This window comes from Paraburkholderia sp. BCC1884 (assembly GCF_900996225.1).
GTDB lineage: Bacteria > Pseudomonadota > Gammaproteobacteria > Burkholderiales > Burkholderiaceae > Paraburkholderia.
Genome location: NZ_CAAJGL010000145.1, coordinates 1 through 57,213, shown reverse-complemented (window position 1 = coordinate 57,213; position 57,213 = coordinate 1). Strand labels below are relative to the sequence as shown.

52 protein-coding genes (1 of these 52 only partly in view) are annotated in these 57,213 nt (G+C 63.1%); 16 read left to right on the top strand and 36 right to left on the bottom strand.

Annotated elements, in window-relative coordinates; genetic code table 11:
* The 6 genes in view from wecC to FQ705_RS31215 are tightly spaced (at most 45 nt apart) and all read right to left on the bottom strand, a layout consistent with a single transcriptional unit that may run on beyond the window.
* Window positions 1-871, bottom strand: partial view of a UDP-N-acetyl-D-mannosamine dehydrogenase gene (wecC, locus tag FQ705_RS31240; protein ID WP_144148430.1) — the 5' portion only. 374 nt of this gene lie to the left of the window's left edge; 871 of the gene's 1,245 nt are visible here — the first part of the coding sequence; it begins with the start codon at window positions 869-871; the stop codon falls past the left edge of the window.
* Window positions 872-900: 29 nt separating this feature from the next.
* Entirely contained in the window at window positions 901-2,043 is a 1,143-nt protein-coding gene (gene wecB, locus FQ705_RS31235; protein WP_144148428.1) for a non-hydrolyzing UDP-N-acetylglucosamine 2-epimerase, read from the bottom strand.
* A gap of 27 nt (window positions 2,044-2,070) precedes the next feature.
* On the bottom strand, window positions 2,071-4,290 hold the full coding sequence (locus FQ705_RS31230) for a polysaccharide biosynthesis tyrosine autokinase (RefSeq protein WP_144148426.1): 2,220 nt from the start codon (window positions 4,288-4,290) through the stop codon (window positions 2,071-2,073).
* A 9-nt stretch (window positions 4,291-4,299) separates the two neighbouring features.
* Window positions 4,300-4,737 carry a low molecular weight phosphotyrosine protein phosphatase gene (locus tag FQ705_RS31225; protein WP_144148424.1) on the bottom strand — a complete coding sequence of 146 codons (438 nt, stop codon included), beginning with the start codon at window positions 4,735-4,737 and terminating at the stop codon, window positions 4,300-4,302.
* Window positions 4,734-5,936, bottom strand: a complete 1,203-nt coding sequence (locus FQ705_RS31220; protein ID WP_260854690.1) for a polysaccharide biosynthesis/export family protein — start codon at window positions 5,934-5,936, stop codon at window positions 4,734-4,736. The genes FQ705_RS31225 and FQ705_RS31220 overlap by 4 nt, the downstream gene beginning before the upstream one ends.
* 45 nt (window positions 5,937-5,981) lie before the next feature.
* Complete coding sequence (locus FQ705_RS31215; RefSeq protein WP_144148911.1) at window positions 5,982-7,406, bottom strand: undecaprenyl-phosphate glucose phosphotransferase; 1,425 nt, start codon at window positions 7,404-7,406, stop codon at window positions 5,982-5,984.
* A gap of 342 nt (window positions 7,407-7,748) precedes the next feature.
* Between FQ705_RS31215 and FQ705_RS31210 the strand changes: the two genes are divergently transcribed.
* The gene (locus FQ705_RS31210) at window positions 7,749-8,726 is read left to right on the top strand and encodes a 2-dehydropantoate 2-reductase (RefSeq protein ID WP_144148422.1); all 978 of its coding nucleotides are present in this window, start codon (window positions 7,749-7,751) and stop codon (window positions 8,724-8,726) included.
* Window positions 8,727-8,788: 62 nt separating this feature from the next.
* Here the strand turns inward: FQ705_RS31210 and FQ705_RS31205 are convergent, their stop codons facing one another.
* From FQ705_RS31205 to oxlT, 3 genes are read right to left on the bottom strand one after another with little or no spacing between them, the layout of a single operon-like run.
* Window positions 8,789-10,240 (bottom strand): aldehyde dehydrogenase family protein, encoded by a 1,452-nt coding sequence (locus FQ705_RS31205; protein ID WP_144148420.1) that lies wholly within the window; start codon window positions 10,238-10,240, stop codon window positions 8,789-8,791.
* Between the two features lie 52 nt (window positions 10,241-10,292).
* Window positions 10,293-11,276, bottom strand: coding sequence for a LysR family transcriptional regulator (locus FQ705_RS31200; protein WP_144148418.1), 984 nt, complete (start codon window positions 11,274-11,276; stop codon window positions 10,293-10,295).
* Window positions 11,277-11,327: 51 nt separating this feature from the next.
* The gene (oxlT, locus tag FQ705_RS31195; protein WP_144148416.1) at window positions 11,328-12,671 is read right to left on the bottom strand and encodes an oxalate/formate MFS antiporter; all 1,344 of its coding nucleotides are present in this window, start codon (window positions 12,669-12,671) and stop codon (window positions 11,328-11,330) included.
* A gap of 417 nt (window positions 12,672-13,088) precedes the next feature.
* Here oxlT and FQ705_RS31190 point away from each other — a divergent pair, with 417 nt between their 5' ends.
* Together FQ705_RS31190 and FQ705_RS31185 are read left to right on the top strand one after the other, a co-directional pair.
* Window positions 13,089-14,036 carry a LysR family transcriptional regulator gene (locus FQ705_RS31190; RefSeq protein WP_144148414.1) on the top strand — a complete coding sequence of 316 codons (948 nt, stop codon included), beginning with the start codon at window positions 13,089-13,091 and terminating at the stop codon, window positions 14,034-14,036.
* Between the two features lie 96 nt (window positions 14,037-14,132).
* Window positions 14,133-14,441: a hypothetical protein gene (locus tag FQ705_RS31185; RefSeq protein ID WP_144148412.1), complete on the top strand. Its 309-nt coding sequence runs from the start codon at window positions 14,133-14,135 to the stop codon at window positions 14,439-14,441.
* Window positions 14,442-14,539: 98 nt separating this feature from the next.
* Here the strand turns inward: FQ705_RS31185 and FQ705_RS31180 are convergent, their stop codons facing one another.
* From FQ705_RS31180 to FQ705_RS34865, 5 genes are all read right to left on the bottom strand, one after another.
* A complete protein-coding gene (locus FQ705_RS31180) occupies window positions 14,540-15,424 on the bottom strand; it encodes an NAD(P)(+) transhydrogenase (Re/Si-specific) subunit beta (protein ID WP_144148409.1) in 885 nt (294 codons plus the stop codon).
* A gap of 63 nt (window positions 15,425-15,487) precedes the next feature.
* On the bottom strand, window positions 15,488-16,309 hold the full coding sequence (locus FQ705_RS31175; protein WP_144148408.1) for a fumarylacetoacetate hydrolase family protein: 822 nt from the start codon (window positions 16,307-16,309) through the stop codon (window positions 15,488-15,490).
* A 29-nt stretch (window positions 16,310-16,338) separates the two neighbouring features.
* Complete coding sequence (gene frc, locus FQ705_RS31170) at window positions 16,339-17,586, bottom strand: formyl-CoA transferase (protein WP_144148406.1); 1,248 nt, start codon at window positions 17,584-17,586, stop codon at window positions 16,339-16,341.
* Between the two features lie 235 nt (window positions 17,587-17,821).
* Window positions 17,822-18,541 carry a GntR family transcriptional regulator gene (locus tag FQ705_RS31165; RefSeq protein ID WP_144148404.1) on the bottom strand — a complete coding sequence of 240 codons (720 nt, stop codon included), beginning with the start codon at window positions 18,539-18,541 and terminating at the stop codon, window positions 17,822-17,824.
* Entirely contained in the window at window positions 18,519-18,734 is a 216-nt protein-coding gene (locus FQ705_RS34865) for a hypothetical protein (protein WP_144148402.1), read from the bottom strand. Before FQ705_RS34865 ends, FQ705_RS31165 begins: the two co-directional genes overlap by 23 nt.
* Window positions 18,735-19,100: 366 nt before the next feature.
* Here FQ705_RS34865 and shiA point away from each other — a divergent pair, with 366 nt between their 5' ends.
* The 3 genes from shiA to FQ705_RS31145 all read left to right on the top strand — a co-directional run bounded on the left by shiA (window position 19,101) and on the right by FQ705_RS31145 (window position 22,332).
* Entirely contained in the window at window positions 19,101-20,420 is a 1,320-nt protein-coding gene (shiA, locus tag FQ705_RS31155) for a shikimate transporter (protein WP_144148400.1), read from the top strand.
* Between the two features lie 369 nt (window positions 20,421-20,789).
* On the top strand, window positions 20,790-22,193 hold the full coding sequence (locus FQ705_RS31150) for an OFA family MFS transporter (protein ID WP_144148398.1): 1,404 nt from the start codon (window positions 20,790-20,792) through the stop codon (window positions 22,191-22,193).
* Between the two features lie 10 nt (window positions 22,194-22,203).
* The gene (locus FQ705_RS31145; protein WP_144148396.1) at window positions 22,204-22,332 is read left to right on the top strand and encodes an oxalate:formate antiporter; all 129 of its coding nucleotides are present in this window, start codon (window positions 22,204-22,206) and stop codon (window positions 22,330-22,332) included.
* Window positions 22,333-22,449: 117 nt separating this feature from the next.
* Here FQ705_RS31145 and FQ705_RS31140 read toward each other — a convergent pair whose 3' ends face one another.
* The 4 genes from FQ705_RS31140 to FQ705_RS31125 form a co-directional block, all read right to left on the bottom strand.
* Entirely contained in the window at window positions 22,450-25,275 is a 2,826-nt protein-coding gene (locus FQ705_RS31140) for a YadA family autotransporter adhesin (protein ID WP_313955691.1), read from the bottom strand.
* Between the two features lie 375 nt (window positions 25,276-25,650).
* Window positions 25,651-26,874 carry a sensor histidine kinase gene (locus FQ705_RS31135; RefSeq protein ID WP_144148394.1) on the bottom strand — a complete coding sequence of 408 codons (1,224 nt, stop codon included), beginning with the start codon at window positions 26,872-26,874 and terminating at the stop codon, window positions 25,651-25,653.
* 214 nt (window positions 26,875-27,088) lie between these two features.
* Window positions 27,089-27,514 carry a DUF3830 family protein gene (locus FQ705_RS31130; RefSeq protein ID WP_144148392.1) on the bottom strand — a complete coding sequence of 142 codons (426 nt, stop codon included), beginning with the start codon at window positions 27,512-27,514 and terminating at the stop codon, window positions 27,089-27,091.
* Between the two features lie 380 nt (window positions 27,515-27,894).
* Window positions 27,895-28,806 (bottom strand): helix-turn-helix domain-containing protein, encoded by a 912-nt coding sequence (locus tag FQ705_RS31125; RefSeq protein ID WP_144148390.1) that lies wholly within the window; start codon window positions 28,804-28,806, stop codon window positions 27,895-27,897.
* Between the two features lie 185 nt (window positions 28,807-28,991).
* Between FQ705_RS31125 and FQ705_RS31120 the strand changes: the two genes are divergently transcribed.
* The gene (locus FQ705_RS31120) at window positions 28,992-29,993 is read left to right on the top strand and encodes a helix-turn-helix transcriptional regulator (RefSeq protein WP_144148388.1); all 1,002 of its coding nucleotides are present in this window, start codon (window positions 28,992-28,994) and stop codon (window positions 29,991-29,993) included.
* Window positions 29,994-30,083: 90 nt separating this feature from the next.
* On the opposite strand, the gene FQ705_RS31115 is transcribed toward FQ705_RS31120, so the two are convergent.
* The 3 genes from FQ705_RS31115 to FQ705_RS31105 form a co-directional block, all read right to left on the bottom strand.
* On the bottom strand, window positions 30,084-31,499 hold the full coding sequence (locus FQ705_RS31115) for an amidase (protein ID WP_144148386.1): 1,416 nt from the start codon (window positions 31,497-31,499) through the stop codon (window positions 30,084-30,086).
* Window positions 31,500-31,565: 66 nt separating this feature from the next.
* Window positions 31,566-32,327, bottom strand: coding sequence for an ABC transporter permease (locus FQ705_RS31110; protein ID WP_144148385.1), 762 nt, complete (start codon window positions 32,325-32,327; stop codon window positions 31,566-31,568).
* Window positions 32,324-33,250 carry an ABC transporter ATP-binding protein gene (locus FQ705_RS31105; protein ID WP_144148907.1) on the bottom strand — a complete coding sequence of 309 codons (927 nt, stop codon included), beginning with the start codon at window positions 33,248-33,250 and terminating at the stop codon, window positions 32,324-32,326. The genes FQ705_RS31110 and FQ705_RS31105 overlap by 4 nt, the downstream gene beginning before the upstream one ends.
* A gap of 322 nt (window positions 33,251-33,572) precedes the next feature.
* Here FQ705_RS31105 and FQ705_RS34260 point away from each other — a divergent pair, with 322 nt between their 5' ends.
* Window positions 33,573-33,989, top strand: a complete 417-nt coding sequence (locus tag FQ705_RS34260; protein ID WP_186308088.1) for a hypothetical protein — start codon at window positions 33,573-33,575, stop codon at window positions 33,987-33,989.
* 117 nt (window positions 33,990-34,106) lie between these two features.
* Here FQ705_RS34260 and FQ705_RS31095 read toward each other — a convergent pair whose 3' ends face one another.
* The 3 genes from FQ705_RS31095 to FQ705_RS31085 form a co-directional block, all read right to left on the bottom strand.
* Window positions 34,107-35,777 carry a tannase/feruloyl esterase family alpha/beta hydrolase gene (locus FQ705_RS31095; protein WP_144148381.1) on the bottom strand — a complete coding sequence of 557 codons (1,671 nt, stop codon included), beginning with the start codon at window positions 35,775-35,777 and terminating at the stop codon, window positions 34,107-34,109.
* The gene (locus tag FQ705_RS31090; protein WP_144148379.1) at window positions 35,774-36,883 is read right to left on the bottom strand and encodes an OpgC domain-containing protein; all 1,110 of its coding nucleotides are present in this window, start codon (window positions 36,881-36,883) and stop codon (window positions 35,774-35,776) included. The genes FQ705_RS31095 and FQ705_RS31090 overlap by 4 nt, the downstream gene beginning before the upstream one ends.
* 80 nt (window positions 36,884-36,963) lie before the next feature.
* Window positions 36,964-37,209: a hypothetical protein gene (locus tag FQ705_RS31085; RefSeq protein ID WP_144148377.1), complete on the bottom strand. Its 246-nt coding sequence runs from the start codon at window positions 37,207-37,209 to the stop codon at window positions 36,964-36,966.
* A 14-nt stretch (window positions 37,210-37,223) separates the two neighbouring features.
* Between FQ705_RS31085 and FQ705_RS31080 the strand changes: the two genes are divergently transcribed.
* The 3 genes from FQ705_RS31080 to FQ705_RS31070 all read left to right on the top strand — a co-directional run bounded on the left by FQ705_RS31080 (window position 37,224) and on the right by FQ705_RS31070 (window position 39,778).
* Window positions 37,224-38,444, top strand: coding sequence for an acyltransferase family protein (locus tag FQ705_RS31080; protein WP_144148375.1), 1,221 nt, complete (start codon window positions 37,224-37,226; stop codon window positions 38,442-38,444).
* A 200-nt stretch (window positions 38,445-38,644) separates the two neighbouring features.
* Entirely contained in the window at window positions 38,645-39,439 is a 795-nt protein-coding gene (locus tag FQ705_RS31075; protein WP_144148373.1) for a sulfite exporter TauE/SafE family protein, read from the top strand.
* Window positions 39,440-39,511: 72 nt separating this feature from the next.
* Window positions 39,512-39,778, top strand: coding sequence for a hypothetical protein (locus FQ705_RS31070; protein ID WP_409934753.1), 267 nt, complete (start codon window positions 39,512-39,514; stop codon window positions 39,776-39,778).
* A 13-nt stretch (window positions 39,779-39,791) separates the two neighbouring features.
* On the opposite strand, the gene FQ705_RS31065 is transcribed toward FQ705_RS31070, so the two are convergent.
* Together FQ705_RS31065 and FQ705_RS31060 are read right to left on the bottom strand one after the other, a co-directional pair.
* A complete protein-coding gene (locus FQ705_RS31065) occupies window positions 39,792-41,699 on the bottom strand; it encodes an AAA family ATPase (protein WP_144148371.1) in 1,908 nt (635 codons plus the stop codon).
* Between the two features lie 691 nt (window positions 41,700-42,390).
* Window positions 42,391-42,675 carry a hypothetical protein gene (locus FQ705_RS31060; RefSeq protein ID WP_144148903.1) on the bottom strand — a complete coding sequence of 95 codons (285 nt, stop codon included), beginning with the start codon at window positions 42,673-42,675 and terminating at the stop codon, window positions 42,391-42,393.
* A gap of 286 nt (window positions 42,676-42,961) precedes the next feature.
* On the opposite strand from FQ705_RS31060, the gene FQ705_RS31055 reads away from it, so the two are divergent.
* Both FQ705_RS31055 and FQ705_RS31050 read left to right on the top strand, forming a co-directional pair.
* A complete protein-coding gene (locus FQ705_RS31055; protein ID WP_144148369.1) occupies window positions 42,962-43,999 on the top strand; it encodes an AraC family transcriptional regulator in 1,038 nt (345 codons plus the stop codon).
* Between the two features lie 10 nt (window positions 44,000-44,009).
* Entirely contained in the window at window positions 44,010-44,633 is a 624-nt protein-coding gene (locus tag FQ705_RS31050; RefSeq protein WP_144148367.1) for an ATP-binding cassette domain-containing protein, read from the top strand.
* 25 nt (window positions 44,634-44,658) lie between these two features.
* Here the strand turns inward: FQ705_RS31050 and FQ705_RS31045 are convergent, their stop codons facing one another.
* Both FQ705_RS31045 and FQ705_RS31035 read right to left on the bottom strand, forming a co-directional pair.
* Window positions 44,659-45,666 (bottom strand): zinc-dependent alcohol dehydrogenase family protein, encoded by a 1,008-nt coding sequence (locus tag FQ705_RS31045; protein ID WP_144148365.1) that lies wholly within the window; start codon window positions 45,664-45,666, stop codon window positions 44,659-44,661.
* A gap of 486 nt (window positions 45,667-46,152) precedes the next feature.
* Window positions 46,153-47,112: a hypothetical protein gene (locus FQ705_RS31035; protein WP_144148361.1), complete on the bottom strand. Its 960-nt coding sequence runs from the start codon at window positions 47,110-47,112 to the stop codon at window positions 46,153-46,155.
* 296 nt (window positions 47,113-47,408) lie between these two features.
* Here FQ705_RS31035 and FQ705_RS31030 point away from each other — a divergent pair, with 296 nt between their 5' ends.
* From FQ705_RS31030 to FQ705_RS34255, 3 genes are all read left to right on the top strand, one after another.
* Window positions 47,409-47,606: a heavy-metal-associated domain-containing protein gene (locus tag FQ705_RS31030; protein WP_144148359.1), complete on the top strand. Its 198-nt coding sequence runs from the start codon at window positions 47,409-47,411 to the stop codon at window positions 47,604-47,606.
* Between the two features lie 96 nt (window positions 47,607-47,702).
* Window positions 47,703-48,101 carry a DUF305 domain-containing protein gene (locus tag FQ705_RS31025; protein ID WP_144148357.1) on the top strand — a complete coding sequence of 133 codons (399 nt, stop codon included), beginning with the start codon at window positions 47,703-47,705 and terminating at the stop codon, window positions 48,099-48,101.
* Window positions 48,098-48,250, top strand: coding sequence for a hypothetical protein (locus FQ705_RS34255; RefSeq protein ID WP_186308086.1), 153 nt, complete (start codon window positions 48,098-48,100; stop codon window positions 48,248-48,250). The genes FQ705_RS31025 and FQ705_RS34255 overlap by 4 nt, the downstream gene beginning before the upstream one ends.
* 11 nt (window positions 48,251-48,261) lie before the next feature.
* Here the strand turns inward: FQ705_RS34255 and FQ705_RS31020 are convergent, their stop codons facing one another.
* The 8 genes from FQ705_RS31020 to FQ705_RS30985 form a co-directional block, all read right to left on the bottom strand.
* A complete protein-coding gene (locus FQ705_RS31020; protein WP_144148355.1) occupies window positions 48,262-48,774 on the bottom strand; it encodes a DUF1697 domain-containing protein in 513 nt (170 codons plus the stop codon).
* Window positions 48,775-48,883: 109 nt separating this feature from the next.
* Window positions 48,884-49,225: a cupin domain-containing protein gene (locus tag FQ705_RS31015; RefSeq protein ID WP_144148353.1), complete on the bottom strand. Its 342-nt coding sequence runs from the start codon at window positions 49,223-49,225 to the stop codon at window positions 48,884-48,886.
* 122 nt (window positions 49,226-49,347) lie between these two features.
* Window positions 49,348-50,544, bottom strand: coding sequence for an aminotransferase class V-fold PLP-dependent enzyme (locus tag FQ705_RS31010; protein WP_144148351.1), 1,197 nt, complete (start codon window positions 50,542-50,544; stop codon window positions 49,348-49,350).
* Window positions 50,545-50,615: 71 nt separating this feature from the next.
* Window positions 50,616-51,149 carry a DUF3455 domain-containing protein gene (locus FQ705_RS31005; protein WP_260854674.1) on the bottom strand — a complete coding sequence of 178 codons (534 nt, stop codon included), beginning with the start codon at window positions 51,147-51,149 and terminating at the stop codon, window positions 50,616-50,618.
* 133 nt (window positions 51,150-51,282) lie between these two features.
* The gene (locus tag FQ705_RS31000) at window positions 51,283-52,455 is read right to left on the bottom strand and encodes a glycosyltransferase family 9 protein (RefSeq protein ID WP_144148349.1); all 1,173 of its coding nucleotides are present in this window, start codon (window positions 52,453-52,455) and stop codon (window positions 51,283-51,285) included.
* Window positions 52,456-52,664: 209 nt separating this feature from the next.
* Entirely contained in the window at window positions 52,665-53,852 is a 1,188-nt protein-coding gene (gene prpF, locus FQ705_RS30995) for a 2-methylaconitate cis-trans isomerase PrpF (protein ID WP_144148347.1), read from the bottom strand.
* Between the two features lie 65 nt (window positions 53,853-53,917).
* On the bottom strand, window positions 53,918-56,515 hold the full coding sequence (acnD, locus tag FQ705_RS30990) for a Fe/S-dependent 2-methylisocitrate dehydratase AcnD (RefSeq protein ID WP_144148345.1): 2,598 nt from the start codon (window positions 56,513-56,515) through the stop codon (window positions 53,918-53,920).
* Window positions 56,516-56,784: 269 nt separating this feature from the next.
* Window positions 56,785-57,213: citrate/2-methylcitrate synthase (locus FQ705_RS30985; protein ID WP_313955690.1), on the bottom strand; the 429-nt coding region annotated here is incomplete at its 5' end.

The window sequence follows — 57,213 nt, the reverse complement described above, 5'->3', positions numbered from 1 at the left end:
CGTTGCGCGCCGTGCGGATAAGACGCGCCTGCTCCGGCGCCGAGTCGACGATGAACCACGGGTCCACCGCAATGCAGTGGCCGCCCACACCCGGCCCCGGCTGAAGAATGCTCACACGCGGATGACGATTGGCCAGCCGGATCAGCTCCCACACGTTGATATCGAGCGTGTCGCAAATGACCGACATTTCGTTGGCGAACGCAATGTTCACGTCGCGAAACGAGTTCTCGGTGAGCTTGCACATTTCAGCCGTGCGGGCGTCGGTCAGAATGCATTCGCCGCGCACGAAGGTCTGATAGAGCTCACGCGCAAGCTCGCTGCATGCCGGTGTCATGCCGCCGATTACCCGGTCGTTCTCGACCAGTTCGCGAAGCACATGGCCCGGCAACACGCGCTCGGGACAATGCGCGATACGGATATCCGAGTTCTCACCCGCCTGCTGCGGGAAGCTCAGGTCGGGACGCAGCGCCGCCATCCACGCCGCCATCTGCCCGGTTGCGCCGACCGGCGAAGTCGACTCCAGCACGACCAGGTTGCCCTTTCTCAGCACCGGCGCAATCGCGCGGCTCGCCGCTTCGATGTAGCTCAGGTCCGGCTTGTAGCCGTCCATGAACGGCGTCGGCACCGCGACGAGGAACGCATCTGCGGGCTCCGGCGTCGTGGTCGCGCGCAAATAGCCTTGTGTGACCGCCGCATGGACCAACATGTCCAACTCGGGTTCGACGATGTGAATCTCACCGCGATTGATCGTATCGACCGCCCGCTGATTCACGTCGACACCGATCACTTTTTTTCGCCGCGCCGCAAAGGCCGCTGCCGTCGGCAAGCCGATATAGCCCAGGCCGATTACCGATATCACTTCGAATTCCATTTCTTTTCCCTTCTACCGCTTTGCCCGCGTCAACCTGCGACGGCGTCGTTCCAGAAGGCGCCGAGCGCGTCGAGAATGCGCTCGCTAGCCTGTCCATTTCCATAAGGGTTGCCACCGCGCGTCATCGCGCGATAGCTTCCAGCGTCGTTCAATAAATGCGTCACACCCGAAGCGATGCGCTGCGCGCTCGTGCCCACCAGTTGCACGACACCGGCGTCGACCGCCTCCTGGCGTTCGGTCGTCTCGCGCATCACGAGAACCGGTTTGCCGAGCGACGGCGCCTCTTCCTGCACGCCGCCCGAGTCGGTCAGAATCAGATGCGCCCGGTCCATCAGGCGCACGAATGGCAGGTAGTCGAGCGGCTCGAGCAGGTGAATGTTCGCGACACCGGTCAGCAGACGGTTTACCGGTTCGCGCACAGCCGGGTTCAGATGCACGGGATACACGATGTCGACATCGGGATGCGCGCGCGCAATCTGCAGCAGCGCCGCACAAATCTGCTCGAAGCCCGCGCCGAAGCTTTCGCGCCGATGCCCCGTCACCAGGATCACACGCCGGTCGGGCGAAAACCGAGGCAATGCACGTGCGGCGGTCTCGCATAGCGTGGCGTCCGCAGCAAGCCTGCTGCGTACCTGCAGCAGCGCGTCGATCACCGTATTGCCGGTCACGACGATGCGCTGCGCGGGCACGCCTTCCGCCAACAGGTTGTCGCGTGCCCGTTCAGTCGGCGCGAAATGCAGCGCAGCCAGCACGCCGGTCAACTTGCGGTTCGCTTCTTCCGGCCACGGCGACAACAAATTGCCGGTCCGCAATCCCGCTTCCACATGTCCGACCGGAATGCGCTGGTAGAACGCGGCGAGGCTCGCGGCCATCGTCGTCGTGGTGTCGCCGTGCACCAGCACCATATCGGGCCGGCAAGCACTCAACACGTCGCGCATGCCGAGCGTAATCGACGACGTCACGTCGTACAGATCCTGTCCGCGTTTCATTACGTTGAGGTCGAAGTCCGGGCGAATCTCGAACAGTTCGAGCACCTGATCGAGCATCTCGCGATGCTGGCCGGTCACGCACACACGGCAGTCGATCCCGGCGGCTCGTTGAAGACGCTTGACGAGCGGCGCCATCTTGATCGCTTCAGGCCGGGTGCCGAAGGTCAGCAGAATTGTTTTCATACATGAATCTCCATGGCGACACGGGTATCAGCCCCTCGTCTCCGGCATGCTGTGGTAAGCGGAATGAGCGTATTCGGACGCACGCTGCGGCACGTCGCACAGCAGAATCCCATTGACCGACACGCCGGCGGCGCCCAGTAACCGGGTGGTCTCACGTAACTCGGCAGCGGAATGGCGCGCGTGACGCATCACCAGCAAGGTCGTACCGGCACACTTGCCGATCAATGCCGAATCGGTCACGGCGAGTACCGGCGGCGTGTCGAGAATCACGATGTCGTAGGCTTTGGCGAGCTGATCGACGAGCGCGGCGAGGCGTTCGCCGAACAGCATCTCGGACGGCATCGGCGAACCCGCGCCACGCGTCAGCACGTCGAGATTCGGCAGCACCTCTCGACGCACCACGCTATCGAGGCTGGCGCCGCCGATCGCGTCCGGCAAACCGCGCTCACGTTGCAAGCCGAAGTGCTGATGCAGCTTGCCGCGCCGCATATCTCCGTCGACGATCAGGACGCGCTTGCCCACCGACGCCAGCACCACGGCGAGATTCACGGAAAGAAACGACTTACCCACGTCGGGCCGCGGCCCCGTGATCATCACGACGTTATTCGGGGCTTCGGCAAGACGGAATTGCAGCGCCGTGCGCAGGCTGCGCACGCCTTCGACAGCGATGTCGTCGGGCGCGGCAACCGCCAGAATGTGTGCGCCACTTACGCCGCATCCGTCACCGCGATTCGCCGCGCGTTGCAAACGCTGCTGCTGCTCGCTGTGCGAGATGACGCCATACACCGGCGCATTGGCAATCTGCTCGATCTCGAGCGGACTTTCCAGCCCGCTGTGCAACGCGCGACGCGCGAAGGCCGCCGCCGTACCCAGCATCAGGCCCAATGCGGCTGCGGCAGCCATGACGAGGGCCTTCTTCGGCTTCACCGGCTCTTCGGCCGTCACCGCATAGTCGACCACGCGCACGTTGCCCAACTGCCCCGCCCTCAGTACGCCGAGTTGCTGCGCGTTCTCCATCAGATTGGTGTAAAGGCCCGAGTTGATGTCCACGTCGCGCATCAAACGCACGGCGGATTGCTGCGTGTTCGGCAAGGTCGCGACGCGCGCATTCAAATCGGCTTGCTGACGCCGCAATTCGGCGAGTTGCGCGTCGATTGCAGTCACCGACGGATGCGTCGGCGTGAATCGCTGCAGCAACTCCGCGCGCTGCTGTTGCAACGCAGTCGCCTGCGTCCTGCTGTCGGCAATCCCCTGCAGTACCAGGCGACTCTCCGCTTCGAGATCGACCGTGCCGTTCTGATTGCGGAAGCTGTTATAGCGCTGCTCGGACTTCTCCAGATCGCTCTTCAACTGCGGCAACTGATTGCCGAGAAAGCCCAACATTTTCTGCGCCTGAGCGGATTTCCAGCCGACATTGCGCTGCACGTAGCCACGCAGGATTGCGTTGACGGTCGCGGCAGTACGCTCGCTGTCGTCACCGTCGAGCCGGATTCCGACAATGCCGGATTGCTTGGTTTTTTCCGCGACGTCCAGGCTCTTTTGCAACTGGATCGTAGTAAGTTGCGTCGACGCGCGACTCAGCCTGAACTCCGTACCGGCACGCGCCACCGCGCTATCGACGCGTAAGCGAATCGGCCCCTCAGGTGTCGTGCCGGTCACGACTTCGCCCACTCGTCCAGTGAGCAGCGGCTCGCCGTCGGGGTCCCTGAGCTGGAACTGCTGACCGCTATCGGCCACCAAGGTAAATTTCTTGTCGTAAAGTGCCGGCGGCACATCGAATTGCGACACGCGCAAGACCTCACCGCCCCATGCGAAGCGTCCCAGGCCCCAAACAGGATCGGCCAGCGCGCCGCCAGCCGAAGCCCGCGCCAGCCGTTGGCCGATCAGCGGAAAATAGCGTGGTTGCGCATCGATATCCAGATGCAGTTGCCGCACGGCATCGTCCACGACGCCACGCGAGCGGATCAGTTCGATCTCGGCATCGGCGCTGGACTTGCCGCTGAACATCTGCGCGAGATCGCCCAGCTTGTCATTGAGCGCGCCCGTGTCGTCGCCGACCTGAACGGTGGCGTCCGCCCGATAAACCGGCGTACCGAGAAACGCATAGCCGGCGCCGAGCGTGAGTGCCGCCGCGGTAATCGTCGCAATCAGCAAGCGATTCTCGACGATCACGGACGCGACTTCGGACAGGTTGATTTCGTCGTCGTGTTGCGCGACGAGCAGGTTGGGATTGCTGTGATTACTCATGGTTCAGCGCTATAGCTTTAGTCCGGCAATCGCACCCAGCCAGCGCTGCACGCCCTGCTCGATTTGTGCCGCCGCAATTTCAAAAGTAAATCGACCGCGGCGATACGGGTCGACTATGTCGATTTGTTGGTGTTCACCGAGTCGATACACGCGGCCTCGGGCGAACGGGAAAGCACTTTCGATCGATCTGCATTGCGCCCGCGTCATCGCCAGAATCAGCTGGGCGGCGCGCACCTGTGTCGACGTCAATGCTGTCGACCGATGCCCTCGCAGATCGATGCCGCGCCCGTCCATCAAGCTCACGGCCAGGGGCGCCGCGCCATGCCCGGCGAGCGCACGCGTGCCCGCCGACTGGGCGGCGATCTGCGGCAAGGCCTGAGCCAGCATCGCTGCCGCCATCGGGCTACGACACACGTTGCCTTCGCAAACCATCAGAACGCCGCTCATTTCGCGATCACTCCCGCCGTGAGGCCCGTGCTGATCAATGGCATCAGCAGATTCAACACGCGATTGAAGCGAACCAGGCCGCTGCCGTCGACATACACGATGTCCTTGGCCTGCAGTTCGAAATCTTTGGCGAGCAACATCGCGACTGGCGAATGTCCGTCGAGGCGATACACCTGCGGTGCGCCGGTGACCGAGCCACGGATCACGAACATCTGCGCGGCGTCGGCCGTGGCAGCGTTGACGCTGCCGGCCTGCGACAGCGCGTCCGCCAGCGTGATGCGCCCCGTTCGACGCGCAATCGCCGAGATCGGTTTGTTGACTTCACCCATCACGTACACATCGTTTTCGTCGCGCGACGTCACGCGCAGCCAGTCCCCGGTTTTCAGATACAGCCGCGATGGACTCACGCCTTGCGCCAGCATCTGCGTCAGATTCACGCGATGCGACTGTCCATCGCGCACGAGCACGAGATCGCTCTGGTCCGCGGTGTCGCTGAAGCCGCCGGCACGGCTCACTGCTTCATAAAGCGTCATGGGGACATCGTTGAGCGCGAGCGCACCGGGGCTATGCACTTCGCCGTCGACGTACACCTGATGCGCGCGATACGACGCGATCCGCACGGTGACTTGCGGCTTCACGAAGTACTTCGCGAGCGCACCGCTCAGGCGCTGCTGAATTTCATCGGTGCGCAGCCGGGCCACTTGCAACGTACCGGCATAAGGAAACGTCAGGTTGCCGTTCTGATCGACCACAAACCCGGCAAGCGGATCGGCGGCCCGTGTGGAAGACGGGGTCTGCGCAGCGCCCAATGCAGCCGCGAACTCCGGATGGTCCCAGACGACGATCTGCAGCACATCCCCCGCGCCGACCCCGTATGCCTGCGGTGTCACCGCCAGCACTTGCGACAGTTCGAGTTGCTGCTGCTTGCGACTCTGCGCTAGACGCGAGATCAATGCGGCGTCGACTTCGGTTATCGCAATCTCCGGCGTGCCACGCGTTGCGTCCGCCTTCTCGCCTGGCGCGCTCGCGCCAGCCTCATCAGCCGGGCCCAACGCATTGGAGGCGCGAGGCGCATCCTGCACCGGAGAGGTTTGCATCTGCATGCCCGGCGCCACGGCGCACGCACTCGTCAGCACCGCCACTGCCGCCATCAAGGTTCCGAGCCGCCAAACCGGCCTGGTTAAAGTCACCGCTAACATCGTGTTCAACCTGTTCTTCAAACGAGCGCAGCGGACAGCCGCGCCTCAATACGCATTCCGGTGCCGAAAGCCCTTCATCACCGTAGAAAAAACAATCCGCATGTCCAGTCCGAACGACCAGTTACGCAGGTAGTACAGATCGTGCTCGACACGTCCCTGCATCTTTTCGATGCGGTCGGTCTCGCCGCGAAAGCCGTTGATTTGCGCCCAACCGGTAATACCCGGCTTGACCCTGTAACGATGGATATAGCCGTCGACAATCGTGCGGTACTGATCGTCGTGTTCGATCGCGTGAGGCCGTGGCCCGACCACCGACATCTCCCCCCGCAGCACGTTCAGGAACTGCGGCAATTCGTCGAGACTCGTGCGCCGTAGAAATGCGCCGAGCCGCGTCACGCGAGGGTCCCCGTGCGTGGCTTGACGCAGCGTGCCGGGTCGCTCGGCGTGCAGACGCATCGAGCGAAATTTATAGATGCGGAAGACCCGCCCATCCGCACCCTTGCGCCGCTGCGTGAACAACGCCGGTCCCTTCGAGGACAGCTTCACGGCCGCCGCGATCGACAACATCACGGGCGACAAGGCGAGCAGCGCCACAGCGGCGAACAGCCGGTCGAAGATCGCCTTTTGCAGCAACGCGTGCTGCGACATCGGCGAGGCCATCAGATTGATCGCGGGTGCGCCGATCAGATCGACGACATGCCGGTCGAACATGGCAAGGCCGCGCACGTCCGGAATGAAACGCACATTGACGAGGTCGCCGCTGAATGCTTCGAGCAGGCTCAGCGCGGTGTCTTCGTCGGACATTGGCAGCGCCAGCCAGACTTCTTCGATCTGTTCGCGCCGGACCCAGCCGGCGAACTCGCTCAGACGCACAAACGAACGCAAGCCCGGAAAATCCGGCTGCGTGCCGTGCCGCGTGTTCAAGGTGGCGACCGCCCGGAAACCCGCCTCGGGCGACGCGGCGAGATTGGCAATCACGCTGTCGCGATGCGCCCCCGCACCCACCACGGCGACCCGGCGCAGGTTCCTTCCCGCGCGTCGTAACCGCCCGAGCACCGCGTGCACCAGCAGCCTCGACGCGACGAGCAAGGCGGCCGTGATCGCGGTCCAGCTCACGCACCAGAGCCGTGACACCGACGCGGTGCTGTGCAGCAGGAACATCATCGCGAGCCCGCACGCCTGCACCACGATCCAGCCGACTACGAGCCTGGCGCTCAAGCGCCATTTCGAGCGGCCGCGCCACGAGTCGTAGACGCCGAACCACGGCAACACCAGCACGGCGAAAGTCAGGTCGAAAGCCACGTACGCTGCGACCGTACCGTCGACAATCCGTTGGCCGCCATCGAGGCGGACAACCCACAAGGCGAGGGTCGCGCTCAACGCGATCAACATGATGTCGAGCAGGCGCGCCAACGCGCTTTCCAGATCGGTGAAACCGTGACTGGTGGATTGACGGATTGCCGAATGCATCGACTTCATGGCATTACTCTCAACAGGTCACGTAATGCCGCTCAACCGCATCACTCTCAAGGGAACCGGATTTTGCTCTCGGAGTGGGCGCTGTGGCCTGAGAAGTTTCCCAATGCAGTGCAGCATTCGTCGGTCTGTTCGAGCGCTTGCCGATGGGTTCTGAGTTCGCACCGATCTCGTCAGGGACGCGCGCCGTCCATAACCGATCCCTAATGGGACAAGCGAGAAACTTTAACTATCGTGATTCGTGGCTCGCCCGTATGCTCGATTAGTGACCCGCCGCCGGGCACGGCAGGCGGCGGCATCGGGCCAGCGACTTCTCATAGTCACAGGAGCGGCATCATGAAGATCTGTATCTTCGGGGCGGGGGCGATTGGTGGGATGATGGGCGTGCAACTGGCACGCGCCGGCGCGGACGTGAGTTTCGTCGCGCGCGGCGCGCATCTCGCGGCGATGCGCGAACACGGCGCGCGGCTGATCATGGACGGCGAGACCTACAGCGCGCCGGTACGCTGCACTTCCGACCCGAGCGAGCTCGGCGTGCAGGACGTCGTGATCATCACGCTGAAGGCGCACTCGCTTCCCGGTGTGGTCGATGCGATGCAGCCGCTGCTCGGCAAGCACACAGCGATCGTCACGGGCGTCAATGGCATTCCCTATTGGTACTTTTACCAGCACGGCGGCCGCTTCGCCGGCACGCGTCTGGCGAGCGTCGATCCGGACGGCGCGCAATGGACCAGGCTCGGCCCCGAGCGGGCCATCGGCTGCGTGCTGTATCCGGCGGCGGAGATCGTCGAGCCGGGTGTCATCAAGCACGTGTACGGCAAGAAATTCCCGATTGGCGAGCCGAGCGGCGAACGCACGCCACGCATTCAGCAGTTGCACGAGATCATGCAGGCGGCCGGCTTCGAGGCGCCGATTCGCGACAATATCCGCGATGAAATCTGGCTGAAGTTGTGGGGCAATCTATGCTTCAACCCGATCAGCGCGTTGACGCATGCCACGCTCGACGTGCTCACGAGCGACCCCGGCACGCGCGCCGTCTCACGCACGATGATGCTGGAAGCCAAGCGCATCGCGGAACAGTTCGGTGTGCATTTTCGCGTCGACGTTGAAAAGCGGATCGACGGTGCGGGCGCGGTCGGCGCGCACAAAACCTCCACGCTGGTCGACCTGGAAAACCGTCGGCCAATGGAGATCGATCCGCTGCTGACGGTGGTGCAGGAAATGGGGCATCTGGTTGCCGAGCCCACCCCGACTATCGACGTCGTGCTGGCGCTCATCAAGTTGCGTGAGCGGATGGCATTGCAGGGCGGCTGAGCGGTTCGGTGAAGTCAAAGAAGGGGCAGGCGCGTGACGCTTGCCCCTTTTTTAATGCGTCGTTACTGATCGATCGCCAGCCACACCGCCTTCGGCTCGGTGAAGTTTTCGATCGCCACATCGCCGTGCTCACGGCCGAAGCCCGAATCGCCGGAGCCGCCCCAAGGCAAACGCACGTCCGTGTAGCCGTAGGTATTGATCCACACGGTGCCCGCTTTCAGATCTCGCGCCACGCGATGCACTCGTCCAATGTCGGCACTCCACACGCCGGCCGCAAGACTGTAGAGCGTGCCGTTGGCGATGCGGATCGCGTCCGCCTCGTCGTTGAAACGGATTACGCTCGCCACCGGGCCAAAGATCTCCTCCTGCGAAATACGCATTTCATGCTCGACGTTGGCGAACACCGTCGGCTCGACGAAGAAGCCGCGCTCGCCCACCCGCGCGCCGCCCGTCACGAGCGAAGCGCCTTCGGCGCGCCCGGTCTCGACATAGCCCAGCACGGTCTTCATCTGCGCGGCGGAAATGAGCGGTCCCATGGACGTTTCACGCGTCAACGGATCGCCGACCTTGATGGTTTTTGCCCGCGCGGCAAGTCGCTCGACGACTTCGTCGTACACATCGCGATGCGCGAGAATGCGCGAACCCGCCGAACACACCTGGCCGGTGTTGAAGAAAATCCCTGCGGCGGCAGCGCGCACTGCGTTGTCGAGATTGGCATCGGGAAAGATCAGGTTGGCCGACTTGCCACCCAGCTCCAGCGTGACGCGTTTGAAATTGCCCGCCGCGCCTTGCAGGATGCCTCGTCCAACCGAAGGCGAACCGGTGAAGGTCACCTTGTCGACGCCCGGATGCGCGACCAAAGCGTCGCCGACCACCCGTCCCTTGCCGGTGACGATATTCAGCACACCGGGCGGCACGCCCGCTTCGAGCGCGAGTTCGCCGATGCGCAAGGCGGTCAGCGGCGTGATCTCCGCAGGCTTGACGATCAGCGTGCACCCGCAGGCGAGCGCCGGCGCGATCTTCCACATGCCGATCATGAGGGGGAAATTCCACGGCACGATCGCGGCCACTACGCCGACCGGCTCGCGCAAGGTGTACGTCAATGCGTCGGGACGCACCGGCACCACCTGACCGTTGATCTTGTCGCACCAGCCTGCGTAGTATTCGAGCGTATCGATCGCGGCCGGAATGTCCTGGCGCATCACGGCGGAAATCGGTTTGCCCGCGTCGAGACTTTCGAGCGAGGCGAGTTCGTCGAAGTTTTCCCGCATCAGTGCGGCGAGGCGCATCAGGATGCGGCCACGTTCGGCCGCCCGGATCGCATTCCATACTTTCAACGCCGCACGCGCGGCCAGCACCGCGGTGTCGACGTCGGCGGCGCTGCCTTGCGCAACCAGCGCAATCGGCTCTTCGGTGGCCGGGTTGATGTCGACGGAGTATTCGCCCGTGCCGGGCGGCAAGCGTTTGCCGTTGATCAGCAGGTCATGGCGTCTGAGGTCGGTGTCAGCTTCCATCGTAAAGCTCCTTGCATGGTATGAGGCATGGGCGTCGGGGCATTCGGCGAAGCTAGGGCTGATGCAGCACAGCGCCGCCACGGGCGGCTGCCGTCCGGGGAACCTCGTGGGAAGCGGATCGCGGCGCGCCGGCCTCGTCCGATAGTGCTTCAGCAGATGCCGCGAACTTGGCCCACGCCGCCGAGGCGTTCGGCCGAAGCGAACGGTGACGGCGATGCACGAGCAGCGTCGTCAAATGAATCGCCGGCGTGAGCGGCCGGCTCACCAGCGAATCGCCAGGCGCGGGCCAATGCGCGCCGACCGGCAATACGCCGACGCCGAGGTCCAGTTCGACCATGCGCAATACCGCCGCGACGTGGCCGAGTTCCTGCACGGGCCGCCGCTTGAGTCCGTTGGCGTTGAAGGCGAGGTCGAGCGCCGCCCGCACACCCGCGTCGGCGTTTAGCGTGACGAGCGCCCACTCCTGCAAGGCACTCCACGCGATACTCGCGTGCCGGGCCAGCGGATGACTGGGCGGCATCACCGCATGCAGCGGCGTGGTGAAAACTGCTTGCGCGTGCAACAGATCGCCGGCGAGCGGTTCGGCCAGCGAAACCACGCCGAAATCCACTTCGCCTTGCTCGACGCTCGCGAGCACGCTGCATTGCGGCTGGTCCTTGACGGACACGACCAGCTTCGGGAAGTCCGCCGCGCAGCGCGCGAGTCCCTGCGCCACCCAGCTCGACGACAACACCGGATTGCTCGCCAGCACGACGACACCCGTGTGACCGTCGTAAGCGGCGCGTTCTTCGCGCAGGGTGAGATCGATTTCATCCAGCAGGCGGCCGATCCGGCGCTCCAGACTCGCGCCCGCATGCGTGAGTTCGACCTGGCGCGTGGTGCGGTCGAACAGTTTCAGCTCCACCGCCTCTTCGAGTTCGCGCACGCACCGGCTCACTGCCGACTGCGTCAGATCGAACTCGCGCGCCGCGCGCGTAAAACTGCGTTCACGCGCGACGGCGACAAACACCTTGAGTTGCTGCAACGACACGTTCATGACATCACGACCTGATGCAAACGCGCGACTCCCGAGTGCGAACACGCCACCCTACTCTCCCGTCTGCTCGGGCCAATGACTCAGCCGCGACGCTTTGCCTGCAGCGGCCACCGCGAGCACGCCTTGCGGCTCGTTGTGCGCGTCGATCCAGCGCGAGCGCATTGGTGCCAGCAGGAATTTTGCCGCTACGCCCGCGGCGATCGTCACCACCGCCGAGACCGTGAAGACGAGACTCCAGCCGCCCGTGGCCGACAGCACCGAAGCAAGCGGCACGATCAGCGAGGCCGTACCCTTCGCGGTGTACAACGTACCCGCATTGGCAGCAGCATATTTGCTGCCGAAGGTGTCGGCGCAGATGGCGGGAAAGATCGAGAAGATTTCGCCCCAGAAGAGGAAGATCAGCGCGGCGAAGGTCATGAAGGCATAGGGGTTCGTGCCGTACTGCATCAACCCGAGCAGCGCCAGACCCTCACCGATGAAGATCACGAACATCGTGTTCTCGCGACCCAGCTTGTCGGAGATGAAGCCACATAGCGGACGCGTGAAGCCGTTGCACACGTTATCGATGGACAGCGTGGCGGTCAGTAGCGGCAACGTCATGCCGAACATTGTCATCGGAATGCGTGCAAGTCCCCAGTCTTTCGCGATCGGACCGATTTGCGCGGTGGCCATCAGGCCGCCTGCCGCCACCGCTACGAAGGACACGTAGATCACCCAGAACACCGGCGTCTTGATCATCTGTCCAGGTGTGTAATCCACTTTCGACACCGCGAATTTCTTCTTCGCAGCAGTGTAGACACGCGGATTCGGTTTCTTCAGCAACAGCGCAAGCGCGAGAATGCAACCGCCCTGCAGAATGCCGAAGAAGAAGAACGTATGCTCGTAGCCCGTGCGCGTAATCATGTTGGCGATTGGGATCACCGTCACCGCCGCGCCCGCGCCGAAGCCCGCAGCGGTCAAGCCGGCAGCGAGTCCGCGTCGATCGGGAAACCACTTCAGCGCATTGCCGACGCAGGTGCCGTACACGCCGCCCGCGCCGATCCCGGCGATGACGGCGGACACGTACAACTCCGGCAAGCTCGTGGCGTACGAGTTCATCACCCATGCGAGACCGGCGCACACCGCACCAACCGCCACGACGGGCCGTGGACCGAAGCGATCGACGAGCCATCCTTCGAGCGGCACGAGCCACGTCTCAGTCAGAATGAAAATTGCGAAGGCAAGCTGAATGGACGCCTCGCCCCAATGATGCCGCGTGTTCATCGGCGTGACGAACAACGTCCATGCATATTGCAGATTGGCCACCAGTGCCATGCACACCATGCCGATGACGAGTTGCCACCACCGGTTCGCCCAGAACACGCCGGGCGTGGTTTGCTGAGTGATATCGTCCATGAGCCTTGTCTCCGCCTTTTTATCTGGTGCAGCCGGCCGACGCCCCGAAGGAAGTCCTCTTGGGGACAGGCCGCGCCGTATGTGTCTCACCCTATGGTTTTGACCCGAAAAACCTTGCTATTCGGGAAGATTTAATATTTGCGTCTTTAATGCACTTTCTTTTAAAGACCGAACCGCTTAAATCATCGCGTTTCGCGAGAACGCTTTATTCCGAACAATTAATTATCGAGGCGGCGAGACGCCTTGCAGGATGGTTCATCACCTCGATCTCACCGTTTAATCCCCGTATCCAAGCGTTAACCCGAGTACCTGCCGACAATTGCGCTTTCTTATACAGGCCCATGCTAGGGTCATTGCTGAATTACTAATAATTAAAGTTTGTTATTATGTTGATTCACATTTGCTTATACATCGGTCATGACGATGCGCAATGCCACTCTGCGACAGTTGAAGGTTTTCGAAACGGTGGCGCGCCACCTGAGTTTCTCGCGCGCGGCCGAGGAATTGCACCTTACCCAGCCCGCCGTCTCCACTCAGGTTCGCCAACTCGAAGAACACGCCGGATTGCCGCTGTTCGAGCAACTCGGTAAAAAGATCTATCTGACGCCGGCCGGCAACGAGATGCTCCACTACAGCCGCGCGATCATTCAGCAGTTCCACGAAGTCGACGAGGCGATGAGTCAACTCAAGGGCGTCTCGGGCGGCAAGCTGAATGTCGCGGTGATCAGCGCGGGCGACTACTTCTTCCCGCGTCTGCTGGCCGAATTCACGCGCCGTTACGCAGGCGTCGTACTCAATCTCGCCGTGCACAATCGGGAAGAGCTGCTGCATCAACTGGCAACCAATCAGACCGATCTCGCGGTGATGGTGCGTCCGCCGCACGAAACCGATGCGACCAACGAACCATTCGCGCCGCATCCTTATGTGATCGTGGCAGCGCCCACCCATCCGCTTGCGCATAAGCGCAACATCAAGCTGAGCCAGTTGGCGAGCGAGGCCTTCATCGTGCGCGAGCGTGGGTCGGACACGTGGAATTCGATGGAAGAGGGTTTTGCGGGGCGGCTCGCCAACCTGAAGATCGCCATGGAGATCAAAAGCACCGAGACGATCAAGCAGGCCGTGATCGCCGGCATGGGCATCGCGTTCCTCTCGGCGCATACCATCAGCCTCGAATTGCAGCTGGGCCACCTGGTCGTACTCGACGTCGAAAGCTTTCCTGTCATGCTCAACTGGTACGTGGTGCATCGCAAGAACAAGCGTTTGCCACCGGTAGCGGTGGCCTTCAAGAGCTTCCTGATGGAAGAAGGCGCGAACCAGATCGAGAAGATCACGCGCGTCCGGGAACTGAGCGTGTATAAGCAGTAGGTTATGGAAAGCCAATAAAACTTTAACTATTGCAAATTGATCAGGACTTCTATGCTGCAAGTGAGTTTCATCACTTGTCAGTCCAGGAGTCCGGTCATGAACCACGTTACGGTTGAGTCTCAAGCGGGCGCACGCGCTGCTGCTCGCGCGCCCGCAAACCATCCCGACGACGCGCATCTGAGCGCGTACAACGCCGCCTTCAGCGACCTCGGCTTGCGGTTCCGCTGGGACCTGACCACGCTCGACGTGCTCCGGGAATTCCAGAGCGAAGCCGCGCGTATCACGGCGTATATCGAGCGATTCCACGCGCATCTTCATCGCGCCTACGACGCCGACTTTCTCGCTCAACTTATCCTGAACAAGAAAGGCCAGTACTACAGCCAGTTCGCCGCCGCGAGCGACTGAGCACGACGGCGAGATTTTTATCTCGCCGCATGTCGCGCATGTCGCACATGTCGCGCATGTCGCGCATGGCGCGTGCTCGGTTCGATGCTTCGGTGCTGTCATCTTCGACGGACGATCATGGCGTGGTTCGACCGCTGGCGTGTGAAGACACGTCGACGGTCATTGCTGCTGCCACTGTTATGCCAGTCCCGACGCGCACGGAATGCTGCCGCGCGCACGCTACCCGAGGCAAATTCGCGCATTACCCAGGCTTGCTCGTCTCCACCTCGCCATTCGATACGCGACACTCCGTCAGTGAGCGAGCCATTCGAGTAGTCGCGGCTAAGCATCAGATGCACGCCCATCGAACACGCCAACGCGCTCATCGCCAGCAGTGCGGCGATGCCGAACGGTTGTGTCTGCTCGGTGGCGAAACCGTAGCCGAGCCATCCGCAGAGCAGCAGCGCAAACAGGCTGACGAGGTCGTGCCCCGGACTCGTTACTCTCACGCGCCGCGCTACGCCGCGTAGTTTGCATAGCGCGACGGCAGACGTCGCGAAGACCAGGGCCCCGATGAATATCGCGGCGTAAAGTTCGATACGCTCGCCATTTGCGTGCGCGGTCGACGGCTGGATAGATCCGAGGTAGCGAGCGAAACCAAGCGTCATGACCACGAGTCCGGCACCGCCGCCCAGTAGCGCGACGAGACACGGCTGCCCCACCAGGTTGCGTCGACGAACGAGCCACGCGCCGAGTAGCGCGCCCGCGATCGACGCACCGACGAGTGCACCGCTAGCGCCATTGCCCGCTTCGATCAGTCCCGCCAGCACAGCGGCCGACAGCCCGCCGTGCCAGTAAGGACGTCGCCGCGCGCGACGCTCGAGCGGCAATCGCCCGAGGGCGACGAGAATGACACCCAGCGCCAATGCCAACGCAAACACCAACGCAAAGGCCGGCCAGGGATAACTTGCGACCCATGCGGCACTGTCAGACGCTTGCGGCATGCAACCCCTCCGTGTCGCGATGCAAACACGCAGTCCCGATGGACTGCGCCATCACTTCGTCATTCAGGCCGCGCCAGTCGCTGCGACCGCCTGCGTCGAGTCGGCATCGGCTGAATGGGCCGCGGCCAGCCTGTTACTCAGTGTGCCGATTCCCTCCACCGTGATCGCCACGGTCGCGCCATCCTTGATCGAGCCCACGCCGACCGACGTGCCGCACGCGATCACATCGCCCGGCTCGAGCGTCATGTCCTGAGAGATGAGACTCACCTGCTCGGCCGGCGAAAACACCATGTCGGCGAGCGGATAGTTCTGCCGCTCGACGCCGTCGAGCGTCGTCACGAGACGCGCCGCTTGCCAGTCGAAACCGGAGACGATGGCGGGCCCGAGACAGCAGAACGTATCGAATCCCTTCGCACGACACCACTGCGGAAAGTGAGGATTCTCGTTCAGCAGATCGGCAGCGGTCACATCGTTCACCAGCGTAAAGCCGAAGATCGCGGCCGCGGCCGCCTCGACACTCGCATCGCGACAGCGCCGGCCGATCACAATGCCGAGTTCGCCTTCGTAGACGATCTTCCCCGCGTAACTGAGCGGACGGCGAATCGCTTCACCCGTGCCGATCAGCGAGCCCGCCGGCTTGAGCAGAAACAGCGGATGCGTCGGCACGGGCTTGTCGAGCTTTGCCGCCAGCGCATGAAAGTTGTTCCATAAGGCGACGATCTTGCCCGGCGCGCAAGGCGCGAGCGGCGTGAGTGCGCGCGTCGACAGCACCGCGCCAGTCGGCACCGGATGATCGAGGCTTTCGTACTCGTGCAGATAACCACCTTCGACACGGCCGAACACGATGCCGCCGTCGCTCGCCATGAATCTCATCCACGTATCCATACTTCGCTCCTTGAGCGTGATGACGCGAGCTAGATTGCGCCGACGCTGCGCAGGGCGTTGATCTGATCGGGCGAATAGCCGAGTTCGGCCATGACCTCGTCGGTGTGTTCGCCGAGCAGCGGCGAGCGGGTGACCTCCGTCGGACTATCGGACAGTTTGATAGGATTACCGACGGTCAGATACTTGCCGCGCGTCGGATGATCCACTTCCACGATCGTGCCGGTCTTGCGCAGCGAAGGCTCCTCGGCGATTTCCTTCATCGACAGAATCGGGCCGCACGGAATGTCGTACTTGTTGAGAATCTGCATGGCCTCGAACTTGGTCTTGGTCATGGTCCAACGCTCGATCTCAGCGAAGATGTCCTTCAGATGCGGCAAACGCGCGGCGGGCGTCGCGTAATCGGGGTGCGTGGCCCACTCTTCCTTGCCGATCACGTTGCAGATCTTCGCCCATACAGGCGCCTGCGTGATGAAGTAGATGTACGCGTTCGGGTCCGTCTCCCAGCCCTTGCACTTCAGGATCCAACCCGGCTGACCGCCGCCCGAGGCGTTGCCGGCGCGCGGCACCGCTTCGCCGAAGGTGCCGTTCGGATATTGCGGGTACTCCTTCATCGTGCCGGTGCGTTCGAGCCGCTGCTGGTCGCGCAGCTTCACGCGGCAGAGGTTGAGCACGCCGTCCTGCATCGCCGCCAGCACGCGCTGGCCGCGTCCGGATTGCGTCCGTTGATAAAGCGCGGTGACGATGCCAAGCGCCAGATGCAGGCCCGTGCCGCTGTCGCCGATCTGCGCGCCCGTTACCACCGGCGGGCCGTCGTCGAAGCCGGTGGTCGAGGCCGCGCCGCCCGCGCATTGCGCGACGTTCTCGTACACCTTGCAGTCCTCATAGGGCCCAGGACCGAAGCCCTTCACCGACGCCACGATCATGCGCGGATTCAACTCCTGAATCCGCTCCCACGTAAAACCCATGCGGTCGAGCGCGCCCGGCGCGAAGTTCTCCACCAGCACGTCGCATTTCTGGATCAGCGCCTCGAGCACCAGCTTGCCTTCGGGGTTCTTCGTGTCGATCGTGACCGAACGCTTGTTGTGGTTGAGCATCGTGAAATACAGGCTGTCCACGTCGGGGATATCGCGCAACTGCTCACGGGTGATGTCGCCCGCCCCAGCGCGCTCCACCTTGATCACATCCGCGCCGAACCATGCGAGCAACTGCGTGCAGGTCGGCCCCGATTGCACATGTGTGAAGTCGAGGATGCGCACGCCGTCGAGTGCCTTGCCCATGTCATGTCTCCTGATCGATGTCGAAATACGTCCGCGGCGGGTTCTGCTGATGTCGGCTCGCCTGTTTTTTGCGGCGCGCTGGAAACGGCGCGGTTGATATATCACATACCATATTTCAACGAGCGTCAAGCGAGGGTTTATCCCGGATCGGCGGCGCCAAACGAAAAGGGCCTGCGGTGTTTTCACACCGCAGGCCCTTCTGCTCGGCTTTCCCGGTCAAATCCCTGGCGTGGCATCAATCCAGAAAATCGCAATTCGCCTCGACAAACGCGGCCAGATCGAGCGAATGTTGCCGCGTAAGACGCTCGGCCAGTTCGGTATCGCGCTGCTCCAATGCCTCGATGATGCGCAGATGGTCGACGATCGAACGGGACGCACGGTCGCTCTGCGAGATCGTCATGCGGCGAATCGCACGCACGTGGATGAAGATGTTCTTGATCGTATCGAGGATGATCTGCGACTTCGACAATTCGACGATCGCCTGATGAAACGCGATGTTGGCGTCCGAGTATTCGGCGAGGTGCTCGGCCGGGGTCGCGTCGCGGAAATGGTCGAACATATGCCGCAAGCGGGCGATTTCCCCGTCGGTGGCATGCAGCGTAGCCAGACGCGCCGCCATGCTTTCGAGCGCGGCCCACATCTGGATCATCTCGACGATCTCACGCTTGCTCTTGCGCACGATGTAGATGCCGCGGCGCGGCACCATGCGCAGAAAACCTTCCTGCTCGAGTAGCGTCATGGCCTCGCGCACCGGCGTGCGGCTCACGCCGAGCGACTCGCTGAGCACGCGTTCGTCCAGTCGGATTTCTTCGCGATTCTGATAGATGTCCGCGTCCGCAATGGCCTGACGCAGCATGGCGTACGCCTGATCGCGCAAGCTCGCGCTCGCGCCGATCGGCTGCAGCGACAACGCTAACGGTGATGCCACTGCTTCAGTGTGAAGTTCTGACGACATTCATCGCCTCATGTTGAACATGCGCGCGATACGGCGCAGCGGCATGGACTGCTTCGCCCAAGCCGACGAAACGGCCATGTTGCGCCGCGAGCTGCGCGACCGGTTGGGCAATCCAGTGAGTCAGGATGACGGTAGCGGCAGCGCCCAGGCCAACGACAGCAACGGCAAGCAGCGCGAGAGAGACAAATTCCATTTGTAACTCCGAATGATTGAGTGAACGAATGACTCAATCATATGCTGCATTGCCGCATTTATCAATATTCCGTATGTAGTATATCAGTGAGTGTTGTTTTCAGGATATGCATTTACGGTAGCACGCGACGCCTGGCGCCACGCGCTTCTTCCAACGGCGCGGTGGCCGTGATCGGTGTAAACGCGCAAAACGCGCGCTATACGCGCACATGCGTGCGATGATCGCGCATTTTGCGCCGACTGCGGATTGTGGGATCCGCCGCGCGTCATTAACCTTCGAAACATCCTGCCATGGACCGAGCGCGGCACGCAGCCGATCGACCGCGCACCCTTGCCTGGCAGCCCGAGGGTTCCAAGGAGACACGTCATGAGCACTACCCTTTCAACGGCCGCAATAGCCGACCATCGCGCGACGCGCAGTCAGGCTCGCAAAGCGGCACTCGGCAGTTTCATCGGCGCCGTGGTCGACTGGTACGACTTCCTGCTGTACGGCATTGTCGCAGCGCTGGTTTTCAACGCCGAGTTCTTCCCGAAGGTCAGCCCGGCGATGGGTACGCTCGCCGCCTTCGCCACCTTCGGCGTCGGCTTCCTGTTCCGTCCGCTCGGCGGCTTCGTGTTCGGCCATTATGGCGACCGGCTCGGCCGCAAGCGCATGCTGGTGCTCACGGTCATGATGATGGGTCTGTCGACCGCCGCGATCGGCCTGTTGCCGGCGTTCTCCACGATCGGCTGGTGGGCGCCCGTGCTGCTCGTCACTTTGCGCGCCATCCAGGGTTTCGCCGTGGGCGGCGAATGGGGCGGCGCGGCCTTGATGGCGGTCGAGAGCGCACCCGAAAAGAAGAAGGCCTTCTATAGCAGCGGCGTGCAGGTGGGTTACGGCGTGGGGCTCGTGCTGTCGACCGGTCTGGTGGCGATCATCAGCCGTTCGATGGACAACGCCTCGTTCCTGAGCTGGGGCTGGCGCCTGCCGTTCCTGTTCAGCGTGGTGCTGGTGCTGATCGCGCTGTGGATCCGCTCGAGCATGGAGGAGTCGAAGGAGTTCGTCGAGAAGGTCGGCGAGCGCGGCGAACGCAGCGTGCGTCTGCCGATCGTCGAGGCGCTGCTGCGTCATCCGAAGGCGTTTTTGCTGATCATCGCGCTGCGTCTGGCCGAGTTGTTCACCATGTATATCGTGACCGCCTTCGCGCTGAATTACTCGACAGCGAATCTGCACATGCCGCGCGAATTCTTCCTCACCATCGGGCTGCTGGTGGGCGCGCTGAGCTGCGTGACGATTCCCTGCTTCGCGCTGATGGCCGACCGCTTTGGCCGACGTCGCGTGTACATGATTGGCGCGCTGGTCGGCGTGCTGAGTGCCGTGCCGTTCTTTCTCGCCCTCGAAGCACGCTCGACGCTGTGGATCGTCGTGTTTGCCGTGATGCTCGCGAACATCGCGCATGACATGGTGGTGAGCGTGCAGCAGCCGATGTTCACCGAGCTGTTCGGCACCGAGTACCGCTACAGCGGCGCAGGCGTCGGCTACCAGGTGGCGAGCGTGGTGGGCGGCGGTTTCACGCCGTTTATCGCGGTGGCGCTGGTCAGCTTCGCGGGCGGCTCGTGGCACCCGGTGGCCGCCTATCTCGCGATCGGCTGCCTGATCTCGGTAGTGGTGGCGTGGAAGATGAAAACGGGACGCGGCATCGACTGAGACTTACCCGAAGTCCCTGCTGATAGCGGGCCGGCGTGGCGCAACTTGCCACGACCGGCCCGCTTCGCTTTTTGCTGCGTCGATGTCGCGATCTCGACGGCTTTTTCGCGAATTTGCGCTGCGCCGCCGCAATGCCGGCGATTACAGTCGCATTTCACATGTCGATGCATTATGCATTTACATCTCATATTGCATAGATCATCACCGGGTCCTATCTTTCCGCCTAGCGGGTCCTAGCCAGACCGCCGTTATTTCATATGAAATACAAATACATATTTTAGCGACGCCAAATCCTTTCATTTTTCCAAGGCGATCCCTAAAGCATCAGGTATTAAGCGCCGATAACAAAGGATTCACCGGAGACCGACCATGAGCAGCATTACCGAGCCGGGCAGCAATTCAGGCTCTGCCCCATTCTTTTCCAAACAGGCTACCGTCGCGAAACCGGGATTTTCGCGCTGGATGGTGCCGCCCGCGGCCCTCGCCGTTCACCTGTGTATTGGCCAGGCCTACGCGTTTTCGGTCTTCAACGGCCCGTTGACGAAAGTGATCGGGATTACGCAGTCCACTACCGATGACTGGTCGCTGACCTCCCTTGGCTGGATCTTCTCACTGGCCATCGTGTTCCTCGGTTTGTCGGCGGCGTTTGCCGGCAAGTGGCTCGAACGTGTCGGCCCGCGCCGCACGATGTTCACCGCGGCATGCTGCTTCGGCGGCGGCTTCCTCGTATCGGCGCTCGGCGTGCATCTGCATCAGATCGCCCTGCTCTACCTGGGCTATGGCGTGATCGGCGGCATCGGGCTCGGGCTCGGTTATGTGTCGCCCGTGTCGACGCTGATCCGCTGGTTCCCGGACCGTCGCGGCATGGCGACCGGCATGGCGATCATGGGCTTCGGCGGCGGCGCGATGATCGCGGCGCCTTTGTCCGTGGCCTTGATGAACCACTTCCGTAGCGCGACCAGCATCGGCGTGGCCGAGACGTTCGTCGTGCTCGGGATCGCCTACTTCATCTCGATGTCGATCGGCGCGCTCGCGATCCGCGTGCCGCCGGCTGACTGGAAACCGGCCGGCTGGACGCCGCCCGCGACCAATCAGAAGAAGATGATTTCGCGCAACCACGTGCATATCGACCAGGCGCTGAAGACGCCGCAGTTCTACCTGATCTGGCTGGTGCTGTTCCTGAACGTGACGGCCGGCATCGGCATTCTCGGCCAGGCATCGGTGATGATCCAGGAGAGCTTCAAGGAGACCGTGACCGCCTCCGCGGCTGCGGGCTTCGTCGGATTGCTCTCGCTGTTCAACATGGGCGGACGTTTCGTGTGGGCTTCGGCATCGGACTGGATCGGCCGCAAGAACACCTACTTCATCTTCTTCGCGCTCGGCGCAGTGCTGTACTTCCTCGTGCCGAGTTTCGCGGCGTCGGGCCAGATCGCCTTCTTCGTGCTCGCCTACTGCCTGATCCTGACGATGTACGGCGGCGGTTTCTCCACCGTGCCCGCGTACCTTGCCGACATGTTCGGCACGGCGTTCGTCGGCGGCATTCACGGCCGGCTGTTGACCGCGTGGGCCGCTGCGGGCGTGGCGGGTCCGGTGCTGGTGAACTACATCCGCGCCTACGAAGTGGCGCATGGCGTCGCCAAGGCGGACGCCTACACGATGACGGTTCACATCATGGCCGTCCTGCTGGTGGTCGGCTTCATCTGCAACCTGCTGGTCAAGCGCGTGGACGAAAAACACCACATGACCGACGCACAACTCGCCAAAGGCGCCTGAGGAGACCCACATGTCGACTATTCAAGCAGCGCAATCGACCAGCAAGGTCAAACTCGCCGTCTTCTGGCTGTACGTGACGTTGCCGTTGGTATGGGGCGTGGTCAACACCATCGCTCAAGCCACGAAACTGTTCAAATAATGCGTAACGGAAGCGCCGCCTGATCGTACGGCGCCGCTTCCACGGACAGCGAGTCCCGCTCGCTGCCTGCCCCGGCGCGCCGCTCTGGCGCGCCGGATTTCCCCTCCCGCCTCCCTGCTACCACTGGTACGCCGCACCGGCGCCGACCGTCGTCGTGGCCGAGCTGATACCCGCGCCGAGCTTCACCTTCAGACTCTGCGTGACACGCGCCGAGACGCCCACGGCCACCGCCTGATAACCCTTATAGCCCGACGTGCCGATGCCGATCGCGAGGTTCCTGTTCGCGTCGACTTCCGGAATCATGCTCAGCGCGATCGCCTGCGCCGTGCCGGTGTACGCGGCACGCGCCACGCCGCTCAAGCCGCCCTGAAACTGCTGCATGTTGACGGCGTCGGTCGGATTCTGACCCGGCGCGACGTTGGTGATACGTCGCTCGTTGCCCGCCGAACCGACCGACACCGTGTTGCCCACATCCGCCACCGAACCTTCGCCGATTGCCACCGAGTTCGGCGCGGACGCTTTCGCCCCGCCGCCGATCGCAACCGATTGATTGCCGATCGCCTGCGCCGCATTGCCGGAACTATTGACGGACACATACGCACTGCCCGCGACCTGGTTGTTCTGCACCGTCTGATTGAGGTTGCCGATCATCTGGTTGGTGTTCCAGAGTTGCGAGCCGGTCACCGCGTCGCTGCTGGTCGCCGAAATCTGGCCGTCCTGCAGGTTCGTGAGTGCCACCTTCGGTGCGTTGGCCGTCGCGCCGCCCAGTGTGATGCGGTCGTGCGCGGAGCTGTCGTACTGCACTGCGTTCGCCACCGAGCCACCGATGTTGTTGATCGTGGTTTGCAGCCCCGCGATGTCGGTGGTGTTCTGCGTCACCCGCCCGTCCAGGTTGGTGATCGCGCTGCCGACGTTATTCACCACCGCGCCGCCCACGCTGTACGACGGCGCCGCCACCGAGCCGTCCGCATTGACCGTCGAGCCGCCGCCCAGCGCCACTGCCGTGCTCGCCGCCTGCCCATACAGTTGCGAACCGTTGACCGCATCGACGCTGGCAGCGTTGACCGCGCCGCGCGCCACGCCGGTGACGACCCGATTGCCGGCCGTGCCGGCCATGTTCACCAGATTGCCGTCGGTCGTCGCACCGACGCTGATGACGCGCGACAGCGGGTCTTGCGTGACCATGCCGACCCCGCCGATCTCCATGTTCTGCTGCAAGGTGCTGAGGCCGTTGTCGAGCGAGCCGAGCGCATCGCCCACCGTGGTTTGCATGCCGCCCTGCATGTGATACGTGGGGCCGGTGATGGAGCCGTCCGCATTGATCTGCGCGCCGCCGCCGAGCGCGGCCACCGCCGGTTTGAGCTGACCGAGATTGACCGCGGAGGCATCCGTAGTGCCGGCCGCGACGCCGGTCAACTCGCGCGCGCCAGCCGTGCCGCTGAAATCGACGCGAGCGCCGTCCGTGTCTTTGGCCACCGTGAGATCGTGCGACACCTGGTCCTGCTGCACGAGACCGATCTCGCCATGATTGATCTGGTTCGTGATATTGCTCACGTCGCCCTCGATCGTCGTGGTGCGCTGGTCGAGATTGGTGATGCTGCTGGTGTTGTCGGTGATGCGCTGGTCGAGATTCGTGATGCTGGTGGTGTTCGTGGCAATGTCGCTGGTGTTCTGCGCGACGGCCTGATTGGTCGCGAACAGTTGCGCGCCGTTGACGGCGTCGGCACTGTCGGCTGCGAGCGCACCGGCATCGAGGTTGGTGAGCCGCACCGGTGTGCCGGCACGGCCGAAGGTCACCTGATCATGAGCGCTGGAGTCATATTGCACCGCGTCCGCGGCCGCTGCATCGCCGGTGCTGGCAAGCGCGGACAAGGCCGTGCCGACATCGTTATAAGTCTTGCCGCCGATCGAGTAGGCCGGCTTCGTGATCGTGCCGTCCGTCGCGACGGCCGCCCCGCCGCCGACCGCCGCCGTCACGCCTTTGAGTTGCGCGACATTGACCACGTCGGTGTTCTGCGTGCCCGCAGCGACGTTGATAATCTGTCGCTGCACGGTCGTGCCGCCGACTGAAATCACATTGGTCCGGTCCGCGGTGGAATCGGCGCCCAGCGCGACCGAACCCGCACCGCTGACGAACGCGTTGGAACCCAGCGCGACGGCCTTGTCCGCTGCCGTCGTGATGTACGCATGACTGCCCGCCGCGATCGAATCCGCCGCGTTGGTCTGCACGGAGGTACCCATTGCCAGCGCGTTGGCGTTTTGCGCCAGCGCGTTATAGCCGATCGCCACGCCGTTTTCGGCAAAACTGGTGGTCGATGCCCCGGCCCCGACCACCGTCGTGTTGACGGCCAGCGCCGCCGCCTGCGAGCCGACCGCCGTGGCGCCGCGCATGGACGCGCCCGCGCTCGCGCCGACCGCCAGCGACGCATCGCCGATGGCGTTCGCCCCCACGCCGACCGCCATCGCGTTCACACCGTAATCCGCGACGGTGACGAGAGCCGGCGTGATGTTCGGGCTGACGGCGATGAACTGGGTGACCGGTACGTCGCTGACCGCATCCGCACCTGGCGCGCTCAGCGCCAGGACATTGCCGGAACCAGGCGCGGTTGCCGACTGCACCCCCGCCAGCAAACCGGCCGGCGCCACGCCGGAGACATTCATGATCGCGTTGAATGATTTGCCCGGCTTATCCGACGCAAGCTCGTGTTCTTTCTCGCTCGCACCGTTGCCCGTCTGCGCCGCCACTTCGAGCGAAGCACAGTCGTCCTTGCCCGCCTCGCATTGCGCCGCCCAGGCCTGCGAGTTGAACGCCAGCGCGCTCAATAACCCCGCGCTCGCCGCCATCCACGACATACCTGTTGGCCGCCGCTTGCGAATGCTCGTGAATGCGGGCTCGTGCACGAGCGTGGCTTTATTCCAATCCGTTTTGTATGTCTTGATCAAGCTTTTCTCCCAATCTATTTATCGAATTTCATTTGCCGAGATTTGTCTTATGCGATCCTAACTATTTATCTCGCACCGCCTAAATCTAAGAGTTGGCCGCCTTTTCAATGGACCGCAAACGCGACGCGAACAGTGTGCCGTCACGTCCCGCGCGTCGCGAATACGACAACTCTTAAAAGCTAATTTTTATCTCGAACAGTGCCAAACGAACTATTGGACTTAAGACGAAAACAGCCAAAAGTCTCATATGGGGCGCGCAATCATTAATCCGCGCTCAGCCGCAAGCCGGGATTATCTGATTGGCAAATGGGGGAAACAGGATCAGCGAGCGCTTGATCCATTCGAACCATCACCCGCTTCTGCAGCGGACAAGCTTTATTTGGATTCCGGCGCGTCCAGCCGCAACGGAAAACTGATTTCGAAGATCGTCCCCGCTCCTTCCTGGGACTCGAAACGCATTTGCCCGCCGAGCATCCGGCACAACTCCTTGACGATCGCGAGACCGAGGCCGGCGCCGGGAATGTCTTCATCGGTGGCGCGTTCGAATTCGATAAACACGCGTTCGCGATCCGATGCGCTGATGCCCACACCGGTATCCGACACCCGCAAACGCCACAGATCGCCCTCCACCGCGACCATGCTCAATTCGACCTGACCTGCCTTGGTATATTTCGCCGCGTTGGTCAGCAGGTTGAGCGCGATCTGTTTGAGCCTCAGCCGATTCGAGACGACCGTGTCCAGCGCGGGATCGAAGGCCGCCTGGAAACGCAGGCCTTTGACCTCGATCGCCGGTTCGCACGAAATCACCAGTTCGTCGAACAACTCGCGCAACCCGAAACGCTCGAGCACGAGCGGGCTGGTATCGCCGAGCACGATCGAGTATTCGACCAGTTCGTCGACCAGCGTTTTCATATCCGCGGCCTGACGGTTCGCCAGCGCGAGCGCAGTTTCGATCTTGGCCGGTGCGCGGCTGATCAGTTGCAGCGCCATCGAAAACACGTTGAGAAAGTTGCGCAAATCGTGCACGACGCTGCGCGTGATCTGCATGCGCGACTCGTAGAGATCGCCGACCAGCCGCTGCTGCAGCGTAAGTTCGTGATTGGCGCGCTCGAGTCGGCCGGTGTAATCGTCGATCGTTCTATCGCGCTCGCTTACCACCTCGCGGATCGACGTCAGCGTAACGAAGCTGACGGCTTCGTCGATGAAATGGCGGGCGCGCTCTTCGTGACGCCGCGTGAACGACGGCCGCGACTCGCTGTATTCGACGACCGCGCCGCTCAGCATCTGGCGAAACAGATCGAGTTCGCGCACCAGTTCGTCGATCCGGTAGCCCTGCTTCCAGCGCAACTTGCCGTGCAGACGCGCGTCGCGCTCGATCGCCCCTTCGGCCTGGTCGAGGTCCTGGTTCTCGAGCACGCTGCAGATTTCGTCGAGGATGTTCGGGATGTGGTCGGCTAACTGTTCGTAGGTCAGCCGGTCGGCTTCGGTCAGTTCAGCGTCGTGAAAGACGGCCTTCATCCAGCGCTCGGTCAGATCGACCTGTTGCAGGCGCACCTGAGCGGCGAAGGCGGCGAGCGGCAGTACGTGCGAGTCCGTCATAGAGGAGACCTGGCGCCGTCTGGCGGCGAAAATAGCTGTTCCGTGCCTCGCCTGAGCTGGCCGCATCGATGGCGAACCGCGCCCGCAAGACACTCAGAGGGTATAACGTGAGCGCTTAACGAGCCGCTCAGTCGCCTCCAGTATGCGCGATTTACGGAACAAAAATTAACCAGGGTTACGACGTGCGTGCCGCTCACGCGCGTCAGGTCGCGCGTTAGATCTTTTCGAACAGCACGTCTTGCGCGCCTTCCCACAGCACCTTGGTACCGAGCTCGCGCAACTTCTCCTTGCCTTCGACGATGGTCAGGAAATGGTTGCCCGCCAGTTGGCCCATCTTGCTGGCGAAGCAGCACGAGCCATACGCGAGAATGATCTCGGTCTCGCTATAGCCGCCCGGGTAGAACAGGATGTCGCCCACCGAGGGATGGCTCGTGTGGTTCTCGAAGCCGACCGCGCCGCCGTCGTTCTCGAGTTTGAAGTCACCGAGCGGCACCCAGCAGCCTTCCCCGCTCCAGCGCACGTGAATGATCTTCTGGCGATACGGCAGAAGTTTCAGGAAAGCGGCGACGGTTTGCGGCGCGTCGGGATGCGTTTCGGCAGTCAACACGTGACTGCCGGAGGTGATTCGAAGTCGGGTCATCGCAAGATTTCCAGTGTGACGGTTGAATGGAAGGGTCGGTCAGACGCGGCTGGCACGAAGCGCGCAGGCGCATGATTCTGTCGTCCTGTGCAAGGCTTAGACAGATACACTTGCCGCCAACCCGGTCAGGCCAGTTGGACCAGTTGGCCAGTCACGGCCTGAAAATACGCCGGGAGCCCATCGCGGCACGCGCATGCCAGGTCCGGCCATGTCGTCGCCACGAAAGTTCGTAGTTTGCAAGCCACGCAATGCACCGCACACTGCGAGAGGCGCGTGGTTCCTGGCCTGGCGGCTCATTGGGACTGTACCTCTGGTTGTCGTAACCTCACACCTTCGCCGGCCGTTCCGCTTTATCCACTACGCCCCGCGCCATCCAGCGTTCAGCCGCGCAGCCGGTAGGCGAGCGGCGTCGCGCCATAGCCACGTTTGAACTGCACGGAGAAATGGCTGGCATTCTCGAAACCAACCGCCAGCGCGATCTGCAGCACGGTCTGATCGGTGGCGCGTAAGAGCCTCGCCGCTTCTTCGAGCCGCAAACGCGTAACGAACTGATGCGGCGTTTCACCCGTTTCGAGGCGGAACACGCGGGCGAAATGGAAGCTGCTTAATCCGGCCTGCGCAGCCAGTTCGCTGATCGCCAGATCGGCGGCAAGATTGGCGCGGATGTAGTCGGTCACACGGCGAATCCGGCGCGGCACCAGCCGCTCGGGCTGCGCGGGCAGTGCGCCGCGCGCGCGGCGGTCGCGTGAATAATGCTGCAGCAGGTGCGCCGCGAGCGCATGAACCAACGCGTCGACATAAAGGCGCGAGTCGGCCGGATCGGCGGCAGCGCGATGCAACGCGCCGAGCGTCGCGGCGATCAGCGGATCCTGGAACTGCATCGCATCGCCGAGCGACAACTCGCGCGAGCCCTGGAGTTCCATCTGATCGGCAACGCTGTCGATCAGGCCGCGCTCGATATGCAGATGGACGGTGGACAGCGGTTCATCGCTGATCGAGTGCCAGCGCCATGAAATCGGCGCGGGCGGCACGAACCAGACATCGCCGGCGTGCAGATCGGCGCGTTCCCAGCGCCCATTGAGATTGCGTTCGAGGTGTTCGGCGCCGCTCGCGAGCGTCATCAGCGTGAGATCTTGCAGGCCCGGCGCCTCCAGCAGTTCCTGCTCGTCGGGTTCCAGATACGAGCGCAGCACCAGGTGCCGCCACGGGCGATCCACGCTCGACACCAGTTTCTGGCCCGCCATGTAGCGGTCGTTGGCGAGCGTCGTTGTCAGCTTTGGAATTCGTGCCATCACGTTCATTCCCTGGGAGGTGCCGTATGCCAATGAGAAAACCTTGCCCCATCCGTGTTGCCGTTCTGCTGTCGAAGCAAGATCCCAAAAATGATAGCAAGGAACCGGCTACCGTAATTTTTGGAAATAGCTAATCATTCAGCTTGTCGTCCTTCACGCTTTTCGAACGCCGGAGCTACCGTTTCATGGAACACGAATGCGATACGCTGCCGCATTGGCTGACTGGTTCGCCGCAAGGCGAAGCCGGGCAGGCGTCGGCGGCTTACACCTCGGCGGCTGCCGCACAACCGGCTTACCCGGCCGGCCTGCGGCAGTCCGGGAAATCAGCCCACGCGGCTGAAGCATCCAGAGCATCACACCGTGCTGCAACCGGCACGGCGTCCACGGGCTTCCTCACGCTCTTCACCGAGGAGGAGATCGGCACGCCCTCACCCGCCGCGCGCCGGGCCGCGCCCGTCATCAGTCCGCTGGTGCGTTTTGGCACTGCGCAGGACCGCATGGAATTCGTCCGGCAGCGCATCAAGCAACTGGGCTTCGATTCGTTCAGTTACAGCGCCACGCGAACCTCGGCGAATCACAAGACGATGTTCGTGCTGACCAGCTACGAGTCGCCGAGCTGGCTCACGCGGTATTTCCGCGAGCGCTATTTCGAGCTGGACCCGCGCGTCGCGCTGGCCTCGCCGACCGGTATGCCGTTCCTCTGGAATACCGCCGACATGCGCGCCGATCTGCCGCGTGCGCAAATGCGCAGCGAGCGGCTGGGCGGCCTGATCGACATGCTGGAGACGACCGGGCGCAAGAGCGGCATCCTCACGCAGATGCCGCTGCCCGAGCCGGAGTTGAGCGCGAGCCTGTGCTTCAACTCGGAGATCGGCAATCCGCGCTGGATGACCGAGTCGATCGTCGCCGAAACCTTGATGTTCGCGCACACGGTCCACGAGTTCATCTGGACGCACGCTAAAAGCGTGATCGGCATTGCGCCCGCGCAGCAGCAGCGCGTGGCGTTGAGCGATCTGCAGCACGCGGTGCTCAAGGCGGTGGTGCAGGGTCAGCGCGATAAGGAGATTGCGTACTTTCTCGGGCTGTCGCCGCATAACGTCGACTATCACCTGCGCCGTCTGCGGCAGTTGTTCAAGGTGCGCAATCGCGTGCAGTTGATCAACGTCGCTCAGGCGTATGTGACTTAAGCGGTAAACGGGGGTGTCGAGGCGAGGCGCGGCCGGTGCGCATGGGGCACCGGTCGCGGCTTTCCCTGCGCGGACCGCGGCAGAACACGCTCACCGCGCCTGCGGCTTGCCCTTGGCCCACGGCCCGATGATCTCTTCGATCGCGCGCGCCGCCGACAACAACGCCGCTTCACCACGCGGCTTGCCGACGATCTGAATGCCGACCGGCAGACCGCTCGCGCTCATCCCGCACGGAATCGCGATAACCGGCAGACCGGTGAGCGTGAGTGCATACGTAATCGCGAGCCAGTCGATGTACGTCTCGAAGTGCTGACCGACGGCATCGCGGATATCGCGCGCTTCGACCGGAAACGGCAGCACGATCGAGGCCGGACAGATCAACACGTCGTAACGCTCCAGCAGCGCGTTGGCCTTGTAGAACAGTTCGGCCCGGGTGCGCTGCGCCGAGCGCACCGCTGCGCCATCTAGTTGCAGACCGAACTCGATGTTCCAGACCACGTTGGGATTGAGCACGTCGCGATGCTGGGCGAGCACGTCTTCGTAGCGGGTGCCGTACGCGATGCCGCGCAACGTATGAAATGCCGCTTGCGCGCCGCTCAGATCGAGATCGCTCTCGTCCACGCCGACTCCGGCTGCCGTCAGCCGCTCCATGGTCTGGCGGCAAATCACGAGAATTTCCGGCTCGACGCGGGCGATGCCGAGGCCCTCGCTGAACGCGACTCGCGCCGGCCGCTGCGGGCGGCGCGCATGGCTGAGAAACGAACGGGAGGTTTCGCCGAGCGAGAGCGGCGCGCATCGCACGTCGCCGCACATCGCGTCGAGCAGGAGCGCCGCGTCCGTTACGTTGCGCGCCATCGGGCCGTGAATGCCGAGGGTGTCATAGGGATTCGCGGTGGGACCATACGAGACACGCCCAGGTGTGGGACGCAGCCCCACCACGCCGCAGAACGCCGAGGGCGTACGCAGCGAGCCGGCCAGATCGGAGCCCTGCGCGATCCACGCCGTGCCCGAGGCCAACGCGGCTGCCGCGCCGCCCGACGAACCGCCCGCCGAACGCGACAGATCCCACGGATTGCGCGTGATGCCGAACACGCCGTTGTACGTATGACCGCCCGAGCCGAACTCCGGCGTGTTGGACTTCGCATAGACCACGCCGCCGCGCGCTTCGAGCAAGGCGACACCGGCGTCCGAGGTCGGCGCAATGCGATCGCGATAGACCAGCGAGCCGCGTGTGGTCCGCACCCCGGCCACATCGGTCAAATCCTTGATCGGCACGGGCAAGCCGCATAGCAGGCCGCGCTCGGCGACCGGCTTTTTCAGCAGCGCATCGGCATGCTCATGGGCGCGTTCGAAGCACAGCGTGGGCAGCGCGTTGACCTGCGACTCGACACGCGCCACCTGCTCGGCCAGCGTGTCGAGCAGGTCATGCGGACTGACTGCTTCCTCGCGCAACAGATCGACGACTTCGCACGCGCTTCGCTCAATCAGACTCAGATCGACGGACATAATGGCTAGCGGCTCCGTAGTAAGGGTGGCCGTTAGTTTCGCATGTCGGGCACGCGTGCGGCGGATTCAGGTCTTGAGTCGATAACCGGTCTTGAAGATCCACGCGACGATCACGAGAAACACCGCGAGAAACAGCGCAGTCATGGCGAGGCTCACTTCGACGTTCACATCCGCGAGACCGTAGAAGCTCCAGCGGAAGCCGCTCACCAGATAGACAATCGGATTGAACAGCGTCACGACTTTCCAGAACGGCGGCAGCATATTGATCGCGTAGAAACTCCCACCGAGAAACGTCAGCGGCGTGATGATCAGGAGCGGCACCAGTTGCAGCTTCTCGAAACTATCCGCCCAGATGCCGATGATGAACCCGAGCAGACTGAACGTCACTGCGGTGAGCACGAGGAACAGGATCATCCAGAACGGGTGCTGCACTTGCAGCGGCACGAACAGTCCGGCGGTGGCGAGAATGATCAGCCCGAGCAGGATCGACTTGGTGGCCGCCGCGCCCACATAACTCACGACGATCTCCAGGTACGACACCGGCGCCGACAACAACTCGTAGATCGTGCCGGTAAAGCGCGGAAAGTAAATCCCGAACGACGCATTGGAAATACTCTGCGACAGCAGTGACAGCATGATCAGGCCCGGCACGATGAACGCGCCGTAGCTGATGCCGTCCACTTCCTTGATGCGCGAGCCGATCGCCGCGCCGAACACCACGAAGTAAAGCGAGGTGGAGATCACCGGCGCGATGATGCTCTGCATCAGCGTGCGCCAGGTGCGCGCCATCTCGAACTTGTAGATCGCGCGAATGGCGTAGAGATTCATTGGTCACCTCGAAGCAGACTGACGAAGATGTCTTCCAGCGAACTCTGCGTCGTATGCAGGTCCTTGAAGCGGATGCCGGCGTCGTCGAGCGCCTTGAGCAGCGCGATGATGTCGGTGCGGCCGCCTTCGCCTTCGTACGTATAGATCAACTCGTTGCCGCCTTTCGCGACATCCAGCCCGTATCCCGCGAGCGATGCCGGCACCTGCTCGAGCGGACTTTCCAGTTGCAGCGCGAGCTGCTTCTTGCCGAGCTTGCGCATCAACTCCGTTTTCTCTTCGACCAGCATGATCTCGCCGCCGCTGATTACGCCGATGCGGTCGGCCATCTGCTCGGCTTCGTCGATGTAGTGCGTGGTGAGGATGATCGTCACGCCGCTCTCGGCGAGCGAGCGCACCAGCTTCCACATGTCGCGCCGCAGCTCGACGTCCACGCCCGCGGTGGGTTCGTCGAGGAACAACACGCGCGGTTCGTGCGAGAGCGCCTTGGCGATCAGCACCCGGCGCTTCATGCCGCCCGACAGCGTGATGATCTTGTTGTCGCGCTTCTCCCACAACGAGAGATCGCGCAATACCTTTTCGACGTAAGCCGGGTTTTTCGGCTTGCCGAACAGGCCGCGGCTGAACGAGACCGTAGCCCAGACGGTTTCGAACGAGTCGGTGGTCAGCTCCTGCGGCACGAGGCCGATCAGCGAACGCGCGCCGCGATAGTCGGTGGCGATGTCGCGGCCGTCCACCATCACGCTGCCTGAACTGGCGTTGACGATGCCGCAGATGATGCTGATGAGGGTCGTCTTGCCCGCGCCGTTCGGCCCCAGCAAGGCAAAGATTTCTCCGCGATTGATCGCCAGATTGATGTTCTTGAGCGCCTGGAAACCCGTGGCGTAAGTCTTGGACAGGTTCGTGACGGAGACGATTGGCTGCATGGATTCGACGATGGCAGACACCGTTGTTCGAGTGGAGGGAGCAGTGCTGGAACGCCACCGCACCCGCAATGTAATGGAAAGCGCGAAAGCGTGCAGCGCTTCCCGGCATTGCACCGTGAATACGTAGGGGAAGCGGTCGGCAGGCAAACTCTTCGGGCGCGCGGGTCGAAGCGGTAACAGCGACCGTTTTCGCTGCAATGCAAAAAGACGGGTTGCGCATGCCACGCACGCGTGTGCGACCGAGGCACACCGCTTGCGGCGATTCAATCATGTGAGCGACAGGCGCTTGCGTGGAATGAATCCGACCTTATGGAGGCGAACCATGAAACACATTACCAAGACGATTTTTGCTTCGGCGCTCGTGATGGCATTGTCGGGCGGCGCTTATGCGCAAGCTGGTGGCGGAGCCGGCGGTGGTGGCGGCGCGGGCGGCAGTGGCGCGGGCGGTAGCGGCATTGGCGCAGGCGGCGGCACGACGGGCGGCGCGGGCGGCACCGCTGCGCCAGGTGTCGGCCCGAACTCGATGAAGAGCCCCAATAGTTCCGGCTACGGCTCGCCGGGCGTGACCGCCACCGGCGGCGGCATCGGCACCGGTACCGGTGCGACGCCTAACAGCCCGTCGATGAATCGCTCGACCAGCGGCACGGGCAACGGCATGAACAACGGCGCCGGCAATGGCATGAGTAAGGGCATGAACGGAACGAATGGATCGAACGGAACGATGCAGAACGGCCAGTAAGCTCGACCGTCGATGCGGGCGGCGGCGCTTTTTTACAGGCGTCGCCGCCCTTGTCTTTTCCATCTCGATAGAGTGTTTGCAAGAACTGCAGTCCGGCGCTTTCACCACGATGAGAAATCACGGCTCGGCACACGCGAAGCTGCTGGCGAGATTCACATTGCCCTTGCCGACATAGCGCGGAAACTGCGGATAGCGGCACAAAGGCCGCGAGCGTCCGTTGGTTGCCGGCGCGATGTCGGTTGCCGTCAGCGTCTCCGGCGAGACGCTTCTGGTCACCCAGTTATCCAGCACGCCGAGCAGATCCACCGACGGAATGAAGACGCCGCTGCCGTGCTGAAATCCCGGCACCATGTACAAACGCATGAACGAATTGACCTGGTCAGCGCCGAAGCGATCGATCAGCGACTCGTAATAAGCGATGGTCTGATTCGGGCTGATGACTTCGTCGGCGAGACCCTGCAGGGTGATGAGTTTGCCGCCGCGCGCGATGTAGCGCGAGAGATCCGGGTTCATCGCGCCGATGGTCTGCGACAGCGCGATCAGTTGCGCGCGATATTTGCCGGGATGTTGCACATCGAAATGTAGCGAATCGAACTCCGCGTCGTGCGTGACGAAATAGCGGATATAGCCGTCGCCTTGTGCAAACAGATAGCCGTTCGCGAAGAACGTCGGCACCGGCAAACGCTCTGCCTGATGCGCAAGCCCGAGGAAGCCGGTCAGATGCGTACCCTGGAAGATGTTGTAGCCGTGATAGCCAGTGACATCCCACGCCAGGTGGTAGGGCAAAGACAGTCCGTCACGCATCACGAGCAAGGTGGCAAGCTGCGGGTCCGTGAGGCATTCGTCATGCGAGGGCGCATGCCCCGCGCAACGCAGCGAGGCAATGATCTCCGGCTCCTGCTCCCGGCACGCGGCCACATCGCTGACGATGCCGTCCGCCACACCGTCGAGCCGGTCGCACGCCGCGAGCGTTCGCTGATACACGTGTTCGAGAGTCAGGGGCGCAATGAAACCGCCCGGCGTCGCGTATTCGGCCTGGCCCAGCTTCACGCCGAGCAGGCGCACGCCGGAGAAATTGAGTGCGGGGGAATTGGCGATCACGCCATCGTAGTCGTCGGGAAAACGCTGCATGACGGTGTAGCCTTCGCGCCCGCCGGTCGAGCCGCCGGCGAAATACATGCGCTGCGGCGGCCGGCCATAGGCGCGCGCAATCAGCGCAAGCGCGGCATCGTGCGTCTTCTTCAGATGCGCATAGCCGAAATTCGTCACCGCTTCGTCGACCAGACCGAACACCGCCACCGACGAATCGCCCACGTGCCCCGAGTCGTCCCCGAAGGTCGCATAGCCCTGCGCGAGCGGCGCGCGATTGGGCGAAAACGGCATCACGCCCGTGCCGCTCACCACCGTGCCGTTGTAGCCGCCGCCACCGATCTGCAGCGCTCGGCCGTTCCAGTGGCGCGGCAGATTCAGGTCGAAGCGGATATCGGGGGTGGCGGCTTTGAGCGCCTTGATGCGGCCGGTAATACGGCAGTACTCGCCGCCTTGCTGATTGCCGGGCGCCGTGGCACCGACCATTGCCGCGCTTTCGATCTGCACGCCGGCGCTCGGCAAGGCAATCAGTTCGGGCGGCAGAACGGCGCCCGCGAACTCCGCGCAGCGCATCGCCAGTGGGGCTTCCGCGCCTGCCGCCAGGGCCGGTCGAGCGGCCATCCACAACAACGCCACGACCACCCGGGAGGTCGTGCGTGCATATCGCGTCGAAAGCACGGAGCGCCCGCGCGCCCTCATCCGTATCCCGCGCCGTTGGCCGCCGCGCCCGCTTGCTGCGATTTCTTCCAGCCATGCCAGCCGCGCGCGATCATCAGCAAGGCGCCGATCGCCACCAGATCGCCGCCGAGTCCGATCAGCACGCCGCGAAAACCATGAAACGTATGAGGCGTCGCCGTATCGACGACGAGCGACACCACCGTCCCGGCGACGAAGCACACGAGCCCGGTGCGGCCGACGGTCACGACGGCGGGCAGGCGCCGCGCCAGCCAGGCGATGCTGCCCATGCGCACGAATTGCGCGGCGAGCCAGGCGATGACGATAAAGTTGATCACGCGGTCTGCGGAAAGATTCTGTTTGAGTGTGCCGGGCAAAGGTTGCGTCAGCACGAATAGTTTAACAACGGCGAAGGCCAGCACGGACACCACGGCAATCCGCGTGAGCCAGCGCGCGGTTTGGGTCGCGTGAAAACGCTCGCCGATCGGTTGCACGCGACACAGAATGCCAAAAACGAACATCAGTTGCCACGCAAACGGATTAAAAGCCCAGTCGGCCATGTCGTCAATGCTGAAGAGACTCGCGAGCGGCCGGGCCAGCGCCCAGACCGCCACACTCAGGGCGAGCGCCGTCAGCGACGAGCGTCGTGCGAGCGGCACCACGAACGGCACGCACAACGCGAAGATCACGTACATGGGCAGTACGCTCGACAGATACGGCTGGCGTCGCAGCACCGCGATTTCGAACGCCTCGCGCAGGGGTTGCATGGCGAAAGGCGGCCAGCCGGTCAACTCGACCATCGGACCGTTCAGATGCAGCAGCGCGAGCACGGCGCCCGAGACCAGCGTCAGCACCGCCGTCAACAGATAGGCGCGGTAAATTTCCCAACACCTTCTGACGAAACGCATCTTGGCCGCGCCCTCGCCGCGGCCTGCCAACACCGCCGTGTAGGCGGCGGCGGAGGCATAGCCGCCGAGAAACACGAACACTTCGGCCGAATCGCATAGCGCATAGGCGTGCAGCATCAGATGCGACAACATGCTGCCCGGCATGTGATCCAGCACGATGACGATCAACACGATGCCGCGGAAAAAATCCACTTCGATCGAGCGTTCCCGACGGGTTTCCATTGACTCTCTCGCAGGATGGCGCGCCGGCGCGGCACACCGTACAAGGCGGCATTGCGCCGCTGTTCCTCGTAGGAACCGCATCAGAATAAAACGTTCCGCCCGTGGCCGTGCGGCGCGCTCGCCTGCGCTGACAAGCCGCCTCTGACGACTTCCGCCGCGCGGGTCATTTGAAATTCAGATGTCGGCGTGCGGTAATACTGAGTCGCCACGTCCTCAATTCGCGGAAAGTTTTGCGGCTTTAAATGACCGCGCTGCCATGTCGATCGGTAATGCCCGCGAAAATGATTAACTGAATGTATCGCGCGATTTTTTTCGCTTTTTTTCATCGTAGGATGGGCTCATGCATGAACCCACCACTAACAGGATTGCCGGCTTCGACGGTCTGCGCGCCATTGCCGTTCTGATGGTTTTCTTCCAGCATCGCCTGTTTGGCGACATTGGCGAAATCGGTCATCTCGGCGTCTGGATCTTCTTCGCGCTCAGCGGCTTTCTGATCATCGGCATTCTCGCCGCGCAACGCGCGCGCATCGAGACAGGCGGCAGCAGGGTCGGCGCCGAATTGAAGCGCTTCCTGTTTCGCCGGACACTGCGCATCTTCCCGATCTATTACCTGATGCTGCTGGTGATGTGTGTGCTGATGGCGTTCGGCTTCGCCAGTCCGGAACTGGCGAGCGGCATGCCGTTTCATTTCGCCTATCTGTCGGATATCTGGATCGGCTCGGTATTGCATTACTGGCCGGGGCGTTACTCGCATCTGTGGAGTCTCGCGATCGAGGAGCAGTTCTACCTCGTGCTCGCGCCGCTATTGTTGCTGCTGGCGACGCGCCGGCACCGCGCGGTGTGCTGGGTGATCGTCGCGATCGGACTGCTGTCGTTGCTGACGATGCGCGCGGCGCACTGGCAGGACATCACGATCTACACGCACCCGCTCACCAACTTCTGGCTGCTGGCATTGGGTGGCCTGGGCGGCCTGGCGATCGCCGGCGACGCCGCGCGCGTGCGCGCCCGGCTCGGGCATGGCGCGACGCTGTTCGCGCTGAGTCTGTGCCTCGTCGCCTTCTGCGCGACCGAGCCGCGCTGGAGCGAACTGGACAATCCGCTGCTCTACACCGCGTTGAATGCCTTGTATGGCGTCGCTATCGCGGCGTTCGTGTGTTCGCTTGCCTGCTGCCGCAACAGCGCTGTGATCGGGTTTCTGGAGACGGCCTGGCTGGCGGGTCTCGGCCGCATCAGTTACGGCTTTTATCTGTATCACAACCTGATTCCCGACCTGACGCGCAACCATCACGCAGCGGCGCTGTTCGGCGGCACGGTGCCGGTGTGGGCACACGCGGTCGGCGTCGCGGCATCGTTTGCGATTTCGCTCGCGCTTGCGTTGCTGTCGTGGCGGCTGATCGAGGAGCCGATTCTTCGTCTGAAAACAAGGCGCGCGCCTGCTGTTGCTGCGCAGGCGTCTTCCATGACGGCGGCGCAGCAGGCATCGGCCGACGGCCGCCCGGCGAGGGACGGGCGCGACGGGCGTGTATCAGGAAAGGACCGGACGGCGTCCGACGCCGTTTGACGAAGCGCGCCTGAGGCTGCGCCCGCGACCCCTCGCAGGCGGCCGATGCGGCGGCACGGTATCATGCGGCCTCACCTGGCTGGCCGCTTCCGACCTTGCACGACACGCGGGCACTGAACCGGCCGAACGATAAAAACACGCCACTGCCCGCGCGACTTCCCGTTCATCCGGTCCGCGCGCCTGGCCCGCGGACTTCGACGATGTCTCATTTCACTTTCGCCAACGGCGTGCTGGGTACCAACCTGCAGGCGCTGGACACCTACGCCTTGCTGGGCATCGCGGCCGCGCTCCTGATCGGCGGCATGGTCAAAGGCGTCGTCAGTATCGGCGTGCCGCTCGTCGCGATGCCGATCCTCAGCCACTTTCTGCCGGTCAAAGACGCTGTGCTGCTGCTCTCGATGCCGATCATCCTCGGCAATATCCCGCAAGCGCTCGAAGGCGGCGAGCTGCTACCGACCGTCCGGCGCATCGCCGCGCCGCTGCTCGGCACCGTGATCGGCAACGTGGTCGGCGTGACGGTCCTGATCTCGCTGGCGCCGCATCGCGCACAAGCGGCGGCGGGCGGTCTGCTGATGATCGCGGCGCTGCTGCTACTGGCTTCGCCCCGGCTGACGTTGACGCCCAGATGGGCCAAACCGGCCGGTTTTGGGTTGGGATTCGGCGCGGCGGTGATGGAGAGCATTGCCTCGGTGCCCGGCCCTTTGCTGGCGATGTATCTGATCGCCACCGGCGCCACCGGAAAGGTATTCACCAAGCAGATCGCAATCATTCTCGTGGTGTCGATCATCACGCTGGTCGCCACTTTCAGCGGCGGCGCGCACGCCAGCTGGAGCGATCTGGCCATCTCGGCTTGCGCGAGCGTGCCGGTAATCATCGGCATTCTGCTGGTGCGGCCATTGCGGGACCGGCTGCCGCCAGGCGCGTTCCGAATCCTGGTGCTGGTATTCGTGATGGCGGCTGCGGCGCAGATGATCTGGAAGTCGGGCGTTCTGTAGGCGGCGGGGGGAAGAGGTTGAGGCCGGCGAGCCCGGCCCGTGGTACATGGCTTGCTGCCCCAAGGTATTACCTTGAACTGGAGAGCGCTCGTGGCCCATACGCCGAATCCCCCGCATGAACCCGAACACCGGGCCGATGAAGACCCAGGCACTCGCCCCACAGACGTCTCCAAGCCGATCGGCGACGCTATCCCGACGCCCGTCGAACCCGGTCTCGATCAGCCGTTACCGCAAAAAGGCGAAGATTCCGTAGCGGCCGACAACCCGGCAGACGAGGTGTTGGGCGACACCGACACACCCGCCGGCGTGCCGCCGCCGGGCCGATCCGACTTCGCGTAAAGCGGCCTTGGCTTCAGGCCGCTGCCGGTTCGTCGTGGACGATCGTGAGCGTGTTCTTATGCTCGCGGATCAGCCGGTACACGGTTTCGCCGGGGACGGTTTCGTGTTCGAGCAATTCGTCGGCGATGGCGCGTAGCACCGGCTCGTAGGCGTGCAGGAGCGCGTAGCACAGCTCATTCAATTCCTTGAGCAGCACGTTGGCGTGCTCGATGGCGCTCTTCATCTGCAAGCCCGCGTATTGCTGTGGAAGCGCCGCCAGGCTGAACAGATCGCCGTCACGGTTGAAACCGAACTTCGACACCATGTCCAGGCTGATGCGCGACGCCTCCTGCAAATCGGATGCGGCGCCACTCGAAGCTTCGGAGAACATGAGGATTTCCGCGTTGCGCCCACCGAGCAGAACCTGGATTTCGTTGCGAATTTCAGTCTCGCGGTAGAGATGCTTATCCTGCGCCTTGGTGATGAGCGCAACGCCTAACGCGCCGCCACGCGGCAGGATCGTGACTTCTTCGAGCACGCCGGTGCCGAGCACCGCGGCTACCAACCCGTGCCCTGCTTCGTGCACGGCGATCCGTGTACGCTCGTCTTCCGTGAGCGCGCGCTCCGCGCCGCTCACGTCGCCGATGCGGGCGATCTTGATCGCTTCCATGAAATGCTTCGCCGCGATTTCGCTTTCGCCGGCTTTGCGCGCGACCAGCCCCGCCTGATTGACCACCATCGCAACCGTAGCCGGGGACAGGCCCGTGGTAAGGCGTGCCAGTTGGTCGTAGTCGATGTCGGCGGCTTTCGACTTGAGCTTCTCCGCGTAGAAACGGAAAATCTTCGCGCGGTCTTCGCGGTCGGGCAGCCGAACCTGCACCGTACGATCGAAGCGGCCCGGCCGGCGCAAGGCTTCGTCGAGGTTGTCCGGGTGATTGGTCGCGGCGACGATGATCACACCTTCGTTCGACGCGAAGCCGTCCATTTCCGCGAGCAGCTGATTGATGATGCGGTTGCTTTCGGCTTCGACCGGACCGCCGCCCGTGTCGGTGCGTTTCGCGAGGCCGTCGGCTTCGTCGATGAAAATGACGGTGGGAGCATTCTTGCGCGCCAGCTCGAACAGATGCTTGACCTTCTGAATGCCGACACCGTAGTACTTCGCGCTGAAATAGCTGCCCGTGATCGAGATGAAGCTGGCACCACATTCCCCGGCCAGCGCCTGCGCGAGCCGCGTTTTGCCGACGCCCGGGCCGCCCACCATCAGAATGCCGCACGGCGCGCGCACGCCCATCGAGGTGAACTGTTTCGGATCGGAGAGATAGCCGCGAATGTCCGCGAGCGCGGCCTTCGCTTCGCCCGCGCCGATCACGTCGTCGAAACAGAGCGTGGGTGCCTTGCTGAGCAGCTTGGCGCCGCCGCGCATTTCGCGACGCATGAACCACAGCATGCCGCCGACCAGCAGCAGCGGCAGCAGCAGACTGATGGCGTCGCGAGTCTGGTCGAACACGTGAGCCCAGCGCGCGCCGCCGGTGCGAATATCCGCGTCGGGAAGCCACACGAGTTGGTACGCAGCGGCCTGGTCGGTCTTCGGTTCGCCAAGCAGGAGCGCGTGCGAGAAGGTGGCGTTGTGATCGGTGACGAAGTACTTCGAGCCGTCGCGTCGTGACACCAGAATCGCGCTGGGGCTCACGCCGATCGCAGCGACATTCGCACTGTTGATATCGCGCAGCATTTGCGACGCGTCTTTCTCTTCACGAGTCCACGCCGAAGGATCGTGGCGCATCTGATTGGCGACACCCGTAAGCGCCGGCGGCACTTGCACGTTGCGCTGGTGATAATGCCAAAGACAAACAGCGAGTATCGCGGCGATGAGTGCCGCACCCAGCGTCCACGCAAACTTGCGCGTACGGTTCTTACCAAGCAGATTCTTTCCCGGCTTCATGAGTCACTTCCAAAAACGGGCTCAAAGCGAGCCCCGATACTTGTCAAAATCAGATGGGCAGAGTGGGCGGGGGAATCGGCTGATGCGACACCGTGCGTGCCGGAAGGAGGACAGCCAACCTTCGTCCTCTCGAGCGATCGCCCATGCGCAGTATGCCGTGGCGACGCGTCCTTCCAAATCACAGAAAAAGCCTGTTTCTACCGACTATCCGGCGAATTGAAACGCCGTATTCAGGGAACGGGCAGGCGGTAAAACCAACCTGTTTTCTCGCTCCGTCGCCCAGTTTATCAGCACTAAATTCGTTGCGTATTTTGGATAACTAATATTAACCGCACCCTATTTAAAAGCGGTCAGAATTACAGATCATCGTCTGATTAAGGGACAGCATCGAACAGGTGAAGGCGCGCGCGTCGAGCGGCGGGCTCCCGTCTAGCTTTACTGTGAAATTGCGGCGCTGGATGCATCGGCGGCGTAAAAAGCCGAATCCTGGCCGCCAGCCGACAAGCGCTGTAGGGGGCAAGACCGAGCAGGATGGCGGGGTCGATGGGCGACGCGCCTCTTGGGGCCCGTTCGCTCCACCGCCGTTTTTTCTCTCAGGTTCTTCTGATTTTTTGATGACCGATGCGGCCTGCATCGATCAAGGTCTCCAGCGCTTAACCCCGGTCCTCGCATTCCTTTTGCTTCGGCCGATTCAGGCGGCATCGCGCTCTTTTAGCCCGATCCGCAGTTCGCCTGCCAACCTGTCGCTCAATCGCGACAGGCGCCTGCGCTGGCTGGCAATTAACTCGTGCGTTTCTTCCAGAACGCGGAGCCGCTTCTCCCAATACTCATGGTCGAGTGGATGTCCCCCTTCTGCCGCACCCCCGCGCGCCAGATACTCCACCATGCTTTCGAGATGCTGCAACTGGCTGTCCACCAGACTGGCCGGACGCCGCCCGCCCCGTTGGACGGTCGCTTCCCTGGTCGTGCCGCTCATCATCCTTACCCCGTGAATTGCCTGCTGGCAAAGCATGAACCTCGCACCCTTGCGCCCGTTGTCTCTGGTTGGCGCGGTTTTGCGCGCAGTTGCGGTTCCGGTACGGAGGCGGTGGACGATTGACCACGCCGTGTGGCGAAAGCGATCTGCATCTAATCATGCGAAGATAGCGCTGCTTTTTTGACAGGCTTGACTGTCTGTCTCAAAACTTGCCCGTTTGCTGCAAAATGCGGGTTTGGCGTGCCCCACTTGCAGCCGTCGCATTCTTCGCCTTCAACCATCGTCCATGAACCAGCGCTCACTGCCGGAACATCTGGCCGCGGCTGCCGCAGCCGATTCGTGCTCCGCCATTGCGACGAGCCGCTTCAGCACGCACGGACTCGCCGCCGACCAGCAGTTCCTCGCCTGGCGTCAGCGGGTCGGGCACGTAGTCGACGCGCCGCCGTCGAACGAGCAGATCGCCCGGGGCTTTCGCGGCGAAATCGATTTATACGCGGGTGGCGGCCTGATTTTTACCGACTGCAGCACCGATTCGATGGTGCTGGAACGCTCGGTTGCACGGGTGTCCACCGACAAGCGGCGCGATTACGTCTTCCAGGCTTTTCTGGAAGGACATGCCGGCGACGTCACCGGCATGAGCAGGAAGCGCAGCGCGCCAGTTCTGGTGCAAGGCATCGCAGCGTTCGATCTGAATCAGCCGTTTCGCGCAGAGCGCCCGAAGTCGCGGCTTCTGAGTCTGTTCGTCCCGGCCGCGATGGTAGACGAGGCGATGCGCGACGGCTCGGCGATACACGGTCGCATCGTCGAGCAGTCCTCGCCGCTCGCCGGCCTCGCGCTGGATCACATGGCGGCCGTGGCTCGCGACATCGCGAAGCTCGATCCGGCCCGCGCCATCGAAGGCTTGCAGGCCGGCGCCCAGTTGATGATCGCGGCCTTTCGCAAGGACGCGCGCCCGACCGGTGCGCAACGCGCCGCCCTGCAAGCCGCGCTGATGGGCCAGGTGCGCCGCTACGTGGAAGCCAATCTGCACCATGGCGAGCTCACGCCGACCAGTGTGGTTCAGGCGTTGCAACTCAAGCGCGCGACGATCTATCGCTGGTTCGAACCCGAAGGCGGCCTCGGCGCCTATATCCGCCATCGTCGCTTGCTGGAAGCCGCGGACGAGCTGGCCCGTTTCCCGCACCTCCAGGTGATGGAAATCGCCTACGGCCTCGGTTTTCGTAGCGCCTCGGACTTCACCCGCGCGTTTCGTCGCGCTTTCGACATGAGTCCGCAGGACATGCGAGCTCGCGCACTCGACCTGCGGGTTCAGGGCGCGCAATAGATCCCACCTTATGCTTCGATTCGAAAAACTCAGCAAACGCTATGACGAGCGCATCGTCTTTCAGGGACTGCACTACGACACCGTCGCAGGATGCGTCGCGTTGAACGACGAGTCGGGCAGCGGCAAATCCACCTTGCTCGGCATCCTTGCCGGCACGATCGAGGCCGATACCGGTGACGTGTGGCTCGGTGGTCAGTCTTTGCGCAGCGCCCCGCTTGCTGCGCAAGCCTTGCTGACCTACATGCCCGAAGACTGCATGACCTACCCGGACCAGACCGGTCGAGCTTATCTGCACGATGTGGCGTCGGCGAGAAAGGCCAGCGTCGGGCATGAGACGATGGAACTGGTGGAGCGCTTCGGTCTCACGCCGCATCTCGACAAGCGCTTCGAGCAGATGTCGTTCGGCACGCGCAAGAAGTTTTTCCTCACGTCTGCCGGACTCGGCGACACGCGCGTGCTGATCGCCGACGAGCCCGTCGGCGGACTGGACGCCCCGGCACGCGCAGTGCTGGTCGATCTGTTCAGGACGCTGGCCCAAACCCGCACGGTGTTTTTCTGCAGCTACGACGCTGCGTTTAACGATGCCTGTGGAGCGAGCGGCCTCACGTTCGCGGATCTGGCGACGCCCACCTAAGCGGCCGACGCCCTGGTCGACGCGCTCACATCGTCACGCAGATCTTGCCGAAGTGAGCGCCCGACTCCTCGTGCCTGAACGCATCGGCGAGCTTTTCCAGACTGAACGTGCTGTCGATCACCGGCTTGATACCGGTCACCTCCAACGCGCGAATCATGTCGAGCTGCTCCTGCCGACTGCCCACGATCAAACCTTGCAAGCGTTGCTGCCGCGCCATCAGCGCCGCGGTCGGCACCGGGCCCGCGCGGCCGGTCAGCACACCGATCAGGGCGATATGTCCGCCGATCCGGCAAGCCGTGATCGATTGCGGCAAGGTGCCGGGCCCTCCCACTTCGACGACATGATCGACGCCGCGTCCGTGGGTGAGCTGACGGACCTGTTTGCCCCACTCGGGATTCTCGCGGTAGTTGATCGTTTCGTCGGCGCCCAGTTCGCGTAGCCTCGCGAGCTTCGCATCCGACGAAGACGTGGCGATCACCGATGCGCCCATCGCCTTGGCCAGTTGCAAGCCGAAGATCGACACGCCGCCGGTGCCGAGCACCAGCACCGTTGCGCCCGCCCTGATCTGACCGTCGACAACCAGCGCACGCCATGCGGTCAGTCCGGCGGTGGTCAGCGTGGCGGCTTCTTGATGACTGTACCCTTGCGGTGCGCGCGTGAAGTAATGCGCCGGCAGCACGACGGCCTCGCGTGCATAGCCGTCCACGCCGTCGCCGGGGGTGGTCGAAAAATCGGCGATGGCCGGTGGTCCGTTTTCCCAGAACGGGAAGAAGCACGACACCACGTGGTCGCCCGCCTCGAATCCGCTGACGCCCTCGCCGACCGATTCGACGACGCCCGCGCCGTCCGCCATCGGAATGCGGCCTGCCTGCGCCGGAAGATTGCCGCTTACCACGCCGTAGTCATGAAAATTCAGCGAGCTCGCGTGAATGCGTACGCGGATTTCACCGGCAGCGGGCTGGCCGGGATCGTCGATCTCGACGACCTGCAGATTGGCCACGCTGGCGGGCGAACCGATTCTGACGGCTTTCATCTTGTCGTTCCTCCTGGATTTTGGCGGCGATTATTAAAACCTCGCGCCATCATTAAGCGTTCAATATCGAAACACGTTTAAAAGTAAATGCTACTTAATGCGAAATTGATAGCGCTGAAACTACGCTTTTATGGAAGTTCTGTCGAATCGCGACTGCCGTAACGCCGCCTCGGAATGGCACCGCTCGTTCGCCGGCAACCGGGACGCGGACCAGCACGCGCGGCGAACACCTGGACGCCCTCGCCCTCCGATCTCGACCCGTTCTACACGAGCCGCAAGATCATGCGGTTAATCAGGCTCGACGGTATTCCGGCACCTATCTGGTCTCTTCGAATGCCATACGCGCTCCAGCCTGTCCCGTTCTGTCATGTGGCGACGAGCCACGCAACGACTACGCGGATAGCACCGCAAAGACCGCGAGGAGATGACTGCCGAAGCTATAAAAATCTCGTGGAAATACGCAGACACGCAGACGAACCCTGCGCGTCAAGCCGCCTTTTCCTGCGCGGCCTGTTCGAGCCAGAGACGGCTGTCGGGGAACCAGAACGCGTCCGGCCTTGGCGGCGACACGAGCTTCACCGGCAGTGAAGGATTGAAGATTCTCGACCACGCGGACAGATAGGAGGGTGTTTTCACCAGATAGCCGCAACTGGCCAGCAACAGACTTGACACCAGTGCCTCGCGGCCGATTTCGATCCCGGGATAACCGCTGAAGTGAACCGGCGTGCTGCCGCGCGCGAGCAGCTTGGCCGGCGCGACCTTGACCGGCTTGCGAAACGGCCATGCAACGAAGAACGCGAGAAACGCGGGTTCGTCGCTCGATACGAAGATGTCGGTCAGATGCGGATTGTCGGCGAGCGTCGCGTCGACATGCTGGCAAAACGCCGTCCACGAAATGGGTACGGCTTCCGACGGCTTGTCGGTCCCACGAAAATGCGCGCCGAGCGTCGACGCCCCGATGCCCGACTCGCGGCATACTGCGTCGACCTCATCGAGAATATGCGCCGCAGGGCGATAGTGCGCATAAAAAAGTTCGCTTGCGCTCCTGAGTTGCAGGCGGCTCTCGTAGCGTTGACGAAATCCCAGTTGAACCAGGTCGCGCACCGTCGAGGTTCTGATCTTATGCGTCAGCGCCGCAACCGGTGCGGTCCGCACCGGCTCGAAGAAAGCGCCGAACCAGTCCAGCTTGCCCTCGGGGTCGCCATAAAGTCCGCCCCGCGCGCTGATGCAGGGCGTGAGGCACTTCTCCTCGCAGTACATGAGAATGAACAGCACCATCTGCATCACGGAGAAAAAACCCGAGTTCTCCTGAATTTCGATGGCGAACATCCCGCGATTCAATCGCTGTTTGGCGTGGAGGGAGATACGGCGCGGCGTGGCCACGGAATGCTTGAATCCCTCGCTGCGTCGGATCTGTTTCGCCCGATCGACGACCTTTCTCAACATGCCCCGCTCCTGACGAGATCCACGTATTGTTCGAAGCCCACGCGCATGAAGCCATTCATTCCACGCGGCCCCAGCATAGCACCGCCAAATACGCGTCCAAGTAAGTTCGGCGCAACTTCGTGAGTTAGCGCACAGAGAGTCGGTAAGACCTCCCGCAAATCAATCCACGAAGGGTGCAGGAAATCGCATTGCGCGAACCACGGCGCATCTGCGCCCACCATTCTTCCGATCCATGCTTGACCTTGCCATCGTGGGAAGGTCCAAGCTTGGGTTCAGATTTCTCATTGGAGGTAAACATGGAATTCGCCATCCCGGATATGACCTGCGGCGGATGCGCCAAGGCAGTCTCGCGCGCAGTGACGAGTCAGGATCCTGCGGCCACAATCGAGGTGGACGTGCCGGTCAAGATCGTCAGGGTCACGTCGACGCTGGCGCCGCACCGACTGATCGAAGCAATCGAGGCGGCGGGCTTTCATCCTTCGCTGAACGACTGAATCCACCCGGATAACGCCTGCCGGACGCATGGGCAAGACGCCCGTTTCCTGGCATCATGACCACCCTGCCTCTCTTCGCTCAACTGGAAATCCACGATGAATAATCTGCGCGCGTTTCGTTCCGTCTATCTGTTCAGCGCTCTGGCGTTGGCCATGGCGGCGGCGCCCGTCCATGCCCAGCAGCATGCGTCCATGCCCGGCATGGACATGTCCGCGTCGTCGCTCGCCGGTTCGGCCGATTCGACGCAAGCCTTCAAGGCGGCCGACGACAAAATGATGCACGACATGAGCGCGCCCACCTATACCGGCGACGCCGACAAGGACTTCGTCTCGCACATGGTCCCGCATCACCAGGGGGCGATCGAGATGGCGCAGGTCGAGTTGAAATACGGCAAGGACCCGGAGTTGAAACGTCTGGCCAGAAACATCATCAAGGCCCAGCACGATGAAATCGCCTTCATGCAACGCTGGCAGGCGAAGCACGGCGTGAAGTGAAACTGGGAGTTGGCGCGGTGCCGGTGCTGTTGATACGAACCGGCTACGTGGCAACCTTGCCCTCGCGCGTCGTCGAACGCTATCTGCACGAGCTCGATGCGTTCGAATTGCCGTTCGACGCGCGTGGCTTCACCATGTTCGCGGCCTGAGTCTCGAACACCTATGCTTCCAACGCCCATTCGACCAGCCTTGCCACCGTGTTCATATTGCGCGCGGTGCCATTCTTCGCGGCAGGGATCTTCAGTTTCGAGTGGGCGATTCCCTTGCTGTAGTGCACATAAATTTCGCGGGTTCCAATTGCAATCTCTTCGTCCTGCTGACCGCTCGCCTGCTTGAGCGTATCGGCCGGCGGCGCTGCATCGAGGAATATCGCAACGCAGCGATTCGACGCAGCCGAGCTGAACGGATTGGACTCGAGCACCGCGACCAGTTCCGCGCCGGTGCGCACCAGCACCCCGACCGGCTTGCCCGCGTAGTCGGCGAGGCAATGTTCCAGCTTGCTCTTTACCGAGGCTTCCTTCAGTTTGCTTTCGAATACCACGTTGCCGCTGGCGATGTAGGTCCGCACCTGGACAAAGCCCAGGGATTCACACATCGTGCGCAGTTCGGACATAGCGAGCTTGCCGGTGCCCCCGACGTTCACGGCTCGCAGGAAAGCGACGTATCGAGTCATCGAATAGTCCGGTCTTGATGGTTTTGGCGGCGGCCTCGAGTGCCGAGCCCGCCCGGGCGCATCAAGCGTACTGTGTCACGACCGGCTTGTCGATGAACGCGGAAGTTTGCTATCGAAGCGGCTCGTCGGATCGAACCGTTGTCGTGTCGCGACGCTCCACCGTCAGACTGACGGTGCGTTCGCCGCCAGGCCGCGTGCGATGGCGTATCCCGCGCGGCACGGTCAACAGCTGGCCGGTTTGCAGTTCGACAGCGCCCTCGTCCGTCTCGATGACGAGCGTACCCTCGACCACCACGAACGTTTCATCCGAGTCGGGATGCACGTGCCAGAAGTACGGCGCATGCATCACGCTGAGGTGCACGTCGTGGTCATTCACGTTCGCCACGACCTGGTTCAGATATCCGTGCGACACGCCCTTCGCGAGCGCGCGCACATCGATCGATTCGATCATCTCGTCTCCCTTGGCATTTGCCGGTCAACCTTCAGCGTAACGCCGTGATGACGGATCGGATAAATCAAAAATTTTCGCTTGTATGTGAGCGAAACTCACCGGACTGCCAATGCATTCGTCGCTCAACGCACCAGCGCGCGGATGCCCGTCAACAGTCTGTCGATCTCCGGCTCCGTGGTGAGATAGCTGACCGATGCGCGGGCGATCTGCTGAAGTCCGCGCGCCTCCATATCCAGCGGTGTGTAAGGCGTGCCGTTGCTACCGATCGTGATGCCTTGCGCTGCAAGACTGCGCTGCACCGTCAGTGCGTCGAGCCCGGCCACGTCGAACGCGATCAACCCCGAACGTTCCGCACCCAGATCGAGCACCGTCACGCCGGGCAACGCTGAGAGCCGCTGACGCAACGACTGCGCGATACCATCGATCTGCAAACGGATCGTGTCGACGCCGATCTCCAACGCCTCCTGCAACGCATTGGCCAAGCCGCAATGCAGCGCCAACGCCCTCTCCGACGACTCGAAACGCGCCGCGTCGTCACGCAGCACCGGCTCGCCGTTCGCGCCGAGCGGAGCCGACCAGCTGTCGACCAGCACGGGCGTCAAGCGCGACAGAAACGCCTGACGGATATAGAGAAAGCCCGTGCCTCGCGGTCCTCGCAGCGCCTTGCGGCCCACGCCGGTCAACACGTCGCAGCCGAGCGCGACGACGTCGGTCGGGACTTGCCCCAACGCCTGCGCGGCATCGATGAAGTACGGGATCGCGTGACGACGAGCAACCTGTCCGATTGCGGCAGCCGGATTGATCAGTCCGCCGTTCGCCGGCAGCCAGGTGAGCGCGATCAAACGCACACGCTCGTCGAGCAATGTTTCCAACGCTTGCGGATCGACTGCGCCGGTCGCATCGCAGGGAATCGTTTCGATCGATACGCCGTCGCGCTGTGCAGCCAGACGCATCGCACTCAGATTGCCGCCCCACTCCTGCCGACCGACGAGGATACGATCGCCTGGTTGCCAGGGACCGAGCGCGGCAAATGCGGCGCTCCAGCCGGACGAATTGCCGGTGGTCAGCGCGATCTCTTCCGGTCGCGCATTGAACAGTTGAGCCGCGAGCGTTCGCGCGCGTTCGGTTTGTTCGCGCCCGCTTGCGGCGGCCTCCATGGGACCGGTTGTGGCTTCACGCCAGAGATGCGCCTGGATCGCCTCCAGCGTCGCGGACGACGGCAGCGAGGCGCCCGCGTGGTTGAAATGCGTGGTGCTCTGCGTGCCGGGTGCGCGGGCACGCAGCGCGTCTACTGCGGCAGACGAAAGAGGCGTCGACAAGCTGACTCCAATGAATGGGGATTAATCAGGCGTGCACGGAGCTTTTTGGGGAAATTCGAAAACGCTCGCGCTTACCGATAGAAAACGTAGTCCGCGAGATAAGGCGTGCTGCCGGATTGATGCTCGGTCGTACACGGCGCGGCAGGCATCAAGCCGCCGACCGTATGCACGCGCTGCACATAACGCACCGTCGACAACACGCCGCTTCCCGCCGTGCTATGCGTTTCGAGCAGCAGCTGCGGAATGCTCGAGGGCGTATCGCTGGGTCGCTGCGCAAGCAGGTGTCCGACGATGCGGCTGCCGTCCTCCGCTTCCCAGAACGGACCCGCGCCATGACGAACGGCCGCGTGGCCGCTCGTATCGAACAGGATCGCCTGCGGGTTCTTGAACGCCCACGTCAGATGATGCTGCGAGTCGAACTCGCACGAATAGGTCTGCACGCCGGACGCGGCCAGTTTCATCACCTGCACGGCCTGGGGCGGGTCGATCGAGGCGTTGGCACTGCCGGAAGACGTGGCGGCGGGACCGCCAGGCGGCGTCGCACAGGCCACCAGCGCACCAAGCATGACGGCCGCACATGCGGAAGAAGGGAAACGCCTGAACATGGGAGTCACCTGAAAGAAAGGGAGCGCCGAGTCGAATCATGCAGCAAAGTCGAACACGGATCTTACCCCGGCGATAACTTCTCCACACAACTCGTCCAGGATGCGCGAACTCGTCGCAATGCGCTCCCTGCAGTCAAGCCACTTCGCCGACGCGCGCGCGTTGCTCGTCTGCCGACTGCAACACCGCCTGCACCACCCGCTCGACGCTCGGCCAGTTCTGCGCGGGTTGCCCCTCCACGTATTGCTCGGGTGCCACGCTGCGATAAGGCGGCGGGTAACCCCATATGGCGTCGTGCACTTGCGGCCGCGTGATGCTCCCGCCGATCACGACGACAGTCGGCTTGCTGAACGCAGCGGCGACATGCATGAGCATCGTCGAATTCGTCAGCACCACGCTCGCCTGCCCGACCAACGCGAACACGATCCGCAGCGGCACCTCGCCCGCCACTGAGCGCACGGCTACACCCGGACCCGCTGCGGCGATTGCCTCGGCCGCGCGACTCTGATCCGCTGCGCTACCGACGATCACGATATCGCACCCATCCCCGGCCTTTTCGATTCCCTGCGCGATCTGCACGAGCGCGGCGCCGAACTGACGCGGCTCCCATGCCTTGGTCGGCACGCCCGCTCCGACGGCGACCACGAGGCGCACCGTGCGGCGGCGCGCAACGCCGCCTCCTGCCCAGATTTGCGCGGCGCGTGCGCGTTCGTCGTCGGTCAGGAACAGTTGCGGGCGCGCTTCCGGCAGGACCGTAGCGCCCAGCAGTTCGCCTTGGGCGAGCGCGGCGCGTCCGGCCTGTCGCCGCGCGAATTCAATGTATTGCTGGCAGCCGCTCCAGCCGCCGCGATAGCCGCGCACGCCGATGCGATAGCGCGCGCCGGCGCGCATCATCAGCACGGCGCCCATGTAGCTGCCGAGTACGTCGATCGCGACGTCGACGCCGCCGCGCGCGCGCAGCGCCGCCACTTGCGGCGACTTCCACAGAAAGCGCAAGACATTGCGATGCGAGCGATCCGCGACCAGCTTGTTGTTCCAGGGTGCGTCGATGTCGACCACTTCGTCGACGAACGGATTGTTCTCGAGAACCGGCCGGCCCCAACTGCCGACACCGGCGATCAGACGCGTCGTCGGAAAGCGTTGGCGCAGCGCCTCGAAGAGCGGTGTGGTGGTGAGCAGTTCGCCGAAATCGTTGGGACGCAGCACCAGAATCTCGCGCGGCGTATCGCGTTGCGGATCGAACCGTGGACGGTAGAAGCGGCCGATCAGCCAGACCGGCGCTTCGATCAGGAGGCTTTTCCAACCCATTGTCTCTCCAGTGTGGCAGCGGTGGCCGCCGTGGCCGCGCACAGGATGTCGAGGCGCCGGGAGCCGCCCGGATATCGCTCCGATTGTGCACGCTTGCCACACTGGACTGTGTTGCCGGCCGAACAGAGAGACGGACGTCGGACCGCCCGATGCTGCCTGATTCCGCTCCATCCCGCCAACGCGGGGCACATGCCCCGCCTATGGCGCACTTACCTTTCCTGCGGCACCCGCACCCACCCTTCCATCAGCACGCGCGCGCTACGGCTCATGATGGCCTTGGTGACGGTCCATTCGCCACCGTTCTCACTCGCCTGCGCGCCCACCCGCAAAGTGCCCGACGGATGCCCGAAACGCACTGCCTCGCGCGCGCCGCCGCCCGCAGCCAGATTCACGAGCGTGCCGGAAATCGCTGCGGCGGTGCCGATCGCAACGGCGGCGGTGCCCATCATCGCGTGATGCAGCTTGCCCATCGACATCGCCCGCACCAGCAGGTCGACGTCGCCCGCGCCGATCTGCTTGCCGCTCGACGACACATAAGCGGCCGGCTTCGCCACGAACGCCACCTTCGGCGTGTGCTGGCGCGTCCCGATCTCGTCGAGATGCTTGATGAGGCCCATGCGCAGCGCGCCGTGCGCACGGATGGTCTCGAACATGGCGAGTGCTTTCTCGTCGCTATTGATCGCGTCCTGCAACTCGGTGCCCTTGTAGCCGATCGCTTCCGCTTCCACGAAGATGGTCGGGATGCCCGCGTTGATCATGGTCGCCCTCAGCGTGCCGACGCCCGGCACTTCGAGATCGTCGACCAGATTGCCGGTCGGGAACATCGAGCCGCCCGCGCCCTCTTCTTCGGCCGCCGGGTTCATGAATTCGAGCTGGACTTCCGCAGCGGGGAACGTCACGCCGTCGAGTTCGAAGTCGCCGGTTTCCTGCACGGCGCCGTCGGTCATCTTCACGTGCCCGATGATGGTCTTGCCGATGTTGGCCTGCCAGATTCGCACGACGGCGACACCGTCACGTGGAATGCGGCTCGGATCGACCAGGCCCGCGCCGATCGCGAACGGTCCCACCGCCGCCGACAGATTGCCGCAATTGCCGGTCCAGTCGATGAAGGCCTTGTCGATCGCCACCTGTCCGAACAGGTAATCCACGTCGTGATCCGGCTTGCTGCTTTTGGCGATGATCACCGTCTTGCTGGTGCTCGATGTCGCGCCGCCCATGCCGTCGATCTGCTTGCCGTACGGATCGGGGCTGCCGATCACGCGCATCAGCAGCGCATCGCGCGCGGCGCCGGGCACTTGCGCCGCTTCGGGCAAATCCTGCAAGCGGAAGAACACGCCCTTGCTGGTGCCGCCGCGCATGTAGGTGGCCGCAATCTTGATCTGAGGGAGATACGCCATGAAAGTGTCCTGAAATGTGCGGGCGGCATCTCACGCGACGCCGCCCGGATCTGCGTTAGGTTCGATTAAGCGGCTGCCTTCGACGACTCCAGAAAGTCCTGCGCAAAGCGTTGCAACACGCCGCCGGCTTCGTAGATCGACACTTCCTCAGCGGTATCGAGCCGGCACGTCACCGGCACTTCGACACGCTCGCCGCTCCTGCGATGAATCACCAGCGTGAGGTCGGCGCGCGGCTTGCGTTCGCCGATCACGTCGAAGGTCTCGGTGCCGTCGATGGCAAGCGTCAAGCGGTTCACACCCGGCTTGAACTCCAGCGGCAAGACGCCCATGCCGACGAGATTCGTGCGGTGAATCCGCTCGAAGCCTTCCGCCACGATCGCTTCCGCGCCGGCGAGCCGCACACCCTTGGCGGCCCAGTCGCGCGACGAACCCTGGCCGTAGTCGGCACCGGCGATCACGATCAGCGGCTGCTTGCGCTCCATGTAGGTTTCGATCGCTTCCCACATGCGCGTGATCTTGCCTTCGGGCTCGATACGCGCCAGCGAACCGGCCTTCACCTGGCCGTCCACCACCACCATCTCGTTCTTCAGTGTGGGATTGGCAAACGTGGCGCGCTGTGCGGTCAAATGATCGCCACGATGCGTCGCGTATGAATTGAAGTCCTCTTCCGGCAGGCCCATTCTGGCGAGGTATTCGCCCGACGCGCTGTCCAGCAGAATCGCATTCGAGGGCGACAGGTGATCCGTCGTGATGTTGTCGCCCAGCACGGCGAGCGGGCGCATACCCTGCAACGTACGCTCACCGGCGAGCGCGCCTTCCCAATACGGCGGACGGCGAATATACGTGCTCATCGGACGCCAGTCGTACAACGGGTCGGCTCGCTCGCCGGTATCGACGGCGACCGCGAACATCGGCTCGTACACCTTGCGGAACTGCTCCGGCTTCACGCTCGACGCGACGATCGCATCGATCTCTTCGTCGGTCGGCCAGATGTCCTTCAATGTGACCGAATTGCCGTCGGCGTCGATGCCCAGCACATCCTTCTCGATGTCGAAGCGAATCGTGCCCGCAATCGCATAGGCCACCACCAGCGGCGGCGAGGCGAGAAAAGCCTGCTTCGCATACGGATGGATACGTCCATCGAAATTGCGGTTGCCCGAGAGCACAGCGGTGGCGTACAGATCGCGCTCGACGATTTCTTTCTGGATCACCGGGTCCAGCGCGCCGGACATGCCGTTGCACGAGGTGCACGCATACGCCACCACGCCAAAGCCGAGTTGCTCCAGTTCCGGCAGCAGGCCGGCCTCTTCCAGATACAGCGTGACCGCCTTCGAGCCGGGCGCGAGCGAGGTCTTCGCCCACGGCTTGCGCGTCAGTCCGCGCCGGTTCGCGTTACGCGCGACCAGACCCGCCGCGATCATGTTGCGCGGGTTGTTGGTGTTCGTGCAGCTCGTGATCGCGGCGATGATGACCGCGCCGTCGGGCATCAAACCCGGCTCGTTCTCAACCTTGCCGCTGATGCCGCGCGCCGCCAGTTCCGACACCGGCAAGCGGCGATGCGGATTCGACGGACCGGCGAGTGTGCGCACCACCGTCGACAGATCGAACGTCAGCACGCGTTCGTATTCGGCGCGTTGCAGGCTGTCGGCCCAGAGACCGGTTTCCTTTGCGTAGGTCTCGACCAGTTTGACGAGTTCGTCGTCGCGGCCGGTCAGCTTGAGATACTTGATGGTCTGTTCGTCGATGTAAAACATTGCCGCCGTCGCGCCGAATTCGGGCGCCATATTGGCGATGGTCGCGCGGTCGCCGAGCGTCAGTTTCGCGGTGCCTTCGCCGTAAAACTCGAGGTACGCGCCGACCACTTTTTCCTTGCGCAGGAATTCGGTCAGCGACAGAACCACGTCGGTCGCCGTAATGCCCTCGCCCGGCTTGCCCGTGAGTTCCACCCCGACGATATCCGGCAGGCGCATGTACGAAGCGCGACCCAGCATCACGCTCTCCGCTTCGAGGCCGCCCACGCCGATTGCGATCACGCCGAGCGCGTCGACCATCGGCGTATGGGAATCGGTGCCGACCAGCGTGTCGGGAAACGCCACGCCATCTTTCACCTGCACCACCGGGCTCATCCGCTCCAGATTGATCTGATGCAGGATGCCGTTGCCCGGCGGAATCACGTCGACGTTCTTGAACGCCAGCTTGGTCCAGCTGATGAAGTCGAAGCGGTCCTCGTTACGACGATCTTCGATCGCGCGGTTCTTGGCGAACGCATCCGGATCGAAACCGCCGCATTCGACGGCGAGCGAATGGTCCACCACGAGCTGCGTGGGCACTACCGGATTGACCATCGCTGGATCGCCGCCTTGTGCGGCAATCGCGTCGCGCAGACCCGCGAGGTCGACCAGCGCGGTCTGACCGAGAATGTCGTGACACACCACGCGCGCAGGAAACCACGGGAAATCCAGCTCGCGCTTGCGTTCGATGATCTGCTTGAGCGACGCGACCAGCGTCACCGGATCGCAGCGCCGTACGAGGTTTTCGGCGAGCACGCGCGAGGTGTAAGGCAGCGTGTCGTAAGCGCCGGGCTGGATGGCGTCGACCGCGGCGCGCGTGTCGAAGAAATCGAGCTGGGTGCCGGGAAGGCGTTTGCGGTTGGCAGTATTCATGGCGTTGGGGACGAACAGTAATGATGCGGGGACGATGGCGGTGGCCGATCGCAGTCAGCTGCCCGTTTTTATGGGCCTTTTAGCGGCGTTTCGCTGACGGGTCAGTCAGACAGTATGCTTAGTTTAGTAGCTCGCGCGGCTTGCGGGTCGGCTATCTCGGGCACGCACGGGAACACGCGAAAAAAACAACCTTGGCTCGGGGTATGACGAGCCAAGGCCAAACTTCATTGCATCGCGCTCGGCAGACGCAACGGAGGAGAAAATCGCCGTTAGACCCGTTTCGCGAGCGGCACGAACGGCAGGTCGTCGGGTCCGGTGTAATTCGCGCTCGGTCGGATGATCTTGTTGTCGATTCGCTGTTCGATGATGTGCGCGCTCCAGCCGGCCGTCCGGGCGATCACGAAGAGCGGCGTGAACATGGCCGTCGGCACGCCCATCATGTGATACGACACCGCGCTGAACCAGTCGAGATTCGGGAACATCTTCTTCGCTTCCCACATCACCGATTCCAGCCGCTCGGCGATGCTGAACAGCTTGTTGTTGCCCGCTTCTTTCGAGAGCTTCTTCGCGATTTCCTTGATGACCTTGTTGCGCGGGTCGGAGATCGTGTACACCGGGTGACCGAAACCGATCACCACTTCCTTGTTGTCGACGCGCTTGCGGATGTCCGCTTCGGCTTCGTCCGGCGTTTGATAGCG

Coding starts and splice junctions, on each gene's coding strand:
- FQ705_RS31000 (WP_144148349.1), bottom strand. CDS start 52,455: ATGGGTTGGAAAAGCCTCCTGATCGAAGCGCCGGTCTGGCTGATCGGC.
- FQ705_RS31130 (WP_144148392.1), bottom strand. CDS start 27,514: ATGACCCGACTTCGAATCACCTCCGGCAGTCACGTGTTGACTGCCGAA.
- FQ705_RS31190 (WP_144148414.1), top strand. CDS start 13,089: ATGACGATGCGCAATGCCACTCTGCGACAGTTGAAGGTTTTCGAAACG.
- FQ705_RS31095 (WP_144148381.1), bottom strand. CDS start 35,777: ATGAGGGCGCGCGGGCGCTCCGTGCTTTCGACGCGATATGCACGCACG.
- FQ705_RS31030 (WP_144148359.1), top strand. CDS start 47,409: ATGGAATTCGCCATCCCGGATATGACCTGCGGCGGATGCGCCAAGGCA.
- FQ705_RS31135 (WP_144148394.1), bottom strand. CDS start 26,874: ATGACGGACTCGCACGTACTGCCGCTCGCCGCCTTCGCCGCTCAGGTG.
- FQ705_RS31205 (WP_144148420.1), bottom strand. CDS start 10,240: ATGGAAGCTGACACCGACCTCAGACGCCATGACCTGCTGATCAACGGC.
- prpF (WP_144148347.1), bottom strand. CDS start 53,852: ATGGCGTATCTCCCTCAGATCAAGATTGCGGCCACCTACATGCGCGGC.
- FQ705_RS31110 (WP_144148385.1), bottom strand. CDS start 32,327: ATGAATCTCTACGCCATTCGCGCGATCTACAAGTTCGAGATGGCGCGC.
- FQ705_RS31225 (WP_144148424.1), bottom strand. CDS start 4,737: ATGAGCGGCGTTCTGATGGTTTGCGAAGGCAACGTGTGTCGTAGCCCG.
- frc (WP_144148406.1), bottom strand. CDS start 17,586: ATGGGCAAGGCACTCGACGGCGTGCGCATCCTCGACTTCACACATGTG.
- FQ705_RS31210 (WP_144148422.1), top strand. CDS start 7,749: ATGAAGATCTGTATCTTCGGGGCGGGGGCGATTGGTGGGATGATGGGC.
- FQ705_RS31085 (WP_144148377.1), bottom strand. CDS start 37,209: ATGAAAAAAAGCGAAAAAAATCGCGCGATACATTCAGTTAATCATTTT.
- FQ705_RS31115 (WP_144148386.1), bottom strand. CDS start 31,499: ATGTCCGTCGATCTGAGTCTGATTGAGCGAAGCGCGTGCGAAGTCGTC.
- FQ705_RS31165 (WP_144148404.1), bottom strand. CDS start 18,541: ATGTCGTCAGAACTTCACACTGAAGCAGTGGCATCACCGTTAGCGTTG.
- FQ705_RS31105 (WP_144148907.1), bottom strand. CDS start 33,250: ATGCAGCCAATCGTCTCCGTCACGAACCTGTCCAAGACTTACGCCACG.
- FQ705_RS31015 (WP_144148353.1), bottom strand. CDS start 49,225: ATGATCGAATCGATCGATGTGCGCGCGCTCGCGAAGGGCGTGTCGCAC.
- acnD (WP_144148345.1), bottom strand. CDS start 56,515: ATGAATACTGCCAACCGCAAACGCCTTCCCGGCACCCAGCTCGATTTC.
- FQ705_RS31050 (WP_144148367.1), top strand. CDS start 44,010: ATGCTTCGATTCGAAAAACTCAGCAAACGCTATGACGAGCGCATCGTC.
- FQ705_RS31145 (WP_144148396.1), top strand. CDS start 22,204: ATGTCGACTATTCAAGCAGCGCAATCGACCAGCAAGGTCAAACTCGCC.
- FQ705_RS31200 (WP_144148418.1), bottom strand. CDS start 11,276: ATGAACGTGTCGTTGCAGCAACTCAAGGTGTTTGTCGCCGTCGCGCGT.
- FQ705_RS31215 (WP_144148911.1), bottom strand. CDS start 7,406: ATGCATTCGGCAATCCGTCAATCCACCAGTCACGGTTTCACCGATCTG.
- FQ705_RS31065 (WP_144148371.1), bottom strand. CDS start 41,699: ATGAAGCCGGGAAAGAATCTGCTTGGTAAGAACCGTACGCGCAAGTTT.
- FQ705_RS31005 (WP_260854674.1), bottom strand. CDS start 51,149: ATGTTCAGGCGTTTCCCTTCTTCCGCATGTGCGGCCGTCATGCTTGGT.
- FQ705_RS31025 (WP_144148357.1), top strand. CDS start 47,703: ATGAATAATCTGCGCGCGTTTCGTTCCGTCTATCTGTTCAGCGCTCTG.
- FQ705_RS31150 (WP_144148398.1), top strand. CDS start 20,790: ATGAGCAGCATTACCGAGCCGGGCAGCAATTCAGGCTCTGCCCCATTC.
- FQ705_RS31125 (WP_144148390.1), bottom strand. CDS start 28,806: ATGGCACGAATTCCAAAGCTGACAACGACGCTCGCCAACGACCGCTAC.
- FQ705_RS31175 (WP_144148408.1), bottom strand. CDS start 16,309: ATGGATACGTGGATGAGATTCATGGCGAGCGACGGCGGCATCGTGTTC.
- FQ705_RS31230 (WP_144148426.1), bottom strand. CDS start 4,290: ATGAGTAATCACAGCAATCCCAACCTGCTCGTCGCGCAACACGACGAC.
- FQ705_RS34260 (WP_186308088.1), top strand. CDS start 33,573: ATGAAACACATTACCAAGACGATTTTTGCTTCGGCGCTCGTGATGGCA.
- wecB (WP_144148428.1), bottom strand. CDS start 2,043: ATGAAAACAATTCTGCTGACCTTCGGCACCCGGCCTGAAGCGATCAAG.
- FQ705_RS31180 (WP_144148409.1), bottom strand. CDS start 15,424: ATGCCGCAAGCGTCTGACAGTGCCGCATGGGTCGCAAGTTATCCCTGG.
- FQ705_RS31080 (WP_144148375.1), top strand. CDS start 37,224: ATGCATGAACCCACCACTAACAGGATTGCCGGCTTCGACGGTCTGCGC.
- FQ705_RS31055 (WP_144148369.1), top strand. CDS start 42,962: ATGAACCAGCGCTCACTGCCGGAACATCTGGCCGCGGCTGCCGCAGCC.
- FQ705_RS31090 (WP_144148379.1), bottom strand. CDS start 36,883: ATGGAAACCCGTCGGGAACGCTCGATCGAAGTGGATTTTTTCCGCGGC.
- FQ705_RS31045 (WP_144148365.1), bottom strand. CDS start 45,666: ATGAAAGCCGTCAGAATCGGTTCGCCCGCCAGCGTGGCCAATCTGCAG.
- FQ705_RS31035 (WP_144148361.1), bottom strand. CDS start 47,112: ATGTTGAGAAAGGTCGTCGATCGGGCGAAACAGATCCGACGCAGCGAG.
- FQ705_RS31220 (WP_260854690.1), bottom strand. CDS start 5,936: ATGTTAGCGGTGACTTTAACCAGGCCGGTTTGGCGGCTCGGAACCTTG.
- FQ705_RS31185 (WP_144148412.1), top strand. CDS start 14,133: ATGAACCACGTTACGGTTGAGTCTCAAGCGGGCGCACGCGCTGCTGCT.
- FQ705_RS31075 (WP_144148373.1), top strand. CDS start 38,645: ATGTCTCATTTCACTTTCGCCAACGGCGTGCTGGGTACCAACCTGCAG.
- FQ705_RS34865 (WP_144148402.1), bottom strand. CDS start 18,734: ATGGAATTTGTCTCTCTCGCGCTGCTTGCCGTTGCTGTCGTTGGCCTG.
- FQ705_RS31060 (WP_144148903.1), bottom strand. CDS start 42,675: ATGAGCGGCACGACCAGGGAAGCGACCGTCCAACGGGGCGGGCGGCGT.
- oxlT (WP_144148416.1), bottom strand. CDS start 12,671: ATGGACGATATCACTCAGCAAACCACGCCCGGCGTGTTCTGGGCGAAC.
- shiA (WP_144148400.1), top strand. CDS start 19,101: ATGAGCACTACCCTTTCAACGGCCGCAATAGCCGACCATCGCGCGACG.
- FQ705_RS31120 (WP_144148388.1), top strand. CDS start 28,992: ATGGAACACGAATGCGATACGCTGCCGCATTGGCTGACTGGTTCGCCG.
- FQ705_RS31020 (WP_144148355.1), bottom strand. CDS start 48,774: ATGACTCGATACGTCGCTTTCCTGCGAGCCGTGAACGTCGGGGGCACC.